Origin of the sequence: Agrobacterium tumefaciens (assembly GCF_017726655.1) — a bacterium.
Classification (GTDB): Bacteria; Pseudomonadota; Alphaproteobacteria; order Rhizobiales; family Rhizobiaceae; genus Agrobacterium; species Agrobacterium tumefaciens_B.
In genome coordinates this window covers 1,628,326-1,685,392 of sequence record NZ_CP072309.1, presented here as the reverse complement: position 1 = coordinate 1,685,392, position 57,067 = coordinate 1,628,326, and the positions used below count along the sequence as shown (strand labels likewise).

At 59.1% G+C, this 57,067-nt stretch carries 52 protein-coding genes (2 of these 52 running past the window's edge); 25 read left to right on the top strand and 27 right to left on the bottom strand.

From position 1 onward, the window contains the following. The 4 genes from AT6N2_RS21985 to AT6N2_RS21970 all read left to right on the top strand — a co-directional run. Positions 1–1,226 carry the 3' portion of an ABC transporter substrate-binding protein gene (locus AT6N2_RS21985; RefSeq protein WP_063946939.1) on the top strand. 7 nt of this gene lie to the left of the window's left edge, so the window shows 1,226 of its 1,233 coding nt (coding positions 8–1,233); its start codon lies off the left edge, out of view; it ends in the stop codon at positions 1,224–1,226. 113 nt (positions 1,227–1,339) lie between these two features. Continuing rightward, on the top strand, positions 1,340–2,242 hold the full coding sequence (locus tag AT6N2_RS21980) for a carbohydrate ABC transporter permease (protein ID WP_209091396.1): 903 nt from the start codon (positions 1,340–1,342) through the stop codon (positions 2,240–2,242). Continuing rightward, entirely contained in the window at positions 2,239–3,066 is an 828-nt protein-coding gene (locus tag AT6N2_RS21975) for a carbohydrate ABC transporter permease (RefSeq protein ID WP_209091394.1), read from the top strand. The genes AT6N2_RS21980 and AT6N2_RS21975 overlap by 4 nt, the downstream gene beginning before the upstream one ends. Then, a complete protein-coding gene (locus tag AT6N2_RS21970; RefSeq protein WP_209091392.1) occupies positions 3,063–4,148 on the top strand; it encodes an ABC transporter ATP-binding protein in 1,086 nt (361 codons plus the stop codon). The genes AT6N2_RS21975 and AT6N2_RS21970 overlap by 4 nt, the downstream gene beginning before the upstream one ends. 58 nt (positions 4,149–4,206) lie before the next feature. Here AT6N2_RS21970 and AT6N2_RS21965 read toward each other — a convergent pair whose 3' ends face one another. Then, positions 4,207–4,878, bottom strand: a complete 672-nt coding sequence (locus AT6N2_RS21965) for a transglutaminase-like cysteine peptidase (protein WP_209091390.1) — start codon at positions 4,876–4,878, stop codon at positions 4,207–4,209. 46 nt (positions 4,879–4,924) lie between these two features. Between AT6N2_RS21965 and AT6N2_RS21960 the strand changes: the two genes are divergently transcribed. The 4 genes from AT6N2_RS21960 (at position 4,925) to proP (ending at position 9,278) form a co-directional block, all read left to right on the top strand. Beyond that, a complete protein-coding gene (locus tag AT6N2_RS21960) occupies positions 4,925–5,266 on the top strand; it encodes a hypothetical protein (RefSeq protein ID WP_209091387.1) in 342 nt (113 codons plus the stop codon). Continuing rightward, entirely contained in the window at positions 5,202–7,163 is a 1,962-nt protein-coding gene (locus AT6N2_RS21955; RefSeq protein ID WP_209091386.1) for a putative bifunctional diguanylate cyclase/phosphodiesterase, read from the top strand. Before AT6N2_RS21960 ends, AT6N2_RS21955 begins: the two co-directional genes overlap by 65 nt. Positions 7,164–7,294: 131 nt before the next feature. Beyond that, positions 7,295–7,591, top strand: a complete 297-nt coding sequence (locus AT6N2_RS21950; protein WP_063946933.1) for a PRC-barrel domain-containing protein — start codon at positions 7,295–7,297, stop codon at positions 7,589–7,591. A gap of 166 nt (positions 7,592–7,757) precedes the next feature. After that, the gene (gene proP / locus AT6N2_RS21945; protein ID WP_063946932.1) at positions 7,758–9,278 is read left to right on the top strand and encodes a glycine betaine/L-proline transporter ProP; all 1,521 of its coding nucleotides are present in this window, start codon (positions 7,758–7,760) and stop codon (positions 9,276–9,278) included. Between the two features lie 133 nt (positions 9,279–9,411). On the opposite strand, the gene AT6N2_RS21940 is transcribed toward proP, so the two are convergent. From AT6N2_RS21940 to AT6N2_RS21900, 9 genes are all read right to left on the bottom strand, one after another. Further along, the gene (locus AT6N2_RS21940) at positions 9,412–10,137 is read right to left on the bottom strand and encodes an SDR family oxidoreductase (RefSeq protein ID WP_063946931.1); all 726 of its coding nucleotides are present in this window, start codon (positions 10,135–10,137) and stop codon (positions 9,412–9,414) included. 57 nt (positions 10,138–10,194) lie between these two features. Continuing rightward, positions 10,195–11,805, bottom strand: coding sequence for an FGGY-family carbohydrate kinase (locus tag AT6N2_RS21935; protein WP_209091385.1), 1,611 nt, complete (start codon positions 11,803–11,805; stop codon positions 10,195–10,197). A gap of 88 nt (positions 11,806–11,893) precedes the next feature. Further along, positions 11,894–12,625 (bottom strand): SDR family oxidoreductase, encoded by a 732-nt coding sequence (locus tag AT6N2_RS21930; protein WP_004438213.1) that lies wholly within the window; start codon positions 12,623–12,625, stop codon positions 11,894–11,896. 39 nt (positions 12,626–12,664) lie between these two features. Next, positions 12,665–13,642 (bottom strand): ABC transporter permease, encoded by a 978-nt coding sequence (locus tag AT6N2_RS21925; RefSeq protein ID WP_063946929.1) that lies wholly within the window; start codon positions 13,640–13,642, stop codon positions 12,665–12,667. Beyond that, entirely contained in the window at positions 13,632–15,134 is a 1,503-nt protein-coding gene (locus AT6N2_RS21920; RefSeq protein ID WP_063946928.1) for a sugar ABC transporter ATP-binding protein, read from the bottom strand. Before AT6N2_RS21920 ends, AT6N2_RS21925 begins: the two co-directional genes overlap by 11 nt. Positions 15,135–15,205: 71 nt before the next feature. Continuing rightward, entirely contained in the window at positions 15,206–16,117 is a 912-nt protein-coding gene (locus AT6N2_RS21915) for an ABC transporter substrate-binding protein (protein ID WP_003522008.1), read from the bottom strand. A gap of 97 nt (positions 16,118–16,214) precedes the next feature. Then, complete coding sequence (locus tag AT6N2_RS21910) at positions 16,215–17,099, bottom strand: AraC family transcriptional regulator (RefSeq protein WP_209091953.1); 885 nt, start codon at positions 17,097–17,099, stop codon at positions 16,215–16,217. Between the two features lie 369 nt (positions 17,100–17,468). Next, positions 17,469–18,521, bottom strand: coding sequence for an NAD(P)-dependent alcohol dehydrogenase (locus tag AT6N2_RS21905; protein ID WP_063946927.1), 1,053 nt, complete (start codon positions 18,519–18,521; stop codon positions 17,469–17,471). A 246-nt stretch (positions 18,522–18,767) separates the two neighbouring features. Continuing rightward, positions 18,768–19,361 carry a TetR/AcrR family transcriptional regulator gene (locus AT6N2_RS21900; protein ID WP_209091384.1) on the bottom strand — a complete coding sequence of 198 codons (594 nt, stop codon included), beginning with the start codon at positions 19,359–19,361 and terminating at the stop codon, positions 18,768–18,770. 121 nt (positions 19,362–19,482) lie between these two features. Between AT6N2_RS21900 and AT6N2_RS21895 the strand changes: the two genes are divergently transcribed. From AT6N2_RS21895 to AT6N2_RS21855, 9 genes are all read left to right on the top strand, one after another. Continuing rightward, positions 19,483–20,709, top strand: coding sequence for an MFS transporter (locus AT6N2_RS21895; RefSeq protein WP_209091383.1), 1,227 nt, complete (start codon positions 19,483–19,485; stop codon positions 20,707–20,709). 502 nt (positions 20,710–21,211) lie between these two features. After that, positions 21,212–23,089 (top strand): TRAP transporter large permease subunit, encoded by a 1,878-nt coding sequence (locus tag AT6N2_RS21890; protein ID WP_209091382.1) that lies wholly within the window; start codon positions 21,212–21,214, stop codon positions 23,087–23,089. A 63-nt stretch (positions 23,090–23,152) separates the two neighbouring features. Beyond that, positions 23,153–24,163 (top strand): TRAP transporter substrate-binding protein, encoded by a 1,011-nt coding sequence (locus AT6N2_RS21885; RefSeq protein ID WP_144576478.1) that lies wholly within the window; start codon positions 23,153–23,155, stop codon positions 24,161–24,163. 75 nt (positions 24,164–24,238) lie between these two features. Continuing rightward, complete coding sequence (locus AT6N2_RS21880; protein WP_209091381.1) at positions 24,239–25,042, top strand: SDR family NAD(P)-dependent oxidoreductase; 804 nt, start codon at positions 24,239–24,241, stop codon at positions 25,040–25,042. A 1-nt stretch (position 25,043) separates the two neighbouring features. Then, positions 25,044–25,904 (top strand): IclR family transcriptional regulator, encoded by an 861-nt coding sequence (locus AT6N2_RS21875; protein WP_209091380.1) that lies wholly within the window; start codon positions 25,044–25,046, stop codon positions 25,902–25,904. Next, a complete protein-coding gene (locus AT6N2_RS21870; RefSeq protein WP_209091378.1) occupies positions 25,901–27,070 on the top strand; it encodes an acetyl-CoA acetyltransferase in 1,170 nt (389 codons plus the stop codon). The genes AT6N2_RS21875 and AT6N2_RS21870 overlap by 4 nt, the downstream gene beginning before the upstream one ends. Beyond that, complete coding sequence (locus tag AT6N2_RS21865; RefSeq protein ID WP_209091377.1) at positions 27,067–28,707, top strand: acyl-CoA synthetase; 1,641 nt, start codon at positions 27,067–27,069, stop codon at positions 28,705–28,707. Before AT6N2_RS21870 ends, AT6N2_RS21865 begins: the two co-directional genes overlap by 4 nt. Before the next feature lie 30 nt (positions 28,708–28,737). Continuing rightward, positions 28,738–29,517, top strand: coding sequence for an SDR family NAD(P)-dependent oxidoreductase (locus AT6N2_RS21860; protein WP_209091376.1), 780 nt, complete (start codon positions 28,738–28,740; stop codon positions 29,515–29,517). Beyond that, positions 29,514–30,401 (top strand): DUF296 domain-containing protein, encoded by an 888-nt coding sequence (locus AT6N2_RS21855; RefSeq protein ID WP_209091375.1) that lies wholly within the window; start codon positions 29,514–29,516, stop codon positions 30,399–30,401. Before AT6N2_RS21860 ends, AT6N2_RS21855 begins: the two co-directional genes overlap by 4 nt. 54 nt (positions 30,402–30,455) lie before the next feature. Here the strand turns inward: AT6N2_RS21855 and AT6N2_RS21850 are convergent, their stop codons facing one another. From AT6N2_RS21850 to AT6N2_RS21825, 6 genes are all read right to left on the bottom strand, one after another. Next, on the bottom strand, positions 30,456–30,830 hold the full coding sequence (locus tag AT6N2_RS21850) for a VOC family protein (protein WP_209091374.1): 375 nt from the start codon (positions 30,828–30,830) through the stop codon (positions 30,456–30,458). A gap of 283 nt (positions 30,831–31,113) precedes the next feature. Beyond that, the gene (gene glyA, locus AT6N2_RS21845) at positions 31,114–32,382 is read right to left on the bottom strand and encodes a serine hydroxymethyltransferase (protein WP_209091373.1); all 1,269 of its coding nucleotides are present in this window, start codon (positions 32,380–32,382) and stop codon (positions 31,114–31,116) included. Between the two features lie 17 nt (positions 32,383–32,399). Next, positions 32,400–32,954 (bottom strand): sarcosine oxidase subunit gamma family protein, encoded by a 555-nt coding sequence (gene soxG / locus AT6N2_RS21840; protein WP_209091372.1) that lies wholly within the window; start codon positions 32,952–32,954, stop codon positions 32,400–32,402. A gap of 14 nt (positions 32,955–32,968) precedes the next feature. Then, positions 32,969–35,959, bottom strand: coding sequence for a sarcosine oxidase subunit alpha (locus AT6N2_RS21835; protein WP_209091371.1), 2,991 nt, complete (start codon positions 35,957–35,959; stop codon positions 32,969–32,971). Further along, positions 35,956–36,276 (bottom strand): sarcosine oxidase subunit delta, encoded by a 321-nt coding sequence (locus tag AT6N2_RS21830; protein WP_063946914.1) that lies wholly within the window; start codon positions 36,274–36,276, stop codon positions 35,956–35,958. The genes AT6N2_RS21835 and AT6N2_RS21830 overlap by 4 nt, the downstream gene beginning before the upstream one ends. A 10-nt stretch (positions 36,277–36,286) precedes the next feature. Beyond that, positions 36,287–37,540: a sarcosine oxidase subunit beta family protein gene (locus AT6N2_RS21825; protein WP_063946913.1), complete on the bottom strand. Its 1,254-nt coding sequence runs from the start codon at positions 37,538–37,540 to the stop codon at positions 36,287–36,289. Between the two features lie 85 nt (positions 37,541–37,625). Here AT6N2_RS21825 and AT6N2_RS21820 point away from each other — a divergent pair, with 85 nt between their 5' ends. Together AT6N2_RS21820 and AT6N2_RS21815 are read left to right on the top strand one after the other, a co-directional pair. Beyond that, positions 37,626–38,672, top strand: coding sequence for a GlxA family transcriptional regulator (locus AT6N2_RS21820; protein WP_063946912.1), 1,047 nt, complete (start codon positions 37,626–37,628; stop codon positions 38,670–38,672). A gap of 184 nt (positions 38,673–38,856) precedes the next feature. Next, positions 38,857–39,786 (top strand): MYG1 family protein, encoded by a 930-nt coding sequence (locus AT6N2_RS21815; RefSeq protein ID WP_209091369.1) that lies wholly within the window; start codon positions 38,857–38,859, stop codon positions 39,784–39,786. A gap of 40 nt (positions 39,787–39,826) precedes the next feature. On the opposite strand, the gene AT6N2_RS21810 is transcribed toward AT6N2_RS21815, so the two are convergent. Together AT6N2_RS21810 and AT6N2_RS21805 are read right to left on the bottom strand one after the other, a co-directional pair. Next, positions 39,827–40,507: a DUF2161 domain-containing phosphodiesterase gene (locus AT6N2_RS21810; RefSeq protein ID WP_209091367.1), complete on the bottom strand. Its 681-nt coding sequence runs from the start codon at positions 40,505–40,507 to the stop codon at positions 39,827–39,829. Positions 40,508–40,592: 85 nt separating this feature from the next. Beyond that, a complete protein-coding gene (locus tag AT6N2_RS21805) occupies positions 40,593–41,876 on the bottom strand; it encodes a cystathionine gamma-synthase family protein (RefSeq protein ID WP_209091365.1) in 1,284 nt (427 codons plus the stop codon). A gap of 120 nt (positions 41,877–41,996) precedes the next feature. Here AT6N2_RS21805 and AT6N2_RS21800 point away from each other — a divergent pair, with 120 nt between their 5' ends. After that, positions 41,997–42,455, top strand: coding sequence for an Lrp/AsnC family transcriptional regulator (locus tag AT6N2_RS21800; RefSeq protein WP_209091363.1), 459 nt, complete (start codon positions 41,997–41,999; stop codon positions 42,453–42,455). 67 nt (positions 42,456–42,522) lie between these two features. Here the strand turns inward: AT6N2_RS21800 and AT6N2_RS21795 are convergent, their stop codons facing one another. Next, positions 42,523–44,211 (bottom strand): dihydroxyacetone kinase family protein, encoded by a 1,689-nt coding sequence (locus AT6N2_RS21795; RefSeq protein WP_209091361.1) that lies wholly within the window; start codon positions 44,209–44,211, stop codon positions 42,523–42,525. 199 nt (positions 44,212–44,410) lie between these two features. Here AT6N2_RS21795 and AT6N2_RS21790 point away from each other — a divergent pair, with 199 nt between their 5' ends. Then, positions 44,411–44,773 (top strand): hypothetical protein, encoded by a 363-nt coding sequence (locus tag AT6N2_RS21790; RefSeq protein ID WP_209091952.1) that lies wholly within the window; start codon positions 44,411–44,413, stop codon positions 44,771–44,773. A 197-nt stretch (positions 44,774–44,970) separates the two neighbouring features. On the opposite strand, the gene AT6N2_RS21785 is transcribed toward AT6N2_RS21790, so the two are convergent. From AT6N2_RS21785 to AT6N2_RS21765, 5 genes are all read right to left on the bottom strand, one after another. Next, positions 44,971–46,233 carry a hypothetical protein gene (locus AT6N2_RS21785; protein ID WP_209091360.1) on the bottom strand — a complete coding sequence of 421 codons (1,263 nt, stop codon included), beginning with the start codon at positions 46,231–46,233 and terminating at the stop codon, positions 44,971–44,973. 62 nt (positions 46,234–46,295) lie between these two features. Then, positions 46,296–48,263 (bottom strand): glycosyltransferase family 2 protein, encoded by a 1,968-nt coding sequence (locus AT6N2_RS21780; RefSeq protein WP_209091359.1) that lies wholly within the window; start codon positions 48,261–48,263, stop codon positions 46,296–46,298. A gap of 128 nt (positions 48,264–48,391) precedes the next feature. Then, the gene (locus AT6N2_RS21775; protein ID WP_233282566.1) at positions 48,392–49,852 is read right to left on the bottom strand and encodes an HlyD family efflux transporter periplasmic adaptor subunit; all 1,461 of its coding nucleotides are present in this window, start codon (positions 49,850–49,852) and stop codon (positions 48,392–48,394) included. Positions 49,853–50,210: 358 nt separating this feature from the next. Continuing rightward, positions 50,211–51,026 carry a sugar phosphate isomerase/epimerase family protein gene (locus AT6N2_RS21770; protein ID WP_209091358.1) on the bottom strand — a complete coding sequence of 272 codons (816 nt, stop codon included), beginning with the start codon at positions 51,024–51,026 and terminating at the stop codon, positions 50,211–50,213. Then, entirely contained in the window at positions 51,023–51,757 is a 735-nt protein-coding gene (locus AT6N2_RS21765; RefSeq protein WP_209091357.1) for a GntR family transcriptional regulator, read from the bottom strand. The genes AT6N2_RS21770 and AT6N2_RS21765 overlap by 4 nt, the downstream gene beginning before the upstream one ends. Before the next feature lie 240 nt (positions 51,758–51,997). Between AT6N2_RS21765 and AT6N2_RS21760 the strand changes: the two genes are divergently transcribed. The 4 genes from AT6N2_RS21760 to AT6N2_RS21745 are packed head-to-tail and all read left to right on the top strand — an operon-like array spanning position 51,998 to position 55,141. After that, positions 51,998–52,891, top strand: coding sequence for an intradiol ring-cleavage dioxygenase (locus AT6N2_RS21760; RefSeq protein ID WP_209091356.1), 894 nt, complete (start codon positions 51,998–52,000; stop codon positions 52,889–52,891). 14 nt (positions 52,892–52,905) lie between these two features. Then, the gene (gene hpaH / locus AT6N2_RS21755; protein ID WP_209091355.1) at positions 52,906–53,688 is read left to right on the top strand and encodes a 2-oxo-hept-4-ene-1,7-dioate hydratase; all 783 of its coding nucleotides are present in this window, start codon (positions 52,906–52,908) and stop codon (positions 53,686–53,688) included. A 9-nt stretch (positions 53,689–53,697) separates the two neighbouring features. Continuing rightward, positions 53,698–54,468 (top strand): 4-hydroxy-2-oxoheptanedioate aldolase, encoded by a 771-nt coding sequence (gene hpaI / locus AT6N2_RS21750; RefSeq protein ID WP_209091354.1) that lies wholly within the window; start codon positions 53,698–53,700, stop codon positions 54,466–54,468. A gap of 1 nt (position 54,469) precedes the next feature. Then, on the top strand, positions 54,470–55,141 hold the full coding sequence (locus AT6N2_RS21745; RefSeq protein WP_209091352.1) for a transporter substrate-binding domain-containing protein: 672 nt from the start codon (positions 54,470–54,472) through the stop codon (positions 55,139–55,141). A 26-nt stretch (positions 55,142–55,167) separates the two neighbouring features. On the opposite strand, the gene AT6N2_RS21740 is transcribed toward AT6N2_RS21745, so the two are convergent. The 3 genes in view from AT6N2_RS21740 to AT6N2_RS21730 are tightly spaced (at most 4 nt apart) and all read right to left on the bottom strand, a layout consistent with a single transcriptional unit that may run on beyond the window. Continuing rightward, a complete protein-coding gene (locus AT6N2_RS21740) occupies positions 55,168–56,205 on the bottom strand; it encodes a sensor histidine kinase (RefSeq protein WP_063946897.1) in 1,038 nt (345 codons plus the stop codon). A gap of 4 nt (positions 56,206–56,209) precedes the next feature. Continuing rightward, a complete protein-coding gene (locus tag AT6N2_RS21735) occupies positions 56,210–56,647 on the bottom strand; it encodes a response regulator (protein ID WP_063946896.1) in 438 nt (145 codons plus the stop codon). After that, positions 56,644–57,067, bottom strand: partial view of a sensor histidine kinase gene (locus AT6N2_RS21730; RefSeq protein WP_209091349.1) — the final stretch only. It continues 1,031 nt past the right edge of the window; the window shows 424 of its 1,455 coding nt (coding positions 1,032–1,455); the start codon falls outside the window, past its right edge — the gene reads right to left on this strand; it ends in the stop codon at positions 56,644–56,646. The genes AT6N2_RS21735 and AT6N2_RS21730 overlap by 4 nt, the downstream gene beginning before the upstream one ends.

Sequence of the window (57,067 nt, the reverse complement as noted above, 5' to 3'; positions counted from 1 at the left end):
TCGCGAAATGCATTATGGCCGGCGCTTTCTTGCTCGCGGGCGTATCGGCTGGCGCCATTGCAGCACAGGCGGAAGATGTGACGTTGACGCTGTGGTCGCTGGATCGCGATATCCAGCCCGCACCGAATCTTATCAAGGAATTCAACGCGCTCAATAACGGCATCAAAATCGAATACCGCCAATTGCAGTTCGACGATGTGGTCAGCGAATCCATGCGCGCCTATTCTACCGGGAATGCGCCCGACATCATCGCCATCGACAACCCCAACCACGCCATGTTCGCCTCACGCGGCGCGTTTCTCGACGTAACGGACATGATCGCCAAATCGGATGTCATCAAGACGGAGAACTACTTTCCGGGTCCGCTGAAATCCGTGACGTGGGACGGCAAATATTACGGGGTTCCGAAAGCCACGAATACGATCGCGCTTTATTACAACAAGGATCTGTTCAAGGCCGCCGGTCTCGATGCGGCAAAACCGCCGCAGACCTGGGACGAACTGGTGGACGCTGCCCGCAAGCTCACCAACCCCGCCAAGAATGTCTACGGCATCAGCTTCAGCGCCAAGGCGAACGAAGAAGGCACCTTCCAGTTCCTGCCCTGGGCTCAGATGGCGGGAGCGACATACAAGAACATCAATACGGACGGCGCGGTGAAGGCGCTTGAGACGTGGAAACTGATGCTGGATGAAAAGCTGGCATCGCCTGATACGCTGACGCGCAGCCAGTGGGACTCCACCGCCACGTTCAATGCCGGCAACGCTGCCATGGCGATATCAGGTCCGTGGGAAATCGACCGCATGCTCAAGGACGCCAAGTTCGATTGGGGCGTGGCGCTCCTGCCTGTGCCAACGCCCGACGCACCACGCTCTTCGGCCATGGGCGACTATAACTGGGCGATCTTCTCGAAGACGAAGCATCCGGAAGAGGCTTTCAAGGCAATCGAATTCTTCGCCTCCAAGGACAAGGACATGTTCAAGAATTTCGGCCAATTGCCGGCGCGTTCCGATATTCCGGTTCCGCCGACCGGCAATGCGCTGAAGGACGAAGCATTGAAGACCTTCGTCGAGCAGCTGAAATACGCCCAGCCGCGTGGCCCTTCGCCAGAATGGCCAAAGATTTCCAAGGCCATTCAGGATGCCATTCAGGGTGCCCTCTCGGGTCAGATGACACCGAAGGCGGCCCTTGATCAGGCCGCTGAAAAGATAAAGCTGATCGAAGGCTGATCTATCGGGGCGGGCGGCTGGTTCATCCTGCCCCCACCCAAGGGTTCCTCCCGGTGGGGCTGCCTGTCGCGAGAAGCGGCGGCGGCCCCGACTGGAGCGTGTGAGGATGTTTCATGAAAAAACTGTTTTCCAGCGTCAGTGACGGTCGCGGTTTCGACATCGTCCTTGTCGCGTTTCCTTTGGGCTTCCTGTTCGTCATGGCCGGGCTGCCGCTCATCTACAACATCGTCATGAGCTTTCAGGAAGTCGACATGTTCAGCCTGGGCACCTTCGTGCGCCCATTCGTCGGCTTCAAGAACTATGTCGACCTGTTCCGGCAGCCAGAAACCCTGCCGATCCTGATGAATACCGTCATCTTCGTCGTGGCCTCGATCGCCGGGCAGTTCGCTATCGGCTTTGGCCTCGCACTGTTTTTCTGGGTGAACTTTCCCGGCGCAACCTGGTTGCGCGGCCTATTCCTCGTCTCGTGGGTCATGCCCGGCCTTGTCGTGGGGGCCATCTGGAACTGGATCCTCTCAGGCGATTTCGGTGTGCTAAACTTCTTCCTGCGCGAAAGCGGCCTGATATCAGGCAATATCTTCTGGCGTTCGGATGCGAATTTTTCGCTCTGGGCGGTCGTCATCGCCAATATCTGGCTCGGCACCTCCTTTAACATGATCCTGCTTTCCGTCGGCCTCGCCTCCATTCCGAGCGACCTTTATGAGGCTGCGGAGCTGGACGGCGCCAATGCCTGGCAGCGCTTTTACACCATCACCCTGCCGATGATGCGTTCTACCATCGGCGCGATCGTCTCGCTCGGTCTGATCTTCACGCTGCAGCAATTCGATCTTTTTGCCGCCATTACCGATGGCGGGCCGAATAACAGTTCCAACGTGGCGCAATATTGGGCCTGGGACCTCTCATTCCGGCAATATGATTTCGGCAAAGGCGCAACGATATCGGTCATCATGATCGTATTCGTCATGCTGGCCTCCGTCGTTTACGTGCGCTCTACACGGCATGAGGTGCGCGGATGAGCATCACCAACCGCAACCGCCTGATGCTGGTTATCGCCATTGTGCTCGCCATCATCTACCTCTTCCCGCTTTACTGGATGTATCTGACGTCGCTTAAAAGCGGCTCGGAAATGTTTGCCAACCCGCCTTCGTTCTGGCCGGGTGATCCGCAATGGCAGACCTATGCCTATGTGTGGGAAAACCGCAACATGGGGCGTTATCTGTGGAATTCGGTGCTGATCGCCTCCAGTGCGGTGCTGCTGATCACCATTCTCGGTGTCGGTTGCGCCTATGTTCTGGCTCGGTATCGAAATGTCTGGGTGGATATCGGCCTGTTCCTCATCCTAATGCTGCAGGTGCTGCCGGCGTCGCTGATGATCACGCCGATCTTCGTCGGTTTCTCGCAATTCGGACTTCTGGATTATCCACGCCTGTCGGTCGTCCTCGCCATCGCCGCCAAAAGCATGCCCTTCTTCGTCGTGCTTGTCCGCGCCACATTCATGGCCGTTCCGCAGGAGCTGGAAGAAGCCGCACTTGTGGATGGCAACTCCCGCGTCGGCGCGTTTTTCAACATCGTGCTGCCGCTTGCCAGAAATGGCATCCTCGTCAGCGCCATTCTCATCTTCATGCAGGCTTTCGGCGAGTTCGTTTATTCGAAATCGATGATCCAGGCGGCGGAACTGCAGCCAGCCAGCGTCGGCCTCAATTCCTTCATGGGCCCCAATACCAGCGAATGGAACAACATCATGGCCTATGCGACCATGTATGTAACGCCCATTCTCGCCCTCTTCATTCTCTTGCAGCGCCGCATTGTGTCCGGCCTGACATCAGGAGCGCTTAAATGACCCTTCAGATCGAACTATCCGGCGTCAACAAATATTATGGTGCTTTCCATGCGCTGAAAAACATCAATCTCTCCATCAAGAAGGGCACCTTCGTCGCGCTTGTCGGTCCCTCCGGCTGTGGCAAGTCCACGCTTCTGCGTTCGCTGGCGGGGCTGGAAACCATTTCGGCAGGCGATATGCGTATTGCCGGCACGCTCATGAACGGTGTGCCGCCACGCAAGCGCGATGTTGCGATGGTGTTCCAGTCCTATGCGCTCTACCCGCATATGACGGTGGAGGAAAACCTCACCTATTCGCTGCGCATGCGCGGCGTTGCCAAGGCGGAGGCCCGCAAGGCTGCAGAGGAAGTTGCCGCCACGACCGGACTTTCAAAACTGATGAAGCGTTATCCGCGCGAACTCTCCGGCGGCCAACGCCAGCGCGTGGCGATGAGCCGGGCGATCATCCGCAATCCGCAGGCCTTCTTGTTCGACGAGCCGCTTTCCAACCTCGATGCGGCGTTGCGCGTCCATATGCGTAAGGAAATCCGCGCCCTGCATGATCGCCTGCACGCCACCTCCGTTTATGTCACCCATGACCAGATCGAGGCGATGACGATGGCCGACCATGTCGTCGTGATGCGCGATGGCGTGATCGAACAGCAGGGCACGCCGCTTGAACTCTACGACCGGCCCGTCAATCGTTTCGTTGCAGGTTTCATCGGCTCGCCGGCGATGAATTTCATTCCGGCCGTGGTCAGCCCGGATGGCGCTTCGCTTCTGCTGCAGTTCGGCGAAAACGAACCGCCGCAGTCGATCAGGGCTCCGGTTTCCCTGCCGCCGGGCAAGCGGGTCATCGTTGGCATTCGACCTGAGCATATCCGGCCGACGGGAGCACAGGACGCGGCGTTGACGCAGCCTGTGTCTGCCGTGGAAACGACCGGCTCGGCCACCTTCCTCACCCTTGGCACCACAACGGAGCTGGTCATCGCGGTGCAGGGGCGCAGCGCAGTCAAGGCCGGCGAGGTGATCGGCCTCGACATCAACCCGGCCGACATGCACCTCTTCGATGAGGAAACGGGCGTTGGCCTCGCAAAGCGGTAGGCCGTGATCCCGGGACGTATGCGTTGCGGGTCGCGTCAAACGGTCCGCTCTCGTCGCATCAACGCGATTTGAAGATGTCAAACAAGCTAGGGCGGGCAGCTGCAGAGGTTGAGGTGGCTGTAGCCTCGCCAACCTCGCGTGCTGCAATCGCCGGAGCAGCAGGTCCATCAATATCCACCCAGCGACCGGCATGGTCCGTGGATTGGCGTTTCAAGTAGGTGTAGGGCGTTTCATCCCAGCGCAGAACCTTCGCCTGCATATTGTCGAGGATAAAGTCCCCCCGGTCCGTTCTCACTGTCAGGATGGCATGGCCCGCCCCGCGTTCATCCCGCACGACCGTTATCAACAGGTCCGAAACATCGAGACCAGCCTGCATCAGGCGCCTACGCTTCTCCAGCGCCAGGTCTTCGCAATCTCCCGCGCCGTTATCGGGATATTCCCAATAGTCCTCGTAACCCCAGACTTCCATATCGCTTCTCTGGTCGATTTCAACATTGACGGCATTGTTGACCGAGACGATAGTCGCCCAGAGATCAGGCGTCAGATTAAGCGGTGGCATTGACTTGACTGGCTGGCATTCTGCGGAATGCCTCTGACAAAACTCGTAATGTCCGATCGGCTGAGATGTGATCCTGCCCGTCTGCATCGATGGAGACGCCTGCGCCGGCGCGGCCAGAGCGACGACAGTCAGAATGAAACATGCTTGAAGCGATTTGATGAGATAGGTCATGTTCGTCTCCTGACGACATGAGCTATCCGTGGCCGCTTGAGGTCACATGAAACAAAACGTTCGACTTTTAACGACCGCAAAAATTGAGGTGCAGAAGTTTCGGAACGGAATTCAGACCGACGTGATCGCCAACCTGACGAGCCGAAGTGACGGTCTCGTCGTCGCGCTCGCAGGAACGCCGGCCGGGCAGAAGTTTAAACGTTGCGACGAACGGCTATTACATCTTTCGGTTGCCAGCCTTTCTTCTCAGTTAACCTTGCATCTTACCGATGATGTAATGATGGGCATGTTAAAAATTGCGCATGTACTTGAAGAGCGCATGAATGACGATACCCACTGCCTTGCAAAAACTGCGGGACTTCATGTCCGTGCGGTCCGACAACCCTGATCTGCTGAAAGCACAACACCAAGCTTTCACACGACAGATGCCGATGATGTATTTCATCCTGCTTTCCAGCACATGGGCGTTGGCCGCGACGCATATTCGGTTTGCACCGCTTTGGCTGACCGTCGGCGTTCCGGCTCTATTCACGCTTGGCTGCACGCTCAGGATAGCCTTCTGGTGGAGAACGCGGGGCATTGAGCCATCGGCTGAGGTTGCTCATGCCATATTAAGGCGGACAAATCGACTGGCTGGCGGTATCGCCATCGCATTTACGATCTGGTCCTTTTTGCTGGTGCCCTATGGCGATGCCTATACGCGTTCCCATGTTGCCTTCTACATGGCGATCACCGTCATATCGTGCATCTTCTGTCTGATGTATGTCCGCTCGGCCGCATTTATGGTGACAGTCATCGTCAACGGTGCCTTCATCGCCTTCTTCCTGGCCTCAAAGCAACCAACCTTCGTCGCCATTGCCATCAATATGTTGCTGGTATGCACCGGCATGATGTCGATCCTGCTCACAAATTACCGCAATTTCGAGAACATGGTCATTTCGCAGAAGCGCACCGAGGCACTCAGCAACGAGAACCTGCTGCTTGCCAACAGGGACAGCCTGACCGAACTGCCCAACCGTCGCGCTTTTTTTGCGCATCTGGAAGCGGAGCTTGACAAGGCGAAAGCCAATGGCACACGGCTGGCTTTGGGCGTTATCGATCTGGACGGTTTCAAGCCGGTGAACGACCTCCACGGCCACTCGGTGGGCGACAGGTTATTGATAAATGTCAGCAAGCGCCTCAGCGAAAGCCTGAAAGCAAGCAAGGCTTTTCGACTGGGCGGCGACGAATTTGCCATCATCGCTCCGGTCATTCCTGACGACGCGCAGCTCGTGGCCAATGCCAATGCGATCTCCGAGCGATTAAGGGCGCCCTACCATATGGCGGAGGGCACGGTTCATGTTTCCGCATCCATGGGCATTGCCGTGTTTCCCCATCTCGCCTCGACACTCGAGGAGCTTTTCGACCGGGCGGATTACGCGCTTTATCATGCCAAGAGGACCCGGCGTGGGGACGCCGTTCTGTTCGACGCCGAACACGAGAAGCAGATCAACATCGAAGCCCGCATCGTACACCTGCTCAAACAGACGGAGATTGAAAAAGAGCTATCGGTTGTCTTCCAGCCTGTGGTCGACATACGCGACGGAACAACGGCGTGTTTTGAAGCGCTGGCACGATGGAGTAGTCCCGTTCTTGGACAGGTGCCACCTTCCCAATTCTTCGCCATAGCGGAACGCGCGGGTATCGTCAGTTCGCTGACGCGGCCGCTTTTGAAGAGGGCGCTCGCTTCGGCGTCACAATGGCCGCCGTCGGTGCGGCTTTCGTTCAACCTTTCGGCCCAGGACCTCAATGCCTGCGAAGGCGTGCTCTCTCTGATCGGCATCATCGAAAACAGCGGATTCGATGCCCGCCGTCTTGATCTCGAAATTACCGAGACAGCTTTTGCCCATGATTTCGAACAGGTCAAACAGTCGGTCGAAATGCTGCGGCGGCTCGGCTGCGGTATCTCACTCGATGATTTCGGCACCGGCTACTCGAGCCTCACCCGGCTGCACGCGTTACCGCTCACCAAAATCAAGATTGACCGGAGCTTCGTAACCGACCTGCATGAAAAACCAGCCAGCTACAAAATCGTGAAATCGCTTCTCGCCCTCAGCCGGGACATGGAGCTGGAATGCGTGGTCGAAGGGGTGGAAACACCCGCCGAACTGGCAACACTCGAAAGCCTCGGCGCCACGCTGGTACAGGGCTACATTTTCGCGCCGCCACTTAAAGAGCGGGATGTAGTGGAATTTCTGTCGGTACAGGCTGCCACGCAAGGTGGCCTCAGCCGGACCGGGCAGTGAACCCCGTGTATGCCGCCTTTCTCACGCCAGCAGTAAATTGCGACGTGCACCTGTGCAGCATCGCAAAAACGATGGAACGGTTTTTCCGCGCATGAGTTTATTTTTCGTGAACCAAGACAGGAGGAAGAACCATGGACCACAGCAATCATGTCCGCCTTGCGGAAACCGAACTGACGCCTTCGGTGCTCGAGGGCGCTACCGTTTATGGCGCAGATGACCATAAGGTCGGTAAAGTCGACCACGTCCACGGCGCTGGTGCGAGCAGCACCGCAATCATCGACGTCGGCGGATTCCTTGGCATCGGCGCAAAGCCAGTTGCCGTTCCCCTCAGCGATCTCGACTTCATGCGTGATGAAGACGGTGATGTACACGCCGTTACATCCTGGACGAAGGATCAGCTGAAAGAGATGCCAGAGCATCATCACTGAGTTCGATTTAACCCCATCCTTAAACGCCCGGCCAAGCCGGGCGTTTTTGCGTTGGGAGCTTTCCCCTTGTTCAAAGATCGCGCGCCGCTCAAATGGAACCGTTGGGCCGATCAGGCATTTTTAAGACGCGCGATATTTGGTCGCGGGCAATTGAAGGGGACGACAATTGAACGATGAGATACAGGCGACGCCGCTCAGCATCGATGACGTGACTGTGATCGACGACCAGAAGGTTAAGAAGGCCGTGACGGCGGCGGCGCTCGGCAACGCCATGGAATGGTTTGATTTCGGCGTCTATGGCTTCGTCGCCTATGCCGTGGGCAAAGTCTTTTTTCCCGAGGCAGCTCCAGCTGTACAAACCGTTGCGGCACTGGCTACTTTTTCGGTTCCATTTCTCATTCGTCCGCTTGGTGGCGTTTTCTTTGGCGCGATGGGCGACAAGTTCGGGCGTCAAAAGGTACTCTCCCTCACCATCATCATCATGGCGGCCAGCACCTTTTGCATTGGCCTCATTCCCGGCTATGCAACGATTGGCATATGGGCGCCCATCCTGCTGCTGCTTTGCAAGCTCGCACAGGGCTTTTCGGTCGGCGGCGAATATACCGGTGCCGCCATTTTTGTTGCAGAATATGCACCCGACCGTAAACGAGGTTTCCTAGGCAGCTGGCTGGATTTCGGATCTATCGCCGGTTTCGTCCTGGGCGCGGGCTTTGTCGTTTTGCTGAGTGCCTCGTTGGGAGAGGCAACGTTCCTCGACTGGGGTTGGCGTATTCCCTTCTTCCTGGCCGCACCACTCGGATTAATCGGCCTTTACCTGCGCCACGCGGCGGAGGAAACGCCTGCCTTCACCGAGCGCCTTCAACGCGCTGAAGAAGAGGATCGCCAGGCGTTGAAAGAGCGGCCGATGGTTCCAATCAGGGAAATCGCCAGCAAGCATACGCGGTCCCTCGCCATCTGCATCGGAATGGTTCTCGTGACCAACGTGACCTATTACATGCTGCTTACCTATATGCCGACTTATCTGTCGAAGACGCTGAACTACAGCGAAGATCACGGCGTCCTCATCATCATCGCTGTCATGGTCGGTATGCTTTTCGTGCAGCCTGCCATTGGTCTTTTAAGTGACCGGATTGGACGAAAGCCGTTTCTCGCCGTCGGCAGCACAGCAATCCTGTTCCTCTCCCTGCCGGCTTTCCATCTGATCGCCAGCGGACAAGTGGTCCGGATCTTCTTCGGCCTGCTTATTCTCGCGGTTGCGCTGAACTGCCTGATCGGCATCATGGCTTCCACCTTGCCTGCCCTCTTCCCGGCCCGTATCCGGTACAGCGCACTGGCAATCTCGTTCAACATCTCGATCATCGTGGCAGGCCTCACCCCCACCATCACTGCGTGGCTGGTGGAAGCGACCGAGAACATCTACATGCCGGCTTATTACCTGATGGTCGCCGCCGTCTTCGGTATCGCAACGACCTTCTTCCTCAAGGAAACGGCCAATCGGCCTCTCTACGGTGATACGCCCAACGCCTCCAACCGCAAGGAAGCGAAATCGCTTCTGGCGGAGCAATATCTGCACATTGAAAAGAGCGTGGAAGAGATTGATGAAGAACTTGAGAGGCTGGAGGAGCAGAAATCGATCTTGCAGGCCAAACGAGATCAACTCGTCGGCCGGCACCCGGATCTGACCTGAGCCGCGCACCTACTGGCCTGGTTTCAGACCAGATGTCTCTGTGTTTCACAAGCGAAATGCGCGGCGGTGCTTCCGCACGCCGCGCACCGAAGTGTCGAAATAAGCAAGAATGTTTAAGCGACCGGACCGCAGATCAGACGGCGAGAAAGCCGCCATCTATCGGCAGCACGGCGCCAGTAACCATCTTGCTGTCATCGGAGAGCAGCATCGCGATGCTTTCCGCCACCTCTTCCGCCTCCGCAAAGCGGTTGAGAGGATGACGCACCATCATCGGCTGGCTCTTGACGGGATCGTTCCACGCTTCGGCGGCGAGTTCGGTAAGCGTGATGGTCGGGGCGACAGCGTTGACACGGATGCCATGCGGGCCGAGTTCCTTGGCAAGCACGCGGGTCGCACCCTCAAGCCCGGCCTTTGAGGCCGCATAGCAAAGGTGATCCTGAAAACCGCGATGGCCGGCAATCGAGGTAATGTTGACGATAGCACCGCCCCCGCCCTTCGCGACGCGGGCGCGGGCAAATTCCTGACACGTGATGATGGCAGCGCGCAGATTGATGCCAAGCACAGCCTCGTAGCCTGCGTCGCTCATATCCAGCACGCTCTCCAGCACGTTGATGCCGGCGCTGTTGATCAGAAAATCGCAGGTGCCGGCTTCGGCCATGGCAGCGCGGGTAGCCTTAACGTCGGCAAGATCGGCGCGGATCGAACGTCCTCCGATTTCGCTTCTCAGGCTATCGAGATCGGACTGCGTGCGGCTGATCGCCACGACCTCTGCGCCGCGAGCGGCCATCAGCTGTGCGCAGGCGCGGCCGATGCCTTTGCCTGCACCGGTAATGATCACGGACTTTCCGGAAAACTGCATGAAATCCTCGTTGTTTGGCGACCTACACGGCCGGATGATCTAAGCGTGTGACGCGGTTCAGGCATGGCTGGCGGCGCGAATGGCGCGCGCCGCATTCTGAAGCGATAGAAATGCGTCGTAGCGTGCCTGATGAACCTTCTGGAAAGCGGGATCGGGAGCCGCACAGCTGGCGATCCGCGACATTGCGGGCATCGCTGCCATCAGGTCCGGATAGGTTCCGGCGGCGACGGCACCCAACATGGCCGAGCCGAGAAGTACGGGCTCCTCGCATTCGATGAGTTCGACCGGGAAACCCGTCGCATCGGCCAGCAACTGCCGGGCAAGCGGGTGGGCACCTGCGCCGCCGCTAACACTGATGGTTTCCACCGGCGCTCCATCGCGGGCCTGCGTTTCGATGATCTGGCGAAGACCGTAGCCGAGGCCGAGAAGTCCGGCCACATAAAGCGCGACGAGAGAATCCACACCCGTTTCCATGCCATAACCGGCGATGACGGCGCGGGCATGCGGATCGGCGAAGGGCGCGCGGTTGCCGAGAAACTCCGGCACCACATGAAAATCCTCTGCGAGCTTTGCTGCAGCGGAAGCAGATGCAGCAAGGCCGATGGCGCGGTCGGCCAGCCAGACCGGCAAGGCCTTGCCATCCTTCTCGGCCAGCGACTCCGCCTCACCAAAAGCCGGGTGCAACTGAACCAGGTAATCGATTGCGGCGCCAGCGGCGGACTGACCGCCCTCATTCAGCCACGCGCCGGGAACCATGGCGGAATAATATGGCCCCCACACGCCCGGCACAAAGGCCGGCTCAGTTGTGGTCGTCATGGTGCAGGACGAGGTACCGAAAACATAACCAAGGCATTTCGAAGCGTCGCCACCGGCAGCGACTGTGCCGACACCGCCAGCATGGGCATCGATGAGGCCCGCGGCAACGGCGGTGCCTGCTCTAAGCCCCATCGCCTGTGCGGCATCTTCGGTTAGCCCAGCGCCCAGCGCCGTGCCCGGATGGACGACGCTTTCGCCGATGCGGCGAAAGCCCTGCTCGGCCAGATCTCCAAGACCGATCTTGGCGAAATATTCCGAATCCCAGCGGTTTTCATGGGCGAGATAGGTCCACTTGCAGGTAACAGTGCAGGCAGAGCGATCAAGCGCGCCGGACGCCTTCCATGTCAGAAAATCCGTAAGATCGAAGAAGTGCTCAGCCCGGGAATAAATATCCGGCCGATTTTCCCGAAGCCACAAAAGCTTCGGCGTCTGCATTTCGGGAGAGATGCGTCCACCGACATATTTAAGGACCGCGTGTTCACCGGCGTTGATGCGCTCGGCCTGTTCCACGGCGCGGTGGTCCATCCAGACGATGATATCGCGCTCCGGATGACCGGCATCGCCAACCGGCAACGTCTCATCGTCAGGCCCGCGGACAACGAGCGAGCAGGTGGCATCAAAACCGATGCCGGCGACCTCCGCCGGATTAATACCAGCGCGCGAAACGCTTTCGCGTACGCTATCGCAAACCGCCTGCCAGACCTCGCCGCTCGATTGCTCGGCAATGCCGCCATCCTCGCGGTGCATGCTGATCGGGCGCTTGGCGGTGGCGAGAAGCTTGCCCGCGACATCAAAGACACCGGCCCGCGCCGAACCGGTCCCGACATCGACGCCAACAAGATAGGAAGCCATTAACGATACTCCTCGGAGCGGTTCATCCGGTGCTTAACTAGGTTGAAGCGGCGGGACCGGTTCCGATTTCCCCGCCGCTCCTGAAGTCTTAGACGCGGTCGAAGTTGGTCGGCAAGACCAGCATGTCGCGAATGGTGACGGTGCGCTTGCGCGTCAGCATGTAGACGACGGCATCGGCCACTTCGCTCGCATCGATGAGGCTGCCCGATTCCTTGGCCTTGCGGAGGTTTTCCTCCGGCCAGTCGGCAAGAAGTGCGGAAACGACCGGGCCGGGGGACACCTGCGCAACGCGCACGCCGTGGGGGATCATCTGGCGACGCATGCCCTGTACGAAGCTGGTGATCGCCCATTTCGAGCCGGAGTAAACCGGCTCCCAATAGGTCGGGAAGTGGCCGGCAATCGAGCAGGTGACGATGATATCGCCGGTCTTGCGCTCGGACATATGCGGCACGACGGCATGAACATTCTTCATGACGGCGTTGACGTTGAGATTGAGCATCTTATCGATGGCTTCAGGGGTCGTTTCGGTGAGATCGCCGCCAATATAGGTGCCGGCGTTGCAATAGAGAATGTCGATATGATCGACCTTCTTGAGGATCTCAGGGATCATCGCGTTGCAGCTGTCGGCATCGAGCAGATTGGTGACCTGCGGGATGGCGCGGTCGCCGAGCTTGGCGACCAGATCATTCAGGGCCTTCTCGTTCCAGTCGACCATGACCACGGTCGCACCCTGTTCCAAGAGCGCTTCTGTGGTGGCAAGCCCGATGCCGGATGCGGCGCCAGTGATGACCGCAATCTTGCCTTGCAGCGATTCAGACATGTAATTCTCCTGCGTTTATGAAGATGTTTCCGGGCCGGCTCAGCGCCATTCGCGCCCGATATAGATGGCCAGCAGGATGATGCCGCCCTTGATGACATCCTGCAGATAGGGGTTGATGCCCATCAGGTTGAGGCCGTTGTTCAAAATGCCCAGCAGCACCGCGCCGATGAGCGTGCCGAGAATGAGACCTCTGCCGCCGGCAATCGCCGTGCCGCCAAGAACGACGGCCGCGATTGCATCCAGTTCGAAGCCGACGCCTGCATTGGGCTGGCCACTCATAAGGCGACCGGTGAGGATCAGCGCGGCGAAAGCTGCCGTGACGCCGGAGATGCCATAGACGGCAAGCTTGACGCGCTGGGTCTTCACGCCAGAAAGTCGGGCCGCCAACTCGTTTCCGCCGAGGGCATAGACGTGGCGGCCGAATGCGGTCCGCTGCAATAGTACCCAGGCAATGCCGTAGATCACCACCATGATGACGACAGGGACGGGAACCACACCGATACGGCCGACACCGAACCAGGAAATCCAGCTCGGAATGCCGCTGACGGGGTAGCCGCCGGAATAGATGAGGCCGAGGCCACGCGCCATGCCCATGGTGGCGAGCGTGACAATGATCGCCGGCATCTTGCCCCAGGCGACAAGCGCCCCGTTAAAAATGCCGATGCCCAGACCGATGAACAGGCCGGCCGGCAGCGCAATTGCGGGCGAGAGGCCAGTGTTCACCATGAGGCCGGCAGACAGCGTGCCGATAAGCGCCATGACAGCCCCGACCGACAGGTCAATGCCGCCGGTGAGGATGACGAAGGTCATGCCAACGGCGAGAATGCCGACGACGGAAACCTGCCGCAGGACGTTCATGATGTTGTTGACGCTGAAGAAATTGTCGCTCGCAAGCCCCATGAGGATGGATACAACAATCAGACCCGCCAGCGGCAGGGCAAGCGGTGAGCGCAGCATGGCACTGAGACTGAAACCGCCGGTTTTCGCGGCAGTGCCGGTGTTTGCATCAAGCGACATGTTCAACTCTCCCGGTGGTGGCGTTTGTCATTATTGTTTCTGAATTGATGTCGTCTCCCTCGACCGTGGCGACGATGCCGCCGGAGCGGAAGACGCAGACCCTGTCGGACATGCCGATCACTTCCGGCAGCTCCGAGGAGATCATGATGATCGAGTAACCCTTGGCGGCGAATTCGCGCATTAGCGAATAGATTTCCGCCTTAGCACCCACATCGATGCCGCGTGTCGGCTCATCGAAGATCAGCACGCGCATATCGTGGTTCAGCCAGCGGGCAATGACGATCTTTTGCTGGTTACCGCCGGACAGGGTATCGACACGGGCATAAGGCCCTTGGGCCTTCACCTGCACTTGCGCCATTGCTTTCGTCGTGTACTCCAGTTCCTTCTTGAGATCGAGGAACCAGTGCGCCTTGCGGTATTTGCCGTAGTTGTTCAGCGAGATATTCTGCAGGATGGAGAAGCTGGTGATCAGTCCCTCCTCCTTGCGGCTCTCAGGCAGCAGGCCAATGCCGCGCATCAGCGCATCATCGGGGCCGGAAAAACGCGTCTCCACACCATCGAGCTTGATCTTGCGACGCGAGGCTGAATGCGCCCCGAGCATGGCGAGAACAGTTTCCGTACGGCCCGAGCCGACAAGCCCGGCAAAACCAAGAATTTCGCCCTTGCGCAGCTCAAAGCGCGAGACAGGGCCGCCCTTTTTCAATTGCAGCTCTTCGACTTCAATCACCTTTGCGGCAGAAGGATCGAGCTGCGGCTTGGGCGGGAAGCTGGCCTCGATGCGCCGGCCGACCATCATCTCCACCAGCCGGTCATTATCGACCTCCGAGGTCAGGCACGAGCCGATCAGCTCGCCATCGCGCAGGACGGTGATGCGGTCGCAAATCTCGAATATTTCTTCGAGGTGGTGCGAAATGAAGATGATTGCCACGCCCTGACGGCGCAACTCACGCATGACCTTGAACAGATGTTCGGTCTCGGAAGGCGTCAGCGTGGCGGTCGGCTCGTCGAGCACGAGAATGCGGGCATCAAGCGACAGCGCCTTGGCGATTTCCACGAACTGCTGCTGGGCGACAGATAGCCGATGCACCGGCACGTCGAGCGGCACATCCACAGCCAGCCGGCTCATGATTTCTGCTGCGCGCTTGCGCATCGCGCCCTTGTTCAGAAGGCGCAGCGGCCCGCGGATTTCGCGAGCAAGGAACATGTTTTCGACGGCGTTGAGATAGGGGATCAGGCTGAATTCCTGAAACACGATGCCGACACCGGCGGCAATCGCCTCATCATAATTGGCGAAGCGGCGATCCTTGCCGTCAATGCGGATCGTTCCTTCGGATGGCTGCAAAATGCCGCACAGGATTTTCATCAGCGTCGATTTGCCGGCGCCGTTTTCGCCCAGAAGCGCATGCACCTCACCGGCGCGCGCCTCAAGGTCGACGCCACGCAGGACTTCGATCTTGCCAAAGCTTTTTCTTATTCCATTCAGTTCCAGCATTTCACCCTCCTCAATGGTCGGGATTTAACCCCGCCCCCATACGAGATGGGGACGGGGTCTGGGAGGAGTTCTTACCAGCTGAACTCGCCGGCGTTCTTGCTGTCGACGACCATAACGTCGATCGGGACTTCCTTCGGCACGACGCGAGCGCCCCACTTCTGGGCGAGCGCCATGGCAAGGCCGACACGAACCTGGTCACGCGGGAACTGCGCGGTGGTTTCGATGAAAGGACCACCCTCGGCAATCGCCTTCACAGCTTCCGGAGCACCGTCTACCGAGGTCAGCTTGATGTCCTTGCCGGAGCCCTGGATCGCAGCCAGAGCGCCCATCGCACCGCCGTCATTCACCGAGAAGATACCGGCGAGGTTCGGACGCGACTGGATCATGTTTTCAACGACGCCGAGAGCAACGGAGCGGTCCTGACGGCCGTTCTGCGTATCGACCAGCTTGATCTCGGGGAATTCGGCGAGTGCGGCCTTGCAACCTTCGACGCGCTGAAGGATCGGCACGACCGGGATACCGTCGAGGATCGCGACTTCACCCTTGCCGCCGAGCGCGTCACCGAGATGCTTGCACGATTTGTAGCCCGCGTCACGGTTCTTCGAGCCGACGAAGGTATCGACCGGGCCGTTGGCGTTGGCGTCAACAGCAACGACGATTACGCCGGCAGCCTTGGCAGCGTGAACGGCGGCTTCGATGCCGGCGCTGTCAGTCGGGTTGAGAAGCAGAATGTCGATCTTCTGCTGCAGCATGTCTTCAACGTCAGAGATCTGCTTGGCCACATCGTGGCCGGCATCGGTCACGACAACGTCAGCGCCAATGCTTGCTGCGGCTTCCTTCAGCGCTTCCTGCATCGACACGAAATAGGGGTTGTTCAGCTCCTGGAAGGTCATGCCGATCTTCAGCTTTTCCTGCGCTAGCGCCGGAGCGGCCATCATTGCAATTGCGGCTGTCGCCATCAGAAACTTGGATTTCATTTTCATCTCACTCTTCCTCCCATTAGGAAAGTTGGGGCAACAAGTGCCCGTTTCCGGACAGACCTCTGCCCGAATTCTTAGAAATTGGCGATGTGTCGCTGGTTTACTCCGCCATCACAGCTGCCTTCTGGGCCGCAAAAATGGTTCGGAACCTCGACGGTGACATTCCCTTGAGTTTGAGGAAATGCCGGTTGAAATTGGAAAGGTTGGAGAAGCCAACATCGTAGCAGACCTCCGCCACCTTCACGTCCTGATCCGCCAAAAGCATCTGACAGGCGAGATCAATGCGTAACTGATTGCGATACCGCACCAGCGTCGTACCCGTATGGCGCTTGAAGGCGCGGGAAAAGGCGCTCGGGCTTTGGCCGACCATGTCAGCCAGATCGATCTCTTCAACCTGCTCGGTCAGATGTTCGCGCAGATGCGACAAAGCGCGGTTGATACCGCTATCGCCGATGCCCGTCAGATCAAGCTCGTAGCTAAGGCTTGCCAGCACCTCAGATGTCGGCGCATTGACCAAGAGATCGAGAATTTCCCAGAAAAGCGCCAGACGCTTCAGCCCCTGCGCCTCGATAAGCCGAAGGATCAGCGGACGAACGCGATCGCTGGTCTCATCATCAAACAGAATACCGCGGCGGCTACGGTCCAGCAGCGCGCGCACCACTTCCATTTCGGACATGGAGGCGCAGGCATCCTCGATAAAGCTCTCCGGAAACTGGATCACGAGGGAACGTGTCGGAACGATTTCGTCCGGCTCGATCTCGCTGATCCAGTTCTGGGGGAGATTGGGGCCGGTCATGATGAGCTGACCGGGGCTGAAACGGCCGACGAAATCACCGATATAGAAGGTGCCTGACGTCGCGACGACGAGATGAATTTCATACTCGGGATGATAATGCCAGCGGACGGTACGGAACGGATAGCCATGCCGCCAGGCAGCGAAAGATTCGCCCTTGCGGATGTGCACCAGTTCCAGATCGGGCTGCATCATAGTCCCTCCCACTCATACGTCCGCCGCATTCACGGAGCGGGCCATTCCTCTTTATGGCTCGTCCCAGGCGTTGATGGGAGCATAGGGCGTGCGGCATCTCTGCATCCACATCACGCCGAAGAAATTGCTGATACTTTTTTGACTCATTTTTGTCGAGAAATGAAGAGCCGCCCGATAGGACTGATTAAGGACGTGGCGAAGGCAGCGATTTTTTCGCTCAATTTGCCGTGATGCGCTCAAACAATGCGCAACCAAACACGATTTCTGGTGAAATTTTCACGTGTGGCCCACCGGATGCCGGCAGGCCACACTCATACTTTTCCGTAACGTCTCTGCCGCTCATTCATCAGCGGCAAGCCATGTCCTTTATTGCGGCATCACGATCTGCAGTTTCACATCCGTTTCGCGCGCTTCCACCGCGCGGTCGAAACCGGCAATGCTGTCTTCGAAGGGAATGGTGGCCGAAATTAGCGGCTTCAGGTCGACCTTGCCGGAGGCGATGAGCGCTACGGCGCGGTCATAGACATTGGCATAACGGAATACCGTCTCCACCCGCAGTTCCTTGGCCTGAAGGCCGACAATGTCGACCGGAACCGGATCGACCGGCATGCCAACGAGCACGACGGCGCCGCCCGGTCGAGCCAGGGTGGCAACGCCAAGAATGGCTGGCGCTGCCCCGGAGCATTCAAAGACGATGTCGCAGCCCCAACCGTCCGTCGCAGCCGAAACTGCTTCGGCGAGGTTTCGCTCGCGGATGTTGACGGTCTCGATGCCGTCATAGGCGGCGATGATATCCAGCTTCGGCTGAGCGAGGTCGGCTACGATGACCTTGGAGCAACCGCCGGCAAGCGCTGCCAGCGCCACCATCATGCCGATCGGACCTGCGCCCGTGACAACGGCGATATCACCTGGCTGAATGCGTGCCCGCAGCGCCGCCTGCATACCGATGGCGAAGGGTTCGACCATCGCGCCTTCGGCAAAGGAAACGTTGTCCGGCAGCTTGTACGTGAATGCCGCAGGGTGAACGATTTCCGGTGTCAGGCAACCGTGGATCGGCGGCGTCGCCCAGAAGCGAACGGCAGGATCGACATTATAGATGCCAAGCTTCGATGCCCGCGATGTGGCATCGGGAATACCCGGCTCCATGCAGACACGGTCACCCGCCTTGAGATGGGTGACGTCGGAACCGGTTTCGATCACCGTACCGGACGCTTCATGGCCGAGCACCATGGGCGCGTTGACGACGAAATGGCCGATTTTGCCATGGGTATAATAATGGACGTCAGAGCCGCAGATACCGACCGTGTGGGTGCGAATGCGCACATCCTTCGGTCCGAGCTCACCTGAACCGGCCCCACCGGGAATATCAAAGTCCCTGAGCGACAGCTTGCCTTTTTCTTCCAGCACCAGTGCCTTCATCTCATCCTCCGTCGTTTGCGATACGCCTGGCAGCGAATTCCGTAAGCGTGATGGCGTGCAACTTCGGCAAAAGTAAACTTAAATCACCAGGATCGACCCGTTTTTTTGCTGGACGGAAAAACTGTATCGGTAGGCGCGGAATTTCTCATTAATGGCAGGCGAATGAAGTTGTCCGCCGCGACCGGCGCACCTGCGATTCGCCAGGAAAAATCAGGCGTGCCCTATGGAGCAGTTTGCCCGGCCCGTTCAAACTTTTCTGAGCCGCAACCCTTCCAGAAGGGCCCTGAAACTATCGATCGCCCGTTTCGACGTTGCTTCGGGGTCATCGGAATTAGCGATCCACTGCGCAGCGCTGCTGCTTGCCGCATTGATGAAGCGGGCGCAGGCCTCGGGATCGATATCGCCGATAGTGCCTTCTTCGTGAAGTGCCGCGAGGCTCCGGGCGACGGCGGAAATGCAGCCATTGGCGTTAGGCCAGCGCGAAGGATCACCAAGCACCGCAGGGCCGTCGCGAAACATGATCCGCTGTATCTCCGGTTCGAGAGCCATGCGCACATAACCGAGATTTTCTTCGACAAAGCCCTCCCAGCGGGAGCTGGCCTTTGAGGAAATCTCACAGAGCCTCTTCGTCATTTCCGCGTCGATTTCGGCCACGACTGCCGACAGGAGACCCTTTTTGTCGCCGAAATGATGATAGAGCGCACCGCGCGTCAGACCGGCATCCGCCGTGAAATCGTCCATGGATGCTTCCGCATAGCCCAAGTTGCCAAAGGCCTTGCGACCGGCAGCCAGCAGCTTTGTCCGCGTCTCGGCGATCATTTCGGTGCGGGGTTTGCGCATTATTACTCCATGTCCGACATACGGCACGTATATTAGTTGACATACGCCGCGTATGCAATTACTTCATTCACATACGCCACGTATGTTTGTGGTGGATACCCTCAGAACAAGGTGCATCCCGATGTCCAATCCATACAGCGAAATCTTCCGGGCTCCAGGCGCAAAAAGTTTTTCCGCCGCCGGTTTCTTCGCGCGCCTCCCCATTGCCATGGCCCCGATCGGCATTGTCGCCATGCTGTCTCAAACTCACGGTGAATATTGGCTGGCCGGCGCAGTGTCGGCGACCTTTGCGCTCACAAACGCCGCCGTCTCGCCGCAGATTTCCCGTTTGGTGGATCGCAAGGGACAAAGCGCCGTCCTTATCCCGGCCACTATAATCTCGGTCATCGCCTTTGCCTTCCTCCTTGCCGCAACAAACCAGAGATGGCCGGTTTGGACGCTCTTCCTTTCCGCCTTTCTTGCAGCTGCGATGCCCAGCATTCCGGCGATGATGCGTGCCCGGTGGACGGAACTCTTTCGCGACCGGCCGGAACTCAACACCGCCTTCGCATTTGAATCTGCGGCGGATGAACTTGTCTACATTGCAGGCGCTTCACTCTCGGTCGGCCTAGCGGTTTCGCTATTTCCAGAGGCTGGCATGATGGTCAGCACAACCTTCCTGGCGCTCGGCAGTCTCGCCTTTCTGCTGCAAAGGTCCACCGAGCCAAAAGTGCGGCCGGCGGAAAGCGGTCGCGCGGAACGGTCAGCCATATTCCAGCGGCCGGTCCAGATCATTACAATTGCGCTTGTTTTCGTCGGCTCCACATTTGCAACGGCCGAGGTAAGCGCGGTTGCAATCACCAAGGAATTGGGCAAGCCGGAAGCTGCCAGCCTCGTTATCGGCGTTTATGCGATCGGGTCCTTCATTGTTGGTCTTGTTCTCGGCGCGCTCAATCCCAAACTGCCACTGCAACGGCAGTTGCTGATCGCCGTTAGCGTGCTTGCGCTCACAGCCCTGCCGTTACTCGTTGCCAACACTTCCGTTGCTATTCTGGCATTGGCCGTCTTCCTCAGCGGCGTTGCTATATCCCCGATCTTCATAACGTCATTTGGTCTCATTGAACGGCGCGTGCCCGAATCGATGCTGACGGAGGGCGTGACCTGGGTGATGACCGGGATTGGCATCGGCATGGCCCTGGGCGCCTTCATCTCCGGCTGGGTGATCGATAAATTTGGGCCTGACAACGGTTTCTGGGTGTCGGTGGCTGCAAGCCTGACAACGGTGGTGATCGTCACGCTCGGTCAGCGCAGCCTCGCCGGGGACCGCGAAAGCCGCAGGTCAGAGGCCACACCACAACCGGCCGAATAACGACCTCAAAGGGCTTTTTTCATACCGGACCGCCCGCGGGTCTGATGTCGGAACCGTAAAGGTCCGATAGCGGGCCTGCAAGGCGATCCTGCCTCTGGAGATAGGCAAAGCGGCTCATATGTTGGGAACACCAGGAACCGCCTCGCCCGAGTTGCCGATCTATTGAATAGGGGCGCGTCCCGCGCCAAGCTTCTAGTGGCGGTAGCCGAAAGCGTGATCGCTCACACTCCCGAAATATTTAGGTCCACCATATGGATCGTTGTTGAGAGAGAAATTGCTGGGCAAACTGGCTATTTTGCGGTTGATTTGATGACACTTCCTCGTTATCTCCAATATATCGCTTTATGACGGTCCATATTGTGGAGGCAATAAACCGTCGCATCGGACTTTTGGAGGGGTCTGGCCAGTCTGGCAACGATGCGTTCTGATGTCGCGCCGCGGCCTCGTTTCCGTTGCCGGCCATCTTCATTGCGAAGGTTATTCAGTGGGAGAGGAGGCCCCGATGACCATGACTGCAGATGCGAATGACGACGTATTTGTGCTGGATGGTGAGCTGTTGCACAGCGGGCCCGTGACGGGCTCGCGGTTCATGCGACCCATCGAGGCTATCGCCGCAGTACTGCTCGCGACGATGATCGGCCTTCTGCTGCTGGGCGTGGCGTCGCGCTACGCACTCCACCTGCCAATCGTCTGGATCGATGAAGCGGCGTCGCTGTGCTTCTTATGGTTTGCCATGCTGGGTGCGGCAATCGCCATCGATCGCAGCGAGCATCTGCGCCTGACGCTCTTCCTCAACATGTTCCCGCAGCGCATCCTGGGTTACATCAACTCTCTCGCCCTGGTGCTGGTGGCGACATTCCTTGCGGCGATCATCAAGCCTGCCATTGATTATGCCATCGAGGAATGGGTAGTGACGTCGGCGGCGCTGAATATTCCGATGACGTTTCGCGCAGCCGCGCTCCCGGTCGGCGCCTGCCTCATGCTGCTTCTTGTCCTCAACAATCTCTTCCGGCGCGAAACCATTCGCGACATCGTCGCTGCGTTTCTAACGGTTGCCGCCGTTTCTGGCCTGCTCTATCTGGCTTCCCCGGCATTGGAAAACCTTGGCAACCTCAATCTGGCGATCTTCCTCGGCCTGTTCGTCGCGCTGTTTCTGGTCGTTGGCGTGCCGATCGCCTTCTGCTTCGGCCTGGGGACCCTCGCCTACCTTACATTCACCACCTGGGTTCCGACCATTGTCATGATCGGGCGGATGGATGAGGGCATGTCGGGTATCATCCTGCTCTCGGTACCGGTTTTTGTGCTGCTGGGATGCGTTCTTGATGCCACCGGTATGGGCCGGGCAATCGTCGAACTGCTGTCGTCCATGTTCGGCCATATCAGGGCCGGCATGTCCTATGTCCTGCTCGGCTCGCTGTTTCTGGTGTCCGGCATTTCCGGTTCCAAGGTTTCCGATATGGCAACCGTAGCCCCGGCGCTCTTTCCAGAAATGAAGCGTCGAGGCCACAAGCCCAAGGAAATGATCGCACTTCTGGCAACCGGCGCGGCCATGGCCGATACGGTTCCGCCTTCTATCGTGCTGATCGTTCTCGGATCTGCGGCGGGTGTATCCATTGCCGGCCTCTTCACCTCCGGCTTCATGATCGCCATGGTGCTGCTCCTCGTGCTGGCCGTTCTGGCTCGCTGGAAGGCACGCCATGAAAACATGGAGGGTGCGAAGCGCACGCCCTGGCCGCTGGTTGGTAAGGCGGCCCTGATCGCCGCCCCGGCGCTGGTTCTGCCTTTCCTTATCCGCAGCCTTGTCGGCGGCGGTGTGGCGACAGCCACCGAAGTCTCTACCATTGCCGTATTGTACGCCATGATTATCGGCGCAGTGCTCTATGGCGGCATCAGCTTCAAGAAGCTTTATTCGATGCTGGTCGAAACGGCGGCCCTTTCCGGCGCCATCCTGTTGATCCTCGGTTGCGCATCGGCCATGGCATGGGGGCTGACCCAGAGCGGCTTCGCGTTCCAGCTGACCGCGATGATCACCGATCTTCCGGGCGGCTGGATGACTTACATGGTGGTGTCTATCCTGATTTTCATGATCCTCGGCTGTGTGCTCGAAGGGCTTCCCGCAATCGTCCTGCTCGCGCCGATCATGTTCCCGATCGCCCGTACCCTCGGCATCAACGACATCCATTATTCGATGGTGGTGGTGGTTGCCATGAATATCGGCCTGATGGCGCCGCCGATCGGCATCGGCTTCTATATCGCCTGCAAGATCGGCAACGTCTCACCGGACGAGGCAATGGCCGCCATCTGGCCGTACCTTGCGGCGATGGTTGTCGGCCTGCTGCTCATCGCGGCCATTCCGGGCCTGTCGACCATTCTGCTTTGAAATGATTGCGAGCCTGCTCGCGATCCATACGAAACCACTGCTTTATTTTGGGAGGAAAAAGCATTGAATATCAACAGACGTACTATTCTCGCCGGTGCCGGATCCGCCGTTCTGGCGACGGCCTTCGTGTCACGCGCCCGTGCGGCGCAGTATAACTACAAATATGCCAACAACCTGCCCGCCGCGCATCCGATGAACATCCGCGCCAAGGAGGCAGCCGACCGCATCGCCAAGGAAACCGACGGACAGGTCAACATCAGTATTTTCCCCAGCAGCCAGCTAGGCGCCGATACGGACGTTCTAAGCCAGGTGCGCTCGGGCGGCGTTGAATTCTTCACGCTGTCGCCTCTGATCCTGTCGACGCTGGTGCCGAACGCCTCCATCAGCGGCATCGGTTTTGCCTTCCCGAACTACGACTCCGTCTGGGCGGCGATGGATGGCGATCTCGGCAAATATGTCCGCGGCGAAATCGCGAAGCAGAATCTCGTTGCGATGGATACGATCTGGGATAACGGTTTCCGCCAGATCACCAGCGCTTCCAAGCCCATCGCCACGCCGGCCGATCTCGAAAGCTTCAAGATCCGCGTGCCGGTGAGCCCGCTCTGGACCTCGATGTTCAAGGCCTTCAAGTCGGCCCCTGCCTCGATCAACTTCGCGGAGGTCTATACCGCGCTGCAGACCGGCGTCGTCGATGGTCAGGAAAACCCACTGGCGATCATTTCCACAGCCAAGCTGTTCGAAGTACAGAAGTTCTGCTCGGTCACGAACCATATGTGGGACGGCTTCTGGTTCCTGGCCAACAAGCGCGCCTGGGAGCGTCTGCCGGATGACCTGCGCACCATCGTTGCCAAGAACCTCAACCAATCAGGCAAGGACGAGCGTGCCGACGTGGCGAAGCTGAATGCTTCCGTGAAGGAAGACCTGATTTCCAAGGGGATGACCTTCAACGACACGGATGCGACGCTCTTCCGGGCCGCCCTGAAAGACGCAGGCTTCTATTCCGAGTGGAAAGGCAAATATGGCGATGAAGCCTGGGCCATTCTTGAAAAGGCTGTCGGCGCAAGCCTGACCTGACACAGCTTGAAAGCAACTGGTCCTGCCCTTGGCAGGGCCAGCCTCCTATGTCTGACGAGTGGAATGGAGACTGTTTTGACAGGTCGCCTGACGGGAAAACGCGCGCTGGTATTCGGCGCAGGATCATCAGGTCCAGGGTTCGGCAATGGCAAGGCTGCAGCCGTGCAGTTTGCCCGTGAAGGCGCGCGTGTGGCCTGTGTCGATCTTTCCGCCGAAGCCGCCGAAGAAACCGCTGAAATTATCCGCAATGAGGGCTTCGAGGCGTTGGCAATTTCTGCCGATGTCACAAATCTCCAGTCGGTCTCAGCCAGCGTCTCTCGCACCTGCGAAACCTTTGGCGGCATTGATATTCTGCACAACAATGTCGGCGTCACCCATATGGGCGGTCCCGTCGAGCTGGACGAGGAGCGCTTTCGCGCCTCAGTCGATCTAAATATCGGCTCGGTTTACCGCACCGCCAAGGCTGTGTTGCCGGTCATGCTTGAGCAGGGTGGCGGCGCCATCGTCAATATCTCCTCGCTCGCTTCCATTCGCTGGACCGGCTATCCTTATTTCGCCTACTACGCCATGAAGGCCGCCGTGAACCAGGCGACTGTGGCGCTTGCGATGCAATACGCCAGGCAGGGTATCCGCGCCAATTGCATTCTACCGGGCATGATCGATACGCCGCTTATCTACAAGCAGATCAGCAGCCAATATTCCTCCGTCGAAGATATGGTGGCAGCACGCAATGCGGCCGTTCCTGTGGGACGAATGGGCGACGCTTTCGATATTGCCAAAGCGGCCGTATTTCTGGCGTCCGACGAAGCTAAATTCATTACAGGTATCTGTCTGCCGGTCGACGGCGGGCAAAGTTGTGCTGTGGGAGCTTTTTCCTGATATGGGGACGACAATTATCCCGGTTGAAAGTGATCTGACGGGCGCCCGCGCGGTGGATCGGGCCCTGGCGCTGCTCTCCCTGGTCGGCAGGCACGCGGAACGCGGCGCAGCACTTTCAGTCATCGTTACCGAGAGCGGTCTGAACAAGCCGACAGCCCGCCGCCTGTTGCTGGCGCTGATCCGCGCCGGCCTCGTCGAACAGGATGAAGAAACGAGACGTTATTATCTGGGCGAGGAAGCCTACGTGCTGGGCAGCCTGTCATCGCGCCGTTTCGGCCTGCTGCAGATGGCGCAGGACGGGCTGACGCGGATCTCGCGCCGCACGGAGGATTCGAGCTTCCTTTCCGTGCGTCGGGATACATTTGCGCTTTGCCTTTACCGGGAAGAAGGCACCTGGCCGGTGCGCACCCATGCGCTTCAGGCCGGTTTCGAACATCCGCTCGGCATTGGCGCCGGTTCACTCGCCATGCTGGCGGCGCTTTCCGATGCCGAGGTGGAAAGCGTTATCGCGGCCAATAGCGGGCTGATTGCCGCCAATTATCCCGGGATCACCCTCGAGGGCCTTCGCCGCGACGTCGAAACCACGAGGGCGAATGGCTACTCGCTTAATCCGGGCCTGATCCTCTCGAATTCCTGGGGTATCGGGGTTGCCATCCGCACGCCCGATGGCGCGGTGGCTGGCGCATTGAGCATCGCCGCCGTTGACAGCCGCATGCGGCCGGAGCGCCAGCCCGAACTCGCAACGCTGCTACGCGATGAAGTTACCCGCATCGAAACACGCATCGCAGAAATGATGGCCAGCCGTGCCCGAACGGGCGGTGAAGGCGACACGAAACGTCAGATACGGAGAACGAGCAAATGAGCAAAGCACAGATCGTCGGCTGGGCGCATTCGCCTTTCGGCAAGTCGGCCCTCGAAAATACCGAACAGTTGATGGCTTCGGTCGTGGCGCCCGCCATCGAACACGCCGGCGTCGATGCCGGCGATATCGACGGCATTTTTGTTGGCGTCATGAATAACGGCTTCTCAAAACAGGACTTTCAGGGTGCGCTTGTGGCGATGGGAGATGAGCGTCTCGCCTATACGCCGGCAGTGCGGTTCGAAAACGCCTGCTCGACCGGGTCGGCCGCCCTTTACAGCGCCATGGATTTCATCGAAGCCGGGCGCGGTCGCATTGCACTTGTCGTCGGCGCCGAAAAGATGACGGCGCTTCCTACTGCCGAGGTCGGCGAAATATTGCTTTCCGCCTGCTACCGCGCGGAAGAGGCCAATATTCCCGGCGGCTTCGCCGGCCAGTTCGGACGCATTGCCCAGGCGTATTTCCAGCGTTACGGCGACCGCTCGGAAGAGCTCGCGATGATCGCCGCCAAAAACCATGCGAACGGCGCGGTCAATCCTTACGCTCATATGCGCAAGGATTTCGGCTTCGAATTCTGCAACACCGTATCGGACAAAAACCCCTACGTCGCAGCGCCTTTGCGCCGCACTGACTGCTCGCTAATATCAGATGGAGCCGCCGCCATCGTTCTCGCCGACGAGGAAACGGCTGCCACGCTGAACCGCGCAATAGGTTTCAGGGGGCGCAAACATGTCAACGATATCATGGCGCTCAGCCGCCGAGACCCGCTGGCTTTCGAAGGTGCGCGACGCGCCTGGGCGGGCTCGCTCGACCTCGCAGGGGCAACCCTCGACGATCTCTCCTTCGTCGAAACGCACGACTGCTTCACCATAGCAGAGCTTATCGAATACGAGGCGATGGGATTGGCGAAGCCCGGCGAAGGCCATCGGGTCGTGTGTGAGGGAACGGCGCTGAAAACCGGGCGCTTGCCGATCAATCCATCGGGAGGTCTGAAATCCAAGGGCCATCCTGTCGGCGCAACAGGCGTCTCGATGCATGTCATGGCAGCCATGCAGTTGATGGGCGAGGCTGGCGAGATGCAGATCCCGGGCGCTTCCCTGGCCGGCGTGTTTAACATGGGCGGCACTGCGGTTGCCAATTATGTCTCGATCATGGAGCGCGTGAAATGACGACACCGAACGCCGTGCAGCATCCTGCGGGCGGGGTCGCGCCTTCAACGACGCGGGTGATGAACCTTTCGCATTTCCTGACACAGGCGGCGCGGCGGAACCCTCACCACATCGGGTTCGTCTGGGGTGAAAAGACGTGGACCTGGGCTCAGATGGAAGCACGGGTTGATGCCATGGCCCATGCGCTGATCCATGAATTCGGCGTCGCGAAGGGAGACCGCATTCTGGTGCAGTCCTCCAACAACAATCAGATGTTCGAATCCATGTTCGCTTGCTTTCGGGTGGGTGCTGTGTGGGTGCCGACCAATTACCGCCAGTCACCTGATGAGGTCGCCTATCTGGCAAAGGCGAGCGGTGCACGCGGCATGATCTGCGCCAGCGCCTTTCCTGACCATGCACAAGCGAGCCGTGCGGCGGCGGCCATCGACTTCACGATCGCCATCGGGCAAGCGGAGTTCGGCGACGATTACGATGCCATCGTTGATCGCCACCAGGGGATGAGGGTGAAGAGCCAGGCTGTGGATCGCGACGATCCCTGCTGGTTCTTCTTCACGTCAGGCACCACTGGCCGTCCCAAGGCCGCTGTTTTGACGCATGGCCAGATGGCTTTCGTCATCACCAACCACCTTTGCGACCTGATGCCCGCTACCGGGCCGGATGACGCCTCCATCGTCGTCGCCCCGCTTTCGCACGGCGCGGGTGTCCATCAATTGGTGCAGGTGGCGCACGGCGTGAAAACCGTCCTACCAGCGTCGGAAAAACTCGATGTTGCGGCGGTATGGGCACTGATCGAGAAGTGGCGTGTCACCAATGCTTTCACGGTGCCGACCATTCTCAAAATGTTGATCGAAGATCCTTCCGTCGATCAATACGATCATTCTTCGCTGCGCTACGTCATCTATGCCGGCGCCCCGATGTATCGCGCTGATCAGAAACGGGCACTCGCCAAGCTCGGCCCGGTGCTGGTGCAATATTTCGGGCTGGGTGAGGTCACCGGAAACATCACCGTGCTGCCTCCTTCCTTCCATAGCGCCGAAGACGGTCCGCAAGCGCGCATCGGCACCTGCGGATTCGACCGTACGGGTATGGAAGTGCAAATCCAGAACGACGCGGGCGAGGAGGTTGGCGCGGGCGAAACCGGCGAGATTTGCGTTATCGGTCCCGCTGTCTTCGCCGGTTATTACGAAAACCCGGAGGCGAATGCGAAGGCCTTCCGCAATGGCTGGTTCCGCACCGGCGACCTTGGCCACCGTGACGAAAACGGCTTCGTTTACATTACTGGTCGCGCCTCCGACATGTATATTTCCGGCGGCTCGAACATCTACCCACGGGAAATCGAAGAAAAAATCCTCATGCATCCCGATATCAGTGAAACCGCAGTTCTAGGCGTGCCGGATGCGGTGTGGGGCGAGGTGGGCCTTGCCGTCTGTGTTGCGCGGGACGGTGCCGATATCGGCGGCATCGACCTCAAGGCCTATCTCGAGGGCAAGATGGCCCGTTACAAGCTACCAAAGACCGTGGTTTTCTGGGAGGCCATGCCAAAATCCGCCTATGGCAAGATTACCAAGAAGATGATCCGCGAAGAACTGGAAAAGCGTGGCCAACTGCCGGTCTTCGACGAAAAGCGGACAGGCTGACAGCACGACATTCAACCGGGAGGAGACGGTATGACGCAGCAGACGACAGGGACAAAGGGGGCGGTTGCAATTACCGGCGGTGCATCCGGTATAGGCCTCTCTACCGCGCAGCTTCTGATGGCGCGCGGATGGCAGCCATGGCTGCTGGACCTCAAGCGCGACGCTCTGGATGCGGCCTGTGAAAAGCTGGGTTTGGAGCCCTCGCGTGGCATCGTCTGCAATGTAGCGGAGGAGGCTTCGATTGAACAGGCTTTCGCTGCTTTGACCGCAGGCATGTCAAGTCGGTCATTCGATCTGGTCGCCGTCGTCAATAGCGCCGGCATCGGCATCGACAAGCTCTCCGTCGACACCAGCGTCGAGGAATTCCGACGTATTATCGACGTCAATCTCGTCGGCAGCTTCGCAGTGGCGCGAACCGCGGCGCGATATTGGCTGGAACGAGAGCTTGGCGGCTCCATCGTCAATATCAGCTCCGTCTCCGGCATGTGCGGCAATCGCGGTCGCAGCGCCTATGGCGCATCGAAAGGCGGCGTCAATCTTCTGACGATGGTCATGGCAAACGAGCTGGGCCAATCCGGCATTCGCGTTAACGCGATTGCGCCCGGACCCGTCGACACCCCCCTCACCCAGGCCGTTCATACGGAAAACGTCCGCACCCAATGGCATAGCCGCGTTCCCATGCACCGCTATGGCCGGACGGACGAAATTGCCTCCGCCGTCGCCTTCCTCGTGTCGGATGATGCAAGCTATGTCAACGGACAGGTGCTTGCTGTCGATGGCGGCTTCATAACGGCCGGGCTCGCCGTATGACTGGGATGGACACGGTGGAGCTCCCCCGTCGCATCGTCCATCCCGGACCCGCAACGGCCGAGCGGTTTCGTGCCATTGGATGCCATGCCCATTCCGTCACTCTGACGGCGAAGCCTGGAATATCCGTCAATCAGGCAATTGCCGAAGCCTTTGAGGAACAGGGTTTCGAAGGCGGTTATGTCTGGCTAAAAAACGTGCCGATGAAGCAGTTGAACTACGTCATGCCCGCCGCCTCACCCGATGGTGCCCATGCCGCCTGGTACAGCGAAACCTTTTCCATGCCCGGAGGAATAATCAATGACGCGGGTCTGCATATGGGCCGGCGAGACGGTGCGCCGTTCCTGCACTGCCACGGTTCATGGCAATCCGCCGAGGGAATTGTTTCCATGGGACATCTATTGCCTTTCGAAGCACAATTCGCCCACGAAACCGCGCTTGAGGCACTTGCCCTCGATGGCGCAATCCTCGATGTGCAAAAGGACGAGGAAACCAACTTTCCACTTTTTACACCCGTTGCCAGACCGCGTTGTCGCACCACGTCAGGACTGCGGGCAATCTTATGTACCGTACGGCCAAACACAGATATCTGCATGGCCCTTGAAGCGGCTTCTTCCCAGTTCGGTCTGCACGAGGTCGATATCAACGGCATCGGCAGCCTGATCGGTGCGGATTACGAGGACGGGACGAGCCTGACCGCTTTTGCCAGCGAAATACTTATCCGTAATGGCTCTATAGATCCCTCCGTCGGCGGAGGACAGCAGGCAATGCTGGATATCGCAATGGTGGACCTCACCAAACACATCAGTGGTGGGCGGCTCGTCCGCGGCAAAAATCCGGTCTGCGTCACCTTTGAACTGCTCCTGACCGAAAGGCAGCGAGTTTGATCTGCGTTAAGCCGGTTTGTTTACAGCCGCCCGCAGGTCACGGTGCGCGCCGGCTTATCGCGTTGACGCTGTCCTGGCCGTCAACTTGTTTCCATCAGGATCGCGGAGATAGGCGACAAACGCGCCGTTCGGCCGTTCCGCCGGCGGGGTTTCAATCGACGTGCCGCCATGTGCGACGCCGGCTGCATGCCATGCAAGCACATGGTCAGGAGTTGTCACCGCGATGCCGATCGTTCCTCCATTGGCTGCGGTTGCCGGTTTTCCATCAATCGGGGTCGTGATCATAAGCCGCCCGCCTTCGTGGAGGTAGATCAGCCGCCCTCTCGCATCCACCTGACCGGCCTTGCCGCCGAGGGCAACAAAGGTGGCATCGTAGAAATTTTTGGAGCGCTGGAGGTCGTTGCTGCCAATCATAACATGGGTGAACATGTTTATCTCCTCACGGATGGAAACTGGTGTTGCCTGCCGTATAACGGGCGATTGACAATTAAAGGGCCGACAGGCGATGTGCCAAGCACTTTGTTACAGTTTCACAATCAGAAGCGATTAAGTCTTGCCGTGGCCCACACGCAGCAACTAACGCCGGTAAGCGACATGCCCTGCCAGATGCCCGAAAGTGCAAGGCAGAGCAAATACCTTATCGTTCAAAAAGCGCCGATCCCACTTTGGGACTAACGCACCAGCCTGACTCTACGCAGACTGGTGCGCCCGATCACGAAACATAAATCGGAAAAGCGTCGCAAAGGGCGGCAACCTCTGCCCGCACGTCGGCCTCGACTGCGACGTCACCTTCCGCATTCACGGCCAGCGCATCGATGACGCGCAGAATCATCATGCCGATTTTTTCGAATTCAGCCACACCGAAGCCGCGCGTCGTGCCGGCCGAGCTGCCGAGGCGGATGCCGGACGTGATGAAAGGCTTTTCCGGATCGTTCGGAATGGCGTTCTTGTTGCAGGTCAACCCCGCTCGCTCCAGGGCGATCTCGGCCACTTTGCCGGTCACGCCTTTCGGGCGCAGATCGACCAGCACCATGTGGCTATCCGTGCCGCCAGAGACGATGCCGAGGCCGCCATCCTTCAGGACCTTGGCCAGTGCCTGCGCATTGGCGATCACCCGACCGGCGTAGTCGGAAAATTCGGGCCGCAGCGCCTCGCCGAAGGCAACCGCCTTGGCGGCGATGACATGCATCAACGGGCCGCCCTGATTGCCGGGGAAAACGGCCGAGTTCAGCTTCTTGGCAAGATCGGCGTCATTGGTCAGGATCACGCCGCCGCGTGGGCCGCGCAGGGTCTTGTGGGTGGTCGAGGTGACGACATGGGCGTGCGGCACCGGGTTCGGATATTTGCCGCCGGCGATCAACCCGGCATAATGGGCCATGTCGACCATCAGATAGGCGCCGACTTCATCGGCGATCTTGCGGAAACCTGCAAAATCGATCTGGCGCGGATAGGCGGAGGCACCCGCTATGATCAACTTCGGCTTCGTTTCCAGCGCTTTCTCGCGCACCTTGTCCATGTCGATCAGGTGGGTTTCGGGGTTAACCTCATAAGAAACGACATCGAACCACTTGCCGGACATCGTTACCGGCGAGCCGTGGGTGAGGTGGCCGCCATGGGCGAGCGAAAGCCCCATGATGCGGTCGCCCGGCTGCAGCAGCGCCAGGAACACGGCCTGATTGGCCTGCGCGCCGGAATGCGGCTGCACATTGGCGAATTCCGCGCCGAAGAGCTGCTTCAGCCGGTCGATGGCGACCTGTTCGACCTTGTCGACGAATTCGCAGCCGCCATAATAACGCTTGCCGGGATAGCCCTCGGCATATTTGTTGGTCAGAACCGAGCCTTGAGCGGCCAGAACATCGGCGGACACGATGTTCTCCGAGGCGATCAGCTCGATCTGCGTCTTCTGGCGGTCGAGTTCCTCGGCGATGGCCTCGGCGATCACCGTGTCCGAAACGGTATCGTGTGGCAAGCGGTTGAGCATGGTTTTCTCCTCCAGGATCAGGCGATATCGGCGGCAAGTTCCTTGCAGCCAGTTTCAAGCAAATGGCCGAGATGCGACACGAAGCTGTTCCAGACATCCATGCGGAAGCGATTTTCCGCATCGCGCCACAGCACCACGGTCACGCCGTCGAAGATCGTCCGGCGGCCCTCGCCGACGGCAATGGTCTCGATGTCGCGGGCGCAGCCGAGCGTCAGCAGTTCGGCAGCCTGCGGCCCCTCGATCAGCAGCGTCACCTCGCGCCCGGAAATATCGACGAGACTGTGCGGATGGCTGGCGTAAATGCCGGCGCAGGCGGCGATCAGCCGGCCGGTTTCGGTGATCGGCGCAAGGATGGTCCATTCATCCGGGCCAAGCCGCAGCGTCTCGGTTTCGCCGGAAGCGGCGCGGGCGCCGATCCGCTCGGGCAAGGTCAAGCCAAGGGCGGCGTTAAGCGGGGCCAGATCGCCGCGCGCCCTGAGCGACAACCGCGCCGGCGCGGCCAAGACGCTGACCTTGGCGGCTTTGCTCTCGGCCAGTACGCCTGGAACGGGGGAGGAAACGCGCATGTTCATTGTCATCTCCAACTTCAGATTTTCAGGCGGGTGTTTTCGGGATCGACAAAGACCATCCCGGTGATTTTCGCGGCGATCGTACGGTCCAGCATCGGAATATAGACGGTCTCGCCCATCCGCTCATGCCCGCCTTCGACAAGGGCGAGCGCGATCGGCTGGCCAACGGCGTCCGAATGATAGGACGAGGTCACATGCCCCACCATTTTCATCGGGATCGGCTGTTTGGGATCGAAGACGATCTGCGCGCCCTCCTCCAGCTTGGAGCGATCTTCCGTCAGAAGGCCGACGAGATGGCGGCGGCCCTTGGCGACGAGATCGGGACGGGCAAGGCCGCGCTTGCCGACGAAATCGGGCTTTGATTTGCCGACCGCCCATCCCATCGCAGCGTCATAGGGCGTGACCGTGCCGTCGGTATCCTGCCCGACGATGATATAGCCCTTTTCGGCGCGAAGAACGTGCATGGTCTCCGTGCCGTAAGGCGTGATGTCATATTGCCGGCCGGCCTCCCAGAGGATTTCCCACAGCTTGCGGCCGAGAGGTGCCGGCACGTTGATCTCGAAGCCGATCTCGCCGGTGAAGCTGACGCGGAACAGCCGCGCCGGCATGCCGGCGACCGTGCATTCCACGCAGGACATATGCGGGAAGGTCTCTTCCGTCAGCTCGACGCCTTCCACCAGCGGCGAAAGCAGCTTGGCCGCATTCGGACCGTTGAGAGCGATGGTGGACCATTGTTCGGTGGTCGAGGTCAGCCAGACCTTGAGATCGGGCCATTCGGTCTGGAGATAATCCTCCATCATGTTCAGTACGCGGGCGGCGCCGCCTGTCGTGGTGGTGACGTGGAAACGGTCCTCGGTCATGCGGCCAATGACGCCGTCGTCGCGGATGAAGCCGTCGTCGCCGAGCAGCAGGCCGTAGCGGCAGCGGCCGGGCGCGAGCTTCGTCCAGGGATTGGTATACATGCGGTTCATGAACTCGACCGCATCGGGACCGACCACCTCGATCTTGCCGAGCGTCGAGGCGTCGAAAATACCGAGGCTCTGGCGCACCGCCCGGCATTCGCGGCCGACCGCCGCGTCCATGTCTTCGCCGGGCTTCGGAAAATACCAGGCGCGACGCCATTGCCCGACCGGCTCATAGACCGCGCCATGGGCCTCGGCCCAACCGTCGATCTGCGTCTTGCGTGTCACCTCGAAATGCGCGCCACGGTGGTAACCCGCAAAAGCGCCGAAGGTCGTCGGCGTATAGGGCGGACGGAAGGTGGTGAGACCCACGTCCGGCTGGCGCTTGCCCAGAGCCTGTGCCGCGATGTTCAGGCCGTTGATGTTGGACATCTTGCCCTGATCGGTCGCCATGCCGTTGGTCGTATAGCGTTTCACATGCTCGATGGAGCGCATGCCCTCGCGCACGGCAAGCCGCAAGTCCTTGGCCGTCACGTCGTTCTGGTAATCAACGAAGGCCTTGGCCTTGCCGGCGTCGCGGTCGCTCGGCAGTTCCGTGTGGGAGACACCGCTGCCGGGACGATCGTGTTCCACCGCCTGGCTGGAGGCATTGGTGGTCTTGCCAAGCGCCGCGACGATTTCGCGACCGCGCTCCGCGCCGTCCTTTAGCGCGGCCTCGATGCCCCAGAGCCCGCGCCCGGCGCCGGCGATCACGCAATCCTCGTTCGTCATGGCGGGCAGGAAAGTGGTCCGCTCATTATCCCAGGCGAGCTTGCCCTGCGTGTGGGAGAAGAGATGCAGAGACGGCGTCCAGCCGCCCGACATCAGCACGGCGTCGCAGGCAATCTCTTGTCCCGCAGCGACTGTCGAGCCATTCACCGGATTGACGCGGACCGACTTGACGCGCAGCCGTCCCGACGTCGCCGTGACGGTATGCGACAGCCTGACCGGAATGCCGAGCGCGCGCGCCTCGTTCACCAGGTCCTCGCGCACTTTGTCGCGGGTATCGACAATCGCCTGAACGCGGGCGCCGGCACCGTGAAGATCGAAAGCCGCATACCAAGCGCTGTCATGGCTCGTCACCACCACCGGGCGATTGCCGGCCTTGACGCCGTAGCGGTTGAGATAGGTCTGGGCAGCGCCCGCCAGCATCACGCCCGGCCGGTCGTTGCCGTGAAAAATCAGCGGCTTTTCCAGCGCGCCCTGGGCCAGCACCACCTGACGCGCCCGAACGCGCCACAGGCGTTCGCGCGGCACATCCTTCGGCACGGTTTCGAGATGGTCGGTCAGCTTTTCGCAAAGGCCGATCATGTTCTGGTGGTAATAAGCAATGGCGGTGGTGCGCGTCATCACCCTGACGCCGCGATCCTTCAGGGCTTTCAATTCATCCGCCAGCCAGGTCCATGCGGGCTTGCCGTCGATCTTCGCCTGGGGTTCGGACAAGAGCGTGCCGCCGGCTTCGGCATTTTCATCGACCAGCACGACGTTCAGACCATCGACCGCAGCCGCGCGCGCGGCTGCGAGACCGGCGGGACCGGCGCCGACGATCAGCACGTCGCAATGCAGGTTGCGCGATGCGTAGGTATCGGGGTCTTCCTCCTTGGGGGATACGCCGAGACCGGCCGCCGCGCGGATAAACGGCTCATAGACCTTGTTCCAGAAGCTCTTCGGCCACATGAAGGTCTTGTAGTAGAAGCCGGCCGAAAACAGCATATAGGCCATGTCGTTGACGGCGCCGATATCGAATTTCAGGCTCGGATATTTGTTCTGCGAGGTGGTTTCCAGGCCGTTCCAGATTTCCTGCACCGTGGCGCGGGTGTTGGGCTCGAACCGGCCGGCGCCGCGGCGGGTGCCGATCAGCGCATTCGGCTCCTCGGAGCCCGCCGCCACCGGGCCGCGCGGGCGGTGGTATTTGAACGAGCGGCCCATCAGATGCACGCCATTGGCAAGAAGCGCGGAAGCGACGGTGTCGCCCTTGAGGCCGCGATAGGTCTTGCCGTCGAAGGTGAAGCTCACGGAGCTTGAAGCATCCACCCGGCCACGGCCGGAAACGCGATAGGAGTTCATTTCGACACCTCGGAGCTTGCTGGGGCGCGTGTCAGGGAAGACAGTTCGGGGCGCGGCTCGCCCGCGCGATAGGTCGTGAGAAACCGGTCGCTCACCGTGTCGCGCACGGCGTTGAAGAAGCGGCCGCAGCCGTGCAGGTGCCGCCAGCGCTCGAAATGCGGACCCTTGACGTTTTCGCGGATGAAGAGGAATTCCTCCCATTGCTCATCGCTTTGCGACGACGGATCGGCCGGGCGCACGATATGGGCCTGGCCGGCATAGGTAAATTCGGCTTCGGGCAACGTTTCGTTGCAATAGGGGCAGCGGATCAAAAGCATCGTTGTGTCCTCAGTGCGCCACGGCGGCGGCGGCGGCCTCGTCGATCAGGCGGCCGGAGCGGAAGCGTTCCAGCGTGAACGGCGCGTTGATCGGGTGCGGTTCGTTCTTGGCGATGGTCCAGGCGAAGGTGTGGGCGGCACCCGGCGTTGCCTTGAACCCGCCCGTGCCCCAGCCGCAATTGACGTAGAGCCCCGCGACCGGCGTCTTGCCGAGAATGGCCGAGCGATCCGGCGTCACATCGACGATGCCGCCCCATTTGCGCAGCATGCGCATGCGGTTGAAGATCGGGAAGATTTCGACGATGGCGGCGATCGTATGCTCGATCAGCGGCAGGCCGCCGCGCTGCGAATAGGACGTATACTGGTCCGTGCCCGAACCGATCACCAGCTCGCCCTTGTCCGACTGGCTGATATAGGCGTGGACCGCGTTCGACATGACGACGCAGGGGAAGATCGGCTTGATCGGCTCCGACACCAGCGCCTGCAATGGATAGCTTTCGAGCGGCAGGCGCACGCCGGCCGTATCCATGACGACGGAGGTGTGGCCGGCGGCCGAGACCCCGACTTTCTTCGCCTTGATGAAGCCGCGCGCCGTTTCCACACCGGCCACGGAACCGTCGGCATTGCGGCGAATGGCGGTGACCGGGCAGTTCTGGATGATATCGACGCCACGGGCGGCGGCGGCGCGCGCATACCCCCAGGCAACCGCATCGTGGCGCGCCGTGCCGGCCCGTTCCTGAAGCGCGCCGCCCATGACCGGATAGCGCGCATTCGCCGCGATGCTCAACGGCGGGCAATAGTCCTTGCATTCTTGTGGGCTGAGCCAGCGATTGTCGACGCCGTTCAGGCGGTTGGAATGGATATGACGCTTGAAGCTCTGCACGTCGTGAACGTTATGGGCGAGCATCAGCACGCCGCGTTTCGAATACATGACGTTATAGTTCAGTTCCTGGCTCAGGTTCTCCCAGAGATCGACGGCATGGTCGTAAAGACGGGCGCTCTCGTCATAGAGATAGTTGGAACGGATGATGGTCGTGTTGCGGCCGGTATTGCCGCCGCCGAGCCAGCCCTTGTCGATGACGGCGACATTGGTGATGCCGTGCTGGCTGGCCAGATAATAGGCAGCCCCCAGGCCGTGGCCGCCGGCGCCGACGATGATCACGTCATATTCGGCTTTCGGCTGGCTGTCCGGCCATTGTTCTTCCCAATTTTTATTGCCCGTCAGGGCATTCTTCAAAAGACTGAAAGCATTAAAGCGTGTCATGATCGGACCCGACGGTTGGAAAATCTGTTGTCGTAAAAGCTAAGATCATTTGCCATCGCCCGGCTGGACAATCGCGTCTGTTTGCATGAATATTTGCGTCATGAAATCGCACGCCGCAAAAAAACGCCTCAGCGTCGCCTTCCTCCTTGCAGACCGCTTCACGCTGTCGGCCTTTGCAAATTTCGTTGATGTGCTGCGCCTTGCCGCGGACGAAGCAGACCGCTCACGTCCCATCCTGTGCGAATGGTCGGTTCTGTCGGCGACGCTCGGCAGCGTGCAGTCGAGCTGCGGCGTAAAAGTGCAGCCGGATACGCGGCTGATGAACGCAGGGCGCTACGATTACATCGTCGTCGTCGGCGGCTTGATCAGCGACCACAGCGCACTTGCACCTGAAGCCGTTCGCTTTCTCAAGGATCGTGCGAGAGCGGGCGTCCCTATCGTTGGTCTCTGTACCGGTGTCTTCATTCTGCACGAAGCGGGTCTGCTTGACGGTTATCGCTGCTGTGTAAGCTGGTTCCACCGCCAGGATTTTCTGGACCGTTTCGCTACCGTGCAAATGGTCTCGGACCAGATTTTCGTCATCGACCGGGACCGGCTGACCTGCTCCGGCGGCCATGGAGCGGCCCATCTCGCGGCCTTTCTTGTGGAGCGCCATGTCGGCCAGTCCGCCGCCATCAAGAGCCTTAACATCATGATGATCGACAGCGCGCTGAGCGGCGAAAAGCCCCAGCCCGGCCAGCAGAGCGCGCGACAGGCCACCGATCCGCTTGTCAAAAAAGCGATCCTGCGGATGCAACAGAATATCGAGGTTCCGAAAACAGTGCTGGAACTGGCGAGCGATCTCGGCCATGGCCGCCGCAGTCTCGAACGGCGTTTCCTCATCGACCTCAAGGCGACACCGTCAAAAGTTTACCTCGAACTTCGGCTGGACCGCGCGCTTTCTCTTCTGCGTACGACACATGATCCAATCACCCAGATTGCGCTTGCCACCGGGTTCTGCGACGCACCGCATCTTTCCCGCACACTCAAGACCGAGCGCGGCTTTACACCCAGTGAATATCGTAAAACGCAGGTTGGCCACACGGTGGCGGACGAAGAATTCGCTGTTGGGGTGCTGCTGCCTCAAATGTAAGCAGCTTCGGCCATCGCGATTTTGAGGGCGCGTTTTCTCTGCCCTCTTCTACTGAACCACCGCTATCGCACCCTATGTTTTACCGTCGAAGGCATCAATCGCCTGTTGAGGTGGCGTCCGGCAACGGATATCAGGTGCACAAAATCCCTGCGGACGTTCCGCACGCAATAAGGCTTATCCTCCTATGATCCCGGACTTCCTCGTCACCCATTCCGGCGGCTTCCATGCCGACGAACTTCTCTCAAGCGTCGTGCTCACCCGACTCTTCCCGCAGGCCCGCCTTGTCCGCAGCAGGGCAGCCGAGTGGATCACCCCGGCCACGGATCGCATCATCTATGACGTCGGCGGCGCATATGATCCCGAGGCCGGCATCTTCGATCATCATCAGCGCGGCGCCCCGTTGCGCGATGACGGCCAGCCCTTCAGCTCATTCGGCTTGATCTGGAAACATTTTGGCCACGATTTTCTTGCCGCGTTCGGTATTCCTGAAGAACATATCGAAGCAATCCATGCCTCGTTCGACAAGAGCTTCGTGCTGCCGGTCGATCTGGTCGACAATGGCGCGCTCAGCCCCTCGACGGCTGGAGCGCTTGCCGGACTGACCTTGCCTGTTCTTCTGGAAACGCTCAAACCTGTTTTCGACGAAACGGATCCGGAAGCGGACGACCGTTGTTTCCACGCGGCGCTCGCGATTGCGCGTGCTTTCGTCGAAGCCAAGATCGCAAACAGCGCTGCGAAACTGCGGGCCGAAGCGCTTGTGCAGAAAGCGATCGTCGATGCCGGTCAGGGACAGGTTCTGGAACTGCCGATGGGAATGCCATTTCGTCCCGCCATCATCAAGGCCGGCGCCGAGCACCTGCTATTTGTCGTTCACCCACGTCAGAACGACTGGTGCCTGACCGGCATTCGCCGCGCGGATGACGGGTTCGAACTGCGCGCGGACCTTCCGGCGGGCTGGGCGGGCCTGACGGGCAAGGACCTGGAAGCGGTTTGCGGTGTCGAAGGCGCGACCTTCTGCCATAATGGTCGCTTCGTTGCCGCGGCCAGAACCCGTGAGGCGGCGCTTGCCATGGCGGCGATAGCGGTCAGGCAGGCAACCGCCGCAATCTCATAAGACAGCGTCACCTTTTTTGGTGTGGGGGTTCGCCTGGAGCTCAGCGGGTGACAGACGCTGTTGCCGGCTCGCCCTCCTGCGGCCATCGCCGCAATGCGTCTTGTCCCGCCTCTGTCAGGCCATAGACCCCTCTGTCCTGGCGCTCGAACCAGCCATAAACGTTCGAAAGCAGGATCTTGCCGGCATCGGGTACACTCGATCTGACCTCACGAACGCGTAACGGGCCTGAAGCCAGCGCCTGGGCACAGCCCAGCGCCTGTTGACGGTACGCCGTCATGACCGGCGCGCGGGTACTGCCGCCGATTGCCGGATCGCCGCGCCTTTTCTGATGCTCACGCATCAGCCGCGACCGACGTTTTGGATTGGTCCGCGGCATGGGTGAGATTGAACCGACGATCACGCTCACGTCTCCATGATCGGAAACGCCGAGCATGCCGATGCCGAGCCTGCGGCACAGGTCGCGATAGCGCCTGTCGAATTCGCGGCCTTTTCCCCGGGCAGACACCCGAGCCGCAATCCAAACCTCGTCGGCAACCGCCGCACGATCAACAGCCTGCAGGATGAGTTCCAGATTGAAACTCAGCTTCAGTTCACAGATCACGACGACAGGCGGATCATCATCACTGAGGCCCACGAGGTCGCAGCCGCCAACCTCGCCCTTGACGGTGTAGCCAGCCTTTTCGAGAAAGCCCTTGATTGGCAGATAAAGCGACGTTTCCATGGGGCCTGTGCGTTCGGATCAAGTTCCCCCAGTTACATCGATCCGCATATGCTGGACAAGCCTTAAGCAGCTCGCCTGCAAAAGCTCAGGCCTGATCGAGCGCAAGGGTGAGGTCGGCCACGAGATCATCCGGATGTTCGATGCCGATCGACAGCCGGATCGTGGAGTCGAGAACGCCGATGCGCTGGCGGACATCGGCAGGAACGCCCGAGTGGGTCATTGTTGCGGGGTGCGACGCAAGGGACTCTGTGCCACCGAGGCTCACGGCCAGTTTGAATATATTGAGCGCATTGAGAAATCTGAAAGAAGCAGGCTGCCCGCCGACGATATCGAACGAAAAGGTGGAGCCCGCGCCCGAGCACTGTGCGGCGAACACTTTGCCAACCGCGGATGCTGGATCGCTGAATGGCAGGTAATGAATCTTGTCGACCTTCGGATGTCCTTTTAAAAATTCTGCCACAACCCTGGCATTGCTATCGGCGCGTTCCATGCGAATCTGCAGCGTTTCGAGCGATCGCCCGAGCATCCAGCATGAATGTGGATCGAGCTGCGTTCCAATTGCTCCGCGCAATGCCTTTACCTGTTTCATCACATCCTTACGGCCCAATGCCGCACCGGCGATGAGGTCAGAATGACCACCGACATATTTGGTCAGCGAGTAGAGCGAGATGTCGGCGCCATGTTCGATGGGCCGCTGAAAAACAGGCCCGAGAAGCGTATTATCGCAGGCGATGATCGGCCTGTGGCCCTGCCTGTTGGCAATGGTCTCTGCAACCCGGCTCATCATCGCGATGTCAACGATGCTGTTTGTTGGATTGGCCGGGGTTTCGATGAGGATAACCGATACCCTGCCCTTCGCCATCGCCTCTTCAGCAGCGGCCATCACGGAGGCTTCGCTCACGCCATCGGCAAAGCCCACCGCGGAGACGCCAAAATTATGGAACGTTTTCGCCAAGAGCGTCTCCGTGCCACCATAAAGAGGCTGGGAGTGAAGCACGGTGTCGCCCGGCCGGACAAAGGCGAAAAGCGTTGTCGAAATGGCCGACATGCCGGAGGAGAAAAGCGCGCAGCTCTCCGTTCGTTCATAAACGGCGAGGCGATCCTCAACAATCTCGCTGTTGGGGTGATTGAAGCGCGAGTAGACGAGGCCAGCACCCCTGCCCTCTGGCGGTTCCTTGCGCCCGGAGACATAGTCGAAGAAATCACGTCCGTCTTCCGCCGATTTAAAGACGAAGGTCGATGTCAGGAATACGGGTGGCTTGACGGCGCCCTCCGACAATTCCGGATCGTAACCATAGTTCAACATCTGGGTTTCGGGATGCAGAGCGTGGTTGCCGATATGGGTTTTGGACGGGTGCGGCGCGGTCATCGATAATCCCTCGGATATTGTTGAACTCACCGCAGATTACACACATTGTGGCCGAAATACCTTGCATTTTGATGCGCAAAAAGTTTGATAAAAACAATTTGTTGCGGAGAAGTGCCGACTATGTCGCAGAAAATTGCGGACCCCATCGACAACAGAATCCTGAAGGAGTTGTCGGCCGACGCGCGGATCACCAACAACGAACTCGCAGAGCGGGTCGGCCTGTCAGCATCGGCGTGCCTGCGTCGTCTGCGACGCCTGGAGGAGATTGGCGCGATCAAAGGTTATTCCGCCATCATTGATCCTGCGGTCGAGGGATGGACCATGACCGCCCTCGCCTCCATCCGCCTCAGCCGCCAGCACGATGACGAAATCCGCATGTTCGAAGCCGCCGTTCTCGACTGGGATGAGGTTCTCGAGTGTCATCTGGTGACCGGCCCGCGGGATTATATGCTTAAGGTCATGTGCGGCGGACTGGAGGATTACGAGCGCTTCATAAAGGACAAGATTGCGAAGCTGAAATGCGTCGACACCATTGAGACCAGCTTCGTCATGAACACGATCAAGACGCGACGGGTCTAAGTTTGGTTGTGTCCGAGCGGCTTCGATGATGGCGTCCAACTTCAGCCACGTCTGGCCGATGGCTCTTCTAGCCGGGAGTGATTGCTTCTAGCCAGATGCTAACGGCAACGGCTCCCGCATCCTGATGTCCCACAGCCCTCTCTCCAAGATAGCTCGCGCGACCGAGACGCGGCTTCATGGACGCTGTTGCTTCAGCACCCGCGACACCCGCCGCCACTGCCGAGCGCCACGCATCCTCTGAAGATGCGCCGCCGCCAAGTTTTTCCCTGAACGTTTCTGCCGCGGGATACAGCGCGTCAATCATGGTGCGGTCGCCTGGCCCGGCGCCACCGAGTTCAGAGATGGCTGCAACAGCAGCTAGAAATGCGTCGGCCATTTGTTCGGCGGTTGGCTTTTCGATCCCGGCAAGCTGGCGCGAAGCGCGCATCAGGCCGGTGGCGTAGAATGGTCCCGAGCTTCCGCCGATCGCTTTTCGCATCGCGTTTGCCATCGCCATCAATCCATCCGAAACGTCGCTGAAACTCTGCTCCGGAAGTGCAAGAATTGCTTCGGCACCGCGCACCATACTCATCCCCAGGTCGCCATCGCCTGTGATGCTGTCAAGCTCCGTTAGCCTGGGCTCCGCGGCGATCAAAGCGTTAGCCACATGCCGTGAGACTGCATGTAATCGATCTCCGGCTGGGGTTCTTCTTCTTTCAGCGGCCTCGCTCTTTTCAATATTGTGCGACGGCAGCACCCGCTCCCGGTTCACGGCTCCGCCGCGGGGCCACGCGGTGGCCACGGTCGGCGCGTCGATGAGGCTTAGGGTTTCGGCATCGACAGGTATGACTGACAGAGAGAAGCCTGGCATATCCAGCGCCGAAAGGAAGGTGCCTGCCCAGGCCCGCTCGACGGATATGCCGAATGATTCGAGACGCGCCACCGCGGAGCGTGCCACGATCGCAAGTTCCATCGGCGGCGTTGATCCCAATCCGTTGACAAGAAGCGCCACTCGATCCCCGCTTTTAAGCTTACCATCGGCCGTGATGGTATCGAGGACCAGCGTCACTAGCTCGTCCACCGGCGCGAGGGGCATCCTCCGGACGCCCTGCTCGCCGTGAATCCCGAGCCCCACTTCGATTTCCGCCTCCCCGAGCACGAAGCCCGGCTTGCCGACCGCCGGAAGCGTGCAGGAGCCCAGCGCAACTCCCATCGAAGCCAATTTCCCGGCGGCCTCGCGCGCTATACGGGCCACGTCTTCAAGAGGAAGCCCCCTCTCGGCCGCCGCGCCGGCGAGCTTATGGACCAGCACCGTCCCGGCGATGCCACGGCGTCGGTCTGCGGACACCGTATCCCTCAACGCGACGTCGTCTGCGACGACGACGATCTCGACGGGGATACCTTCGGCCCTTGCCAGCTCTGCCGCCAGGCCGAAATTCAGCCTGTCGCCTGTATAGTTCTTGACGATAAGGAGGGCACCGGCAGGCCCTGCCGCGGCCCTGATGCCCGCGAGAACCGCATCGGTGCTGGGCGAGGTAAAAACGTCACCTGCGACCGCAACGGTCAGCATGCCCGCCCCGACATAGCCTGCATGGGCGGGCTCATGTCCGCTGCCGCCACCAGACAGCACCGCCACCTTCCGCTTATCCGGTTCGGGAAGGCCGGACTGAATCACGACGTTCTCATCAGCAAGCAGGATCGTCGCAGGACTAAGGGCTACGACCCCTTCAAGCATCTCCCGCACGACCGTTACTGGATTGTTGATGAGCTTCTTCATGCCTTCTTCCTCCGTGCGGTTCCTCAACCGGGGACGCAAACGCGCGCTGCCGACCGAAAACAAGCACGATCTGAAAGCCGATTTCAAGTTCCCGACGGTCGCGTTAGGGGTACATTTCCGCCATTGCCTCTCGCGACGGACGCGCTATCATGTGGCCACTACCGGACGGCAGCTTTGGGAGGAGCGATACGTGAGACGGATGTGGCCAGACGAATTTGCCTTTCTACTTGATGGTGCTGAAGAGGTCGACCTTCATATTCCACCGGTGGCCAGAGACGATGGTTCGACCGGCAAGGCGACAACCAGGAAAGCCCTGCGCGCCCGGATCAGCCAGGAAAATTTTGAAAAAATCTGGAGCCTTGCCGAAGCCCGCTACAGGCTGGATGGCAAGTTCACGGGCAAGGCTATCACCCTGATCACGAATAATCCCCACTACAAGGAGTGGCACCCCGCAGACGGTGGCGCCGTCGAAGGCGTTGCCGACAGCGGTCATAAATATACGACACGCTATGTTATCGTGCACTTCCTTCTGGATGACGTGAGCGAGCCTGTCGAAGCATAGGTTTTCAACCTTCACCTTTTCCCTGACGGGTTCTCGGACGAGGTTTCCTGCTGTCTGTCAGCCGGAAAAAAGGCGTCGCGCTGCCGCCTGACTGCCCGGATTCCGCGCCAGGCCGGATCGCATGTGAAGTTTTGAGGCCCTGATTGCTGAACCACGGGAGGCAAACAGCAAGCGAAGCGCGAAGACCCGCGACATGCTCACCTGAGCAGAGCGGGTGCAACACCGTTACCCGTAAATGGATTCCAGTCTTTGGCCGCAAGAATGGCCCATGCCGTGGCTCCGATATGCGGCAACCTGAAATACTTGAAGTCAGCGGAGTTGGAGCCCGGACCGATTTTCAGGCCGGTCGTCAGTTCGCGATCTTGGGTCGCATAAACAAGTCTGCTCGGCGAAATATTCGCTTTTATTGTCTCGAGCAGCCTGTCGGCTTTCCCTTTCTGTCCAGCACGCTGAAACGTCAGCGCCGCCTGTGCGGTGCCTTCGAGCCAGACGCCATCGCGATCGTCATTGAAATCGAACCCGCCATTGACGGCGTAGTGCCTATCAACCCAGTTTAAAACCCGCGAGGCGCGGCCCTCAAATTCTGGCACAGCAAGAAGCGGCCAAAGTTCGGAATCGATACCTGACTGGCTGGTGTTTGGTAGATCGCTGCCGGGCAGGCTACCGACGTAGAAGTGCCCTTCCCGCTCGTTCCACATGGCGTCGAGGAACGATCCGGCTTGATCCCGCACGACTTTCCACTGTCTCGTGTCATCGATTGCCGCAAGCCAATTGGCTGCTGCATAAATATCGAGATTATGTTCGGTCGATTTCCAATCCAGTGTGGTTGGCGCGGGCTCCTGACCGAAAGTACCGCCGGCGTAGCCGACACCGCTTTTTCCCCTCGTACTGGTGTCGATCCACCCAACCAGTCTTGCCGCAGCGGCCCGGTAGGTTTGGTCGCCAGATTGTTCATGCGCGGCTAAAAGTGCAAGTGCTGCCCAGGCAACGTTGCCGGTCGCAGTTCCAACCTGATAATCGTCTTCGATCCAGGCATTGAGCCTGGCATTCCAGAACCCGGGCAAAAGCATGGGCTCCTTGATACCTGCTATGGCACCGGAACGATATGCATTGCGGATTCGGCCGTCGCGGTAATGCCTGTCATGATCAACCGCGAGGCGTAAAGCATCGGCAACGCGCAGGGCTTTTGCATCCTGGCGACAGGCAAAAAGCGCGATGGATGCCAGGGCGTTGTCGTAGGTGAAAGCCGCATTCTCCAGGGCCGGGTCAAGTGGCTGTCCAACTTCTCCAGGCTCATAGCTGCGGAAAAGAAAGGGCCCGACCGAGCCGTCCATCCTTGCGGCAAGTCCGGCGCATAACCTTGTGGCAACGACATCTCTAGCAGTTTCGGTCGCGGTGACCGGGTTCGCCGCCACGAGACTGCAAAATAATGAGCCGATGAGGATAGTCTTGTTGGACATGCAGTCTCCCTCAAGCCTTGTCGAGCCTCATGCTATCCAGCCGCTCTAAGGGGACCAGCCCGTCAGCTGAAAGCGCGGGCGAACAACATCCGCATTGATTGCATAAGATCCCCCTGCCCGGCGACGTTCTCAGGAGCGGTCCGGAACAGAAGTCGCAAAACAGCCCTGTGCTGTTCCTCCGTGAGACGCAAATTATATTTGCAAGGCGCCTGGGGCGTGCCGCCGGCCTCCACCTGCAACCAGCCAGCCTCCGGTACGAAAACCGACGCGGCATCAGCGACGCCCAGGGAGGTCTCCGAGAGTGTAACACTTTCGGTCGACAGCCTCGATATACGAACGGGCAGGATTGAGTCGGCGCTGCGGATTTTTCCGGCAATATCGACTTCGATCGGCTCTTCTTTGTCGAAGCGGGGCAACTCGATGCAGCATATGAGGCTGGTGAAAGCAATCACCATCGCGACGGCTGACCAGATGAGGTTCATGCAGTCGCGTGCGGACATTTCCGAAGGAGAATCCCAGCTGTAGACGGCCAGCACAATCGACACGGCCGAGGCCGCCGAAACGAAGGCGAAAAACAATGCCGTGGGCGCATGAACCCGCACATGCGATCTGTCTCCACCCTTTTCCGTCACTTTAAAGGGCCGTCCGAACGGCTTTCGAATAGCTTGAAAAAGGGTGATTGTGATTGGTACCGCCGTCAGGGCATGAGTCACTTCCGTGAAAAGAGGAAGAGTGCGTTTGCCGGAAATCCAGGTGGAATAGGTCCAGAACAGCGCAAGAGAGGACAGCCCCAGCTTCATGAACATCAATTCATCGGCTTGAAGGGCCGAAACGCCGGTAAGCCAGTAGATCGAAGGTGCGAGGAGCAAGCAAAGGATAAAAGGCTTCGACAACCAGCAGAAAAGGCCATGCAGATAATGCAGCCGCTGCGTCAGCGTGAAGTTGCCGCGCCAGAGCGGACCGGTGCGGAGGAGACCGATCTGGATCGTACCGAGACACCAGCGCGTCCGCTGGGTAATATATTCCGGTATACCCTCGGCCGATAAGCCGACACTGAGTTTCTCATTTAGCCAGCGTGTGACATATCCCTGTTCCATCAGCCGATATGTCAATAGCATGTCCTCGGAAAGCGCTTCTGAAGGAAAGCCGCCAAGGTCATTTACGGCAGAGCGACGCACGACGAAGCTGGTGCCGACGCAGAACGCGCAACCAGCCGCGTCTTTCGCCGGTTGGAATACATCGAAGAAAACACGCTGGTCATCGACGAAGCTTTTACCAATGCCCAGGTTGTGTTGGATGGGATCTCTGTTGAAATAAAATTGCGGCGTTTGCACCACCGCCACCTTTGGATCCGAGAAAAGCCCCGTGACGCGTTTGAGAAAATTTGCCTGCGGCGCGAAGTCGGCGTCAAGCACCATGATGAGATCCGACACCTGCGCCAGGGCATTGGTGTGGCGAAGGGCATTGTTCAGATTTCCCGCCTTGGCATGTTTGTTGTCGGGACGGGTGACGTAGTTGACGCCGACCCTGTCGCAATAATCGCGGACCTCCGGTCTGCGCGTATCGTCACAGACGAAAACACGAAGCTTCGGATAATCCATGGCTTGTGCTGCAATGATCGACTTCTCGAGGACGTTTAACGGCTCGTTGTAGGTGCAGATGACGACGTCCACCAAGGGAGCGTCTCCATTTTTTTCGAGTTCGGCCTCCCCACGGTCGGCGATGGCGGACCAGTCCGTTCGCCGGAGCAGGATGAGGATAGAACCGATCGCATAGAGCACCGAAATGAGTTCGAATGTGAAGTATGTATAGTTCCACAAGGCCTCCAGCGAGAATTCCACCGGCGGCAAAGTATCGACGGCTCGCCACACAATGTATGTTCCAAGCGAAAGAAGCATGATGACGCTGAATGCCAGCCTGTCGACGAACCTCTTGCGATCGGCAAGCATGGCGAAAAGGATTGCGCCAAGTGCGATGACAAGGTTGACGTAAAGTATGGACTGGATGTCACCTTCGGAGCTGAAATACATCGAACTAACCTTAACAATGTCCTTCCGCGCTTAGATGCGGACGCAGGCAAGAGCGTAATATGAAAGATGAGGCGCTTGCCCTACGGGCCAATAAACGGGCCCGCAGGGCTCACCCAATCCGTGCGGTGTCAGGATTGAGTTCGCGAGACCGTTTTTGCCGCGCTGGGGCTGGTCGTCGTTTGATGCGGCAGGACCCCTTGTTGAGGCAACCGTTCAGCAATCTGCGGCTGGCGCGCTTGTTTGGCTGGCCTGATGCCCATGTAATCGAAGACCTTGTCGCGCGACGTTTCGATAAGCGACCAGGTAGCCTCGGTGACGCCAGGAAGCTCATCGACGGAGGTATGGGCGAGTTTTAACAGGCTGCTGGATGCCTCATGAACATAGTCCTGCGTCTTTCCGAGCCACTCATTCGGCAGACTTACGCTCACCCATGTTCCGACCGAACAAGCGGTATCACGCGCAAGTTTTTGCTGGTTTGCGCCGTCAACGCGGATGAAAGCGTAGAGCTCGCGCCTTTCTGTCGGCGGAAAAGGCACGGCGTAGTCCAGATCCACCCGTTCCGTCGTGCGCGGCACCAGCCGCTCCACCAGACCATCGGCTTCCTGGTTCCAGCCATCGGCATTAACCTTAACCCGCGAGCCGACGGAGAGGGCCTGCGCCTGACGCTCGGAGAAAATGGCAACCACGAAAGCATTGCGGCAATCCAGCGCTTCCGCGAGCGTATCGCCAGCGACAACCTCGCGTCCGGTTGCCGCGACCGGCTTGTAAAGTGTCGTTCCGGCCGGGATCGCGAGATCTGCGCGGGTAAGACGCTCGATGCGGGCCGCCTCTGCCGAGGCCAGCGTTTCCAGTTCGCTGCGTCTGGTCTCCAACGTCGTCATCTGCATCTGGATCTGCATCAGGTCGGCTGAACGTGTGCGGATTTCCTGCTGGAGATTTTGCAGCGACTGCAGATCAGAGCCGATATAAATTCCTTGGCGGGCAAAGCTCATTTCCTTGTTGAGTTTGTCCACGGCTACCCTGGCCGCCTGCAATTTTACATCTTCAAGCTGTATCGTGTCGGCAATATCATCGCCGATACCGAAATAGACACCCTTCGCTACCAGCTTCTGTTTTCTCGTTGCCTCAGCTTTTGCGATGCGGGTGGAATAGGTCACCATCTGCAAGGCAGCCTCCGCAGCCGCAAGATCGGATTGAGTCCGGATGAGCAGCGCCGCCTGCTGGCTGGAGAGATCCTTGTTCAAATCTTCGATCCGGGACGCATAATCTCCGACAATCGAGTTCTTCTGGCGCATTTCATTATCGAGCGCGGCCAACTGCACCTTCAAGCCGATGAGGGTTGTTTTGTCGACCTTGTCGTTTTCGATGGTTGCCTTGCCTTTATCATCCGATAATTTGACCACGCCACTAATCGGGGTGGTCAAAGGAATGATCGGCGCGTTGATCAGTGCACGACTGGTCTGCGACGTGAACACCGGTGGAAATACAGAAGAAGAAAATACCGTAGCGACGACACCTAGAACAGTATAGGACGCCAGCCTCACAGACGCCCCATTATTTCTTTCCTTGGACTTATTACGGAACAGCATGAATCAACTCCTGTGGTTGTTAAGCAAGCGTTCCTCCCGAAGTATTGAAATCGTGTCGCAAGTTTTTGTGCGGCGCAACATCGTTAAGATTGCATTAATGTATTTTTGACGGATGATAAAACTTTGGGCTTTCGCCTATTTAGTGGACGCAAAAATTCATCCATGAGAACTTATCGGGCAGATTTTCAATCTCTTCATATTAGAAGGTGCGCGTAAAACTTCTCAGCCATGTCGAGACCAAAAAAGCGGCAGAAGTTGAATGCAACCCATGGGCGCAATCGCTTGTTCTTGGAGTCCGGCGCCAAACGGGCATGCAGTCGATGCGCGCGGGAATCGCGTACCCGCAACACCGGCTCCTTTATTGGAAAGACTGCAGAAGTCTTCGAGCCTTGAGATTGAGATTTCGCAGATGATCCTTGGCATCGGAGGTTCCGACCAAGGGCACTTCAACTGAAATGGCTGCCCCATCCCCAACGGCAGCGAGGAGGTCGTGCAAGGGCAGGAGCCCCTCCCCCGGGGCGAGACGGCCCGATCTAGCTTCGTTTATCATTCCTTCAGGTGTCGCCGGTGCAGCACCGGAGACATCGCAGAGCTGCACGTGCCTGACGATGTTGCGATCGATCTCATTGATGTTTCCGCCGTTGCGAAAGAAATGAATGGCGTCGACAAGCACGCCCGCATTGGTCTGGGCACAGTCTTTTATGATGGTAGCGCTTTCGCGATAGGTGCTGACTGTGCGCCAACCCATGTTTTCCAGATCGACGGCCATGCCGTGGCGAGCAGCGACGGTGCAAAAGCTGCCGAGGTTATCGACAAGACGTTGTCGGTCGGCATCATCGCCGCAGGCGGACAGGCGTCTGGCGCCAATGTCCGCCGCCGCAGCGACGATCGCTTCGACAGCGGCCGCATCGAATTGCGGGTCAATAACAAAAAACTCGATGTCGAAGACGCTCATGCCTTCGCTGTCGAGAAGTGCGCGAAATTCCGCTGCGGACTTGCTGCCCTTCGGCAGCTCGTAATAAGGCGCGCCGGGAAAGGCAGGATGCAACCTCAATCCAACCGCATTGAAGCCTGCTTTGGCGGCGCAGCGCACAAACTGTGACGGCGGCAGCGATATTGCGGAAAAATGGGCGACGCCGAGCGCCTTCTGCAGGGTTGGTTTGCTGTCTGTCATCGCACCACCCCCGCGCGGGCAAGATGCTCCAGGAGATTGCTGCCCGTGCGATGAATATGCTGGCGAAGCTTTTCGGTCGCGAAATCGCTGTCCCGGGCGACCGCACCCTGCGCTATCTCGCTGTGTTCTTGATTGACGTTTCTGTCACCGGATGTCTGTGAAAGGAAGGCCCTTCGATAACGATCATTGAGATTAAGCAGGGTGTTGCAGAACTGAAGAAGAAGCGGTTTGCCACATCCCGATATCAAAGCGAGGTGGAAATCGCGATGCACGGTTTCCCAGTACTCCAGAGTCTCGGGCCTTGCTGCATCCCGCTCGGCGCGGTTGAGCTTATGCAGGGCGCGCATGACGTGTCCCTCCCACTCCACATTACCCACCCGGATGGCTTCCTTCAGAGCGAAAACCTCGAGTTCTTCGCGCAGGCTGGTGACTTCCTCCAGATTGGCGAGCGACACAGGCGAGACACGGTAGCCACGATTATCCTCAAACTCGACAAGACCGTCGGATATCAGGCGCGCAAGGCCCTCGCGAAGCGGGCTCAGGCTGACGTTGAAGGATTGTCGCGCCTTGTCGAGATTGATCTTGCTGCCCGCTTCCAGATCACCGGAAATGATCGCTTCGCGTAGCCGCGTGGCAAGCTGGCTGCCGATGGTATTCTTGCCATCGTCCGAAAATCCACCGCTGGCGGTTTGATTGCCCCCTCCGATCGGATCGTTGGCCTGCTGTTTCATGACACCCCGCGTGACAAAACTTGATGATGAGCGGTAGAATAAACGATTATTATTGTCAACGGATTGTAGGAAAATCGCTCGCCACGTTCCCAAAGAGGCGTGATGATGACGAAAATTGCCTTCGTAAGGCCCAGAAATCTCCAACATAGACTAGAAAACCATCCAGCAACCGCTTTCGCTTGATAGACGCTTGACAGATAATCGATTATTTTCGTACTGACTCTGCATTGGGAGGTGCCAATGGTCATCAAAAGCGAAAGCGACATCACGCCTGCGGTCATCGCGGCGATGAATCAGACATCCGATCCACGAATGCGTGAAATTCTGGTGGCGCTGGTCAAGCACCTCCATGCGTTTGTTCGCGAAGTGCGTTTAACGGAGCCAGAGTTCCGCGAGGCAACGGCCATCTTGAACGAAATCGGTCAGTTGCAGACCGATACGCACAATGAGTTCGTTCTGATCTCGGGCTCCCTTGGCGTATCCTCTCTCGTCTGTCTGTTGAACAATGGTGATAACGGCCAGACGGAGACATCGCAGTCGCTGCTCGGCCCCTTCTGGCGCCTCAACTCCCCGCGGGTAGAAAATGGCGGAACGATCATCCGCTCCAGTACTCCGGGAGATCCGCTCTTCGTTCGCGCCCGCGTCATTGATCGGCACGGCAATCCGATTTCAGGTGCGGAGGTCGATGTCTGGCATGCTTCTCCTGTCGGTCTCTATGAAAACCAGGACCCTGATCAGGCAGAAATGAACCTGCGCGGAAAATTCACCACGGACGAGGATGGCCGTTTCTGGTTCCGGACCGTGAAAATGGTCGGTTATCCTATCCCCGTCGACGGCGTCGTCGGGCGGATGCTCAAGGCGCAGGGTCGACATCCGTATAGGCCGGCCCACCTGCACGCACTCATATTCAAATCGGGCTTCAAGACATTGATCTCGCAGGTTTTCGACCCGAGCGATCCCCATATTGATTCCGATGTGCAGTTCGGCGTGACGGCCGCCCTCACGGGAGATTTCATTCGCCATGATGAGCCCCACCCCAGCGACAAGGATGTTGTGGGACCGTGGTTCTCGCTTGATTACACCTACACCATGGAGCCGGGCGAAGCCGTTCTGCCGCGCCCGCCGATCAAATAATTCCGGAGCCATTTATGATCACCGAGGAACAACGCCAGGCCGCTGCTGATGCTATTCTGAAAGCCGAGACCGACAGAAAGCCGATCGTCCAGCCCAGCAAAACCTATCCGGAACTCGAGATTGAGGACGCCTATCGCATTCAGGAGCTCTGGGCCCAATCCCGCGTCGCTCGCGGCGCCCGGATCGTTGGCCACAAGATCGGCCTCACGTCCCGCGCCATGCAGATGGCGTCTAAAATGACCGAGCCCGACTATGGGGTCATACTTGACGACGCGCTTTATAACGACGGTGCACAGATCAAGGCTGAGCTGTTCATCAAGCCGCGCCTCGAGGTCGAGCTGGCCTTCATTATGGGAGAAGACCTGCATGGCACAGGCACGCGCATCTACGACGTGATGCGCGCGACCGAATTTGTCGTGCCGGCCCTCGAGATTATCGACTACCGCACCGAAGTACCCCGCGCGATCACCGATACTATCGCTGACAATGCGGCGTTCGGCGCCATCGTGGTCGGTGGACGTGTTATCCGTCCGATGGATATCGACGTGCGCTGGGTCGGCGCTACGCTTTCCAAAAACGGGGTTATCGAGGAATCCGGCGTGTCGGCGGCGATCATGGGGCATCCTGCCGCTGGCGTTGCGTGGCTGGTCAACAAGCTGCATGCCGTGGGCGGTGGCCTGAAGAAGGGGCAGATCGTCCTTGCAGGGTCCTTTACGCGGCCCGTCGATATCGTCAAAGGTGATGTCATCCAGGCAGATTACGGCCCGATCGGCTCGATCGGCGTCTCTTTCGTGTGAGGTGGGAACATGGATCTTCCGGTCAATCAATTCAAAGCAAAGCTGCGCGCGGGCGAAAGCCAGATCGGGCTGTGGTGCGGCCTGCCGGGCACTTATGCGGCGGAGATCGTTGCGCCCGCCGGTTTCGACTGGCTGCTCTTCGATACCGAACACTCGCCGAGCGACGTTTTGACCGTCATGCCGCAATTGCAGGCCGTCGCCCCTTACAAGGTTTCGCCAATCGTGCGACCGGCCGCCAACGACCCCGTCCTCATCAAGCGCTTTCTTGATATCGGCGTCCAGACATTGCTGATCCCCTTCATTCAGAACGCCGACGAGGCCAGGACTGCCGTTGCCGCCACCCGCTATCCGCCCGCCGGCATCAGGGGCGTGTCAGCACTCACGCGCGCCACACGGTTTGGCCGGGTCAAAAACTACGCCCAACAGGCCGAACGGGAACTCTGCGTTCTCCTGCAGGTCGAAACCCGTGAGGCCATGGCCAATATCGAGGCGATAGCTTCGGTGGAAGGCGTGGATGGAATCTTCATCGGGCCGGCAGACCTTGCGGCGAGCTTCGGTTATCCCGGTCAGCCGGGGACGCCAGAGGTGGTCGAAGCGATCGAAAATGCGATCGCCCTTTTGAAGCGGTTGGGGAAACCCGCTGGAATCCTCACACTGGACGAGAAATTTGCGAAACGCTGCATCGAGCTCGGCACCCTCTTCACGGCCGTTGGCATCGACGTCGCCCTCTTGGCGCGCGGGGCAGAAGCGCTTTACGGCAGGTTCTCGGAGCCGGCATAAGATGGCTGATCGGACCGAGATTGCCCATGAGATCGCGCCAACGGGCGCGATCCGTGCGGCGGTCAACATCTCCAACGCGGCGCTTGCCCGCATCAACGCTGCGACGGGTGTTCTCACCGGGCCAAGCATCGATCTCGCTCGGGCATTGGCGGCCGAAGCCGGATTTCCGCTCACGATTCTGGAATATCCGTCCGCAGCAGCGATATTGGCTGCCGCGGATCGCAGCGAATGGGATGTCGCCTTCATTGCCGCAGATCCATCGCGCGCTGACCGGTTTTCGTTTTCGCCGCCCTATGCCTTTGTGACGGCGACATTTCTTGTGCCGGCACAATCGGAATACATGCGGGTAGCGGATGTCGACAAACCCGGCTCTATCATCGCGGCTGCGCAAGGGGCCGCTTATACAAAACAGTTGGAACGCCTGATCAAGCACGCGACGATTCTTCATGTCGGCACCGCCGCTGAAGCAACTGAACAGGTGAAGGCCGGCGCGTGTCATGCTGCGGCAGGGCTGAAACAATCCCTCGAAGCGGCGGTAGCGGAGGATGCCAATCTTCGTAAACTGGATGACGCGTTCTCAGAGATTCCCCAGACCGTCGCGGTCTTACGGGATATGGAACTCGCGGCTGCTTTTCTGGAAGAGTTCGTAACGCGCTACACGGAAACCCTCTAAGCGTGCGGGGCGGCGGAAACCCGTCATTATTTCTCGTTCCAGATCATCGACAGCCGGGTGCCTTTTTGCAGCTCCGGGTGGGTGTGGGTCTGTTCAACCCGCGCGCCAAGATTTTGCGCCATTGCCATGATCAGCTTCGTACCGAGACCCGTGCCGCGAGGAATTGAGCCCGGCTGCACGCCCACGCCGTCATCCTCGACAACCAGAACGAATTGGCCATTATCCTCGGAGAGATTGACGCGAACGGTGCCAGTCTGGTCAGGATAAGCATATTTAAGAGCATTGGTCAGAAGCTCGGTGATGATGACACCAAGCGCCACGGCATGGTCGGCGTTGAGGTCTACCTCGCAAAGCGACGTTTCAATCGTGATCGAAGACGATCCGGGCACGGCCTGGAACAGATCCCCGATGATCGAGGTCAGATAGGAGTTCAGCGAAACGAGGCCGACATTGGCAGTATTATAGAGGCTGCGGTGAACGCCGGCGATGGCGGAAATCCGGCTCTGCGTCTCCAGCAACGCGGTTTCCGCTTCCTGGGAATTCAGCGTATTTATTTGCAGCCGGATCATGGCCGACACCAACGACAAACTGTTTGCGACACGATGGTTCATTTCTTTCACCATCATTTCTGCATGCTCTTTCGCCGTCACCAGCAGACGGTCCGCCTCCTCCTTCGTCTGGCGGAGGCGATGATTTTCCAGTGCCTGATTGATGGCGGTCAGCAAAAGCGGAAAAAAGTCATCCCCGACATTCTTGATGACGTAGTCAGCAGCGCCTGCCTTCAGCGCATCGATGGCAATCCGGGCTTCGTTGGATCCGGTGACATAAAGAACGGGGACGCGCGACGGTATGGAATGTATCGCAGCAAGGAACTCCATTCCGGTCGACGTCTGAAAATAGTGGTCGAGAACAACCACGTCGAACTGCCCGTTTTGAAAAAGCTCGAGTCCGGAAGCAACGGAGGCGGCGTGAACCACCTCCATTCCATGGCGACCAAGGACTCGGCTCGAAAGCCTCGCCAAAGCCGGGTCGTCATCGACATACAAAACGCGCAGAGCCATCATGCCTTCAAGGTATCTGAATTACGGAGAAGAACAGGCCGAGATTTTTGATGGCACTGGCAAAGCCCTCATAATCGACCGGTTTGGTTATATAGACATTCGCACCCAGATCATAACATTTCTGGATTTCCGTCTCGTCATCGGTGGTCGTCAAAACCACGACAGGCAAACGACGGGTGTATTCATTGCTCTTGATCTGCTCAAGAATGGTGATGCCCGACATATCAGGCAGATTGAGGTCGAGCAGCACGAGAAGATAGCGGTCCTTGCTGACAAGGCCATCCCGACTTTCGCCCAAGATGTAATCGAGTGCTTTTGCGCCCAGTGTGAATGGCACGATCTCGTTGTTCACGCCAGCCCGCCGCACATTTTTCTCGATCAGACGGGCATGGCCCTCGTCGTCTTCGATCATCACGATCGTTACTTCCTGACCGGTCGCTTTCATTTGTCGCCTTCCTTTGTCACTCGTCTGAGGTCACTCGGCAGCAGCAAGAGGAACTTGCTGCCCTCACCAAGTTTCGACTCGACTTTAATATCACCTCCTAAATTTCTGATTAGCGAGCGGACATGCGCGAGACCTATTCCCTCTCCCGGCTGGTCCTGGTTTCCGGCCCGTCGGAACAGTTCGAAGACCCGTTCGAGATCCTGCTCGCCGATCCCGCGTCCGTTGTCGCCCACCTCGATGCAGATCGCGCCCCGCCCCGCTGGATAAGCGCGTGCCGTGAGACGCAGCGGGCGACCGGGCATCTGGTACTTCACGGCGTTGTCGAAAAGATTGCCAAGGATCTGGTCGAGGGATATCCGGTCGGTGATAATCGTCAGCTTCGGCGTATCCACCTCGATTTCACCGCCATTGGCGTTGATC

What these genes read in the sequence shown, in the direction of transcription:
- AT6N2_RS21980 (WP_209091396.1), top strand. Translation starts at nt 1,340, where the DNA reads ATGAAAAAACTGTTTTCCAGCGTCAGTGACGGTCGCGGTTTCGACATC.
- AT6N2_RS21975 (WP_209091394.1), top strand. Translation starts at nt 2,239, where the DNA reads ATGAGCATCACCAACCGCAACCGCCTGATGCTGGTTATCGCCATTGTG.
- AT6N2_RS21970 (WP_209091392.1), top strand. Translation starts at nt 3,063, where the DNA reads ATGACCCTTCAGATCGAACTATCCGGCGTCAACAAATATTATGGTGCT.
- AT6N2_RS21965 (WP_209091390.1), bottom strand. Translation starts at nt 4,878, where the DNA reads ATGACCTATCTCATCAAATCGCTTCAAGCATGTTTCATTCTGACTGTC.
- AT6N2_RS21960 (WP_209091387.1), top strand. Translation starts at nt 4,925, where the DNA reads ATGAAACAAAACGTTCGACTTTTAACGACCGCAAAAATTGAGGTGCAG.
- AT6N2_RS21955 (WP_209091386.1), top strand. Translation starts at nt 5,202, where the DNA reads ATGACGATACCCACTGCCTTGCAAAAACTGCGGGACTTCATGTCCGTG.
- AT6N2_RS21950 (WP_063946933.1), top strand. Translation starts at nt 7,295, where the DNA reads ATGGACCACAGCAATCATGTCCGCCTTGCGGAAACCGAACTGACGCCT.
- AT6N2_RS21940 (WP_063946931.1), bottom strand. Translation starts at nt 10,137, where the DNA reads ATGCAGTTTTCCGGAAAGTCCGTGATCATTACCGGTGCAGGCAAAGGC.
- AT6N2_RS21935 (WP_209091385.1), bottom strand. Translation starts at nt 11,805, where the DNA reads ATGGCTTCCTATCTTGTTGGCGTCGATGTCGGGACCGGTTCGGCGCGG.
- AT6N2_RS21930 (WP_004438213.1), bottom strand. Translation starts at nt 12,625, where the DNA reads ATGTCTGAATCGCTGCAAGGCAAGATTGCGGTCATCACTGGCGCCGCA.
- AT6N2_RS21925 (WP_063946929.1), bottom strand. Translation starts at nt 13,642, where the DNA reads ATGTCGCTTGATGCAAACACCGGCACTGCCGCGAAAACCGGCGGTTTC.
- AT6N2_RS21920 (WP_063946928.1), bottom strand. Translation starts at nt 15,134, where the DNA reads ATGCTGGAACTGAATGGAATAAGAAAAAGCTTTGGCAAGATCGAAGTC.
- AT6N2_RS21915 (WP_003522008.1), bottom strand. Translation starts at nt 16,117, where the DNA reads ATGAAAATGAAATCCAAGTTTCTGATGGCGACAGCCGCAATTGCAATG.
- AT6N2_RS21910 (WP_209091953.1), bottom strand. Translation starts at nt 17,099, where the DNA reads ATGCAGCCCGATCTGGAACTGGTGCACATCCGCAAGGGCGAATCTTTC.
- AT6N2_RS21905 (WP_063946927.1), bottom strand. Translation starts at nt 18,521, where the DNA reads ATGAAGGCACTGGTGCTGGAAGAAAAAGGCAAGCTGTCGCTCAGGGAC.
- AT6N2_RS21900 (WP_209091384.1), bottom strand. Translation starts at nt 19,361, where the DNA reads ATGCGCAAACCCCGCACCGAAATGATCGCCGAGACGCGGACAAAGCTG.
- AT6N2_RS21895 (WP_209091383.1), top strand. Translation starts at nt 19,483, where the DNA reads ATGTCCAATCCATACAGCGAAATCTTCCGGGCTCCAGGCGCAAAAAGT.
- AT6N2_RS21890 (WP_209091382.1), top strand. Translation starts at nt 21,212, where the DNA reads ATGACCATGACTGCAGATGCGAATGACGACGTATTTGTGCTGGATGGT.
- AT6N2_RS21875 (WP_209091380.1), top strand. Translation starts at nt 25,044, where the DNA reads ATGGGGACGACAATTATCCCGGTTGAAAGTGATCTGACGGGCGCCCGC.
- AT6N2_RS21870 (WP_209091378.1), top strand. Translation starts at nt 25,901, where the DNA reads ATGAGCAAAGCACAGATCGTCGGCTGGGCGCATTCGCCTTTCGGCAAG.
- AT6N2_RS21865 (WP_209091377.1), top strand. Translation starts at nt 27,067, where the DNA reads ATGACGACACCGAACGCCGTGCAGCATCCTGCGGGCGGGGTCGCGCCT.
- AT6N2_RS21860 (WP_209091376.1), top strand. Translation starts at nt 28,738, where the DNA reads ATGACGCAGCAGACGACAGGGACAAAGGGGGCGGTTGCAATTACCGGC.
- AT6N2_RS21855 (WP_209091375.1), top strand. Translation starts at nt 29,514, where the DNA reads ATGACTGGGATGGACACGGTGGAGCTCCCCCGTCGCATCGTCCATCCC.
- AT6N2_RS21850 (WP_209091374.1), bottom strand. Translation starts at nt 30,830, where the DNA reads ATGTTCACCCATGTTATGATTGGCAGCAACGACCTCCAGCGCTCCAAA.
- glyA (WP_209091373.1), bottom strand. Translation starts at nt 32,382, where the DNA reads ATGCTCAACCGCTTGCCACACGATACCGTTTCGGACACGGTGATCGCC.
- soxG (WP_209091372.1), bottom strand. Translation starts at nt 32,954, where the DNA reads ATGAACATGCGCGTTTCCTCCCCCGTTCCAGGCGTACTGGCCGAGAGC.
- AT6N2_RS21835 (WP_209091371.1), bottom strand. Translation starts at nt 35,959, where the DNA reads ATGAACTCCTATCGCGTTTCCGGCCGTGGCCGGGTGGATGCTTCAAGC.
- AT6N2_RS21830 (WP_063946914.1), bottom strand. Translation starts at nt 36,276, where the DNA reads ATGCTTTTGATCCGCTGCCCCTATTGCAACGAAACGTTGCCCGAAGCC.
- AT6N2_RS21825 (WP_063946913.1), bottom strand. Translation starts at nt 37,540, where the DNA reads ATGACACGCTTTAATGCTTTCAGTCTTTTGAAGAATGCCCTGACGGGC.
- AT6N2_RS21820 (WP_063946912.1), top strand. Translation starts at nt 37,626, where the DNA reads ATGAATATTTGCGTCATGAAATCGCACGCCGCAAAAAAACGCCTCAGC.
- AT6N2_RS21815 (WP_209091369.1), top strand. Translation starts at nt 38,857, where the DNA reads ATGATCCCGGACTTCCTCGTCACCCATTCCGGCGGCTTCCATGCCGAC.
- AT6N2_RS21810 (WP_209091367.1), bottom strand. Translation starts at nt 40,507, where the DNA reads ATGGAAACGTCGCTTTATCTGCCAATCAAGGGCTTTCTCGAAAAGGCT.
- AT6N2_RS21805 (WP_209091365.1), bottom strand. Translation starts at nt 41,876, where the DNA reads ATGACCGCGCCGCACCCGTCCAAAACCCATATCGGCAACCACGCTCTG.
- AT6N2_RS21800 (WP_209091363.1), top strand. Translation starts at nt 41,997, where the DNA reads ATGTCGCAGAAAATTGCGGACCCCATCGACAACAGAATCCTGAAGGAG.
- AT6N2_RS21795 (WP_209091361.1), bottom strand. Translation starts at nt 44,211, where the DNA reads ATGAAGAAGCTCATCAACAATCCAGTAACGGTCGTGCGGGAGATGCTT.
- AT6N2_RS21790 (WP_209091952.1), top strand. Translation starts at nt 44,411, where the DNA reads ATGTGGCCAGACGAATTTGCCTTTCTACTTGATGGTGCTGAAGAGGTC.
- AT6N2_RS21785 (WP_209091360.1), bottom strand. Translation starts at nt 46,233, where the DNA reads ATGTCCAACAAGACTATCCTCATCGGCTCATTATTTTGCAGTCTCGTG.
- AT6N2_RS21780 (WP_209091359.1), bottom strand. Translation starts at nt 48,263, where the DNA reads ATGTATTTCAGCTCCGAAGGTGACATCCAGTCCATACTTTACGTCAAC.
- AT6N2_RS21775 (WP_233282566.1), bottom strand. Translation starts at nt 49,852, where the DNA reads ATGCTGTTCCGTAATAAGTCCAAGGAAAGAAATAATGGGGCGTCTGTG.
- AT6N2_RS21770 (WP_209091358.1), bottom strand. Translation starts at nt 51,026, where the DNA reads ATGACAGACAGCAAACCAACCCTGCAGAAGGCGCTCGGCGTCGCCCAT.
- AT6N2_RS21765 (WP_209091357.1), bottom strand. Translation starts at nt 51,757, where the DNA reads ATGAAACAGCAGGCCAACGATCCGATCGGAGGGGGCAATCAAACCGCC.
- AT6N2_RS21760 (WP_209091356.1), top strand. Translation starts at nt 51,998, where the DNA reads ATGGTCATCAAAAGCGAAAGCGACATCACGCCTGCGGTCATCGCGGCG.
- hpaH (WP_209091355.1), top strand. Translation starts at nt 52,906, where the DNA reads ATGATCACCGAGGAACAACGCCAGGCCGCTGCTGATGCTATTCTGAAA.
- hpaI (WP_209091354.1), top strand. Translation starts at nt 53,698, where the DNA reads ATGGATCTTCCGGTCAATCAATTCAAAGCAAAGCTGCGCGCGGGCGAA.
- AT6N2_RS21745 (WP_209091352.1), top strand. Translation starts at nt 54,470, where the DNA reads ATGGCTGATCGGACCGAGATTGCCCATGAGATCGCGCCAACGGGCGCG.
- AT6N2_RS21740 (WP_063946897.1), bottom strand. Translation starts at nt 56,205, where the DNA reads ATGATGGCTCTGCGCGTTTTGTATGTCGATGACGACCCGGCTTTGGCG.
- AT6N2_RS21735 (WP_063946896.1), bottom strand. Translation starts at nt 56,647, where the DNA reads ATGAAAGCGACCGGTCAGGAAGTAACGATCGTGATGATCGAAGACGAC.